Annotated in this window: 67 protein-coding genes, 5 tRNA genes and 1 pseudogene (2 of these 73 running past the window's edge); 37 read left to right on the forward strand and 36 right to left on the reverse strand. The window is 51.2% G+C overall.

What is annotated here, in order from left to right; all coding sequences use genetic code 11:
• On the forward strand, positions 1-84 hold the final stretch of the coding sequence (gene ftnA, locus OGV75_RS18475) for a non-heme ferritin (RefSeq protein WP_016153456.1). The gene continues 414 nt to the left of window position 1, outside the view; the window shows 84 of its 498 coding nt (coding positions 415-498); its start codon lies beyond the left edge, outside the window; it ends in the stop codon at positions 82-84.
• 45 nt (positions 85-129) lie between these two features.
• Here ftnA and OGV75_RS18480 read toward each other — a convergent pair whose 3' ends face one another.
• Entirely contained in the window at positions 130-369 is a 240-nt protein-coding gene (locus tag OGV75_RS18480) for a YecH family metal-binding protein (protein ID WP_286480997.1), read from the reverse strand.
• A 225-nt stretch (positions 370-594) separates the two neighbouring features.
• On the opposite strand from OGV75_RS18480, the gene tyrP reads away from it, so the two are divergent.
• Positions 595-1806, forward strand: a complete 1212-nt coding sequence (gene tyrP / locus OGV75_RS18485) for a tyrosine transporter TyrP (protein ID WP_200084414.1) — start codon at positions 595-597, stop codon at positions 1804-1806.
• Positions 1807-1834: 28 nt separating this feature from the next.
• On the opposite strand, the gene OGV75_RS18490 is transcribed toward tyrP, so the two are convergent.
• The 5 genes from OGV75_RS18490 to OGV75_RS18510 all read right to left on the reverse strand — a co-directional run bounded on the left by OGV75_RS18490 (position 1835) and on the right by OGV75_RS18510 (position 5141).
• The gene (locus OGV75_RS18490; protein WP_016153459.1) at positions 1835-2500 is read right to left on the reverse strand and encodes a YecA/YgfB family protein; all 666 of its coding nucleotides are present in this window, start codon (positions 2498-2500) and stop codon (positions 1835-1837) included.
• A gap of 209 nt (positions 2501-2709) precedes the next feature.
• On the reverse strand, positions 2710-2991 hold the full coding sequence (locus OGV75_RS18495; RefSeq protein WP_016153460.1) for a heavy-metal-associated domain-containing protein: 282 nt from the start codon (positions 2989-2991) through the stop codon (positions 2710-2712).
• Positions 2988-3344 (reverse strand): mercuric transporter MerT family protein, encoded by a 357-nt coding sequence (locus OGV75_RS18500; RefSeq protein ID WP_016153461.1) that lies wholly within the window; start codon positions 3342-3344, stop codon positions 2988-2990. The genes OGV75_RS18495 and OGV75_RS18500 overlap by 4 nt, the downstream gene beginning before the upstream one ends.
• Positions 3322-4464, reverse strand: coding sequence for a transglutaminase-like domain-containing protein (locus OGV75_RS18505; protein WP_286480998.1), 1143 nt, complete (start codon positions 4462-4464; stop codon positions 3322-3324). The genes OGV75_RS18500 and OGV75_RS18505 overlap by 23 nt, the downstream gene beginning before the upstream one ends.
• Positions 4465-4670: 206 nt before the next feature.
• Entirely contained in the window at positions 4671-5141 is a 471-nt protein-coding gene (locus tag OGV75_RS18510; protein WP_080858831.1) for an SRPBCC family protein, read from the reverse strand.
• Positions 5142-5537: 396 nt separating this feature from the next.
• On the opposite strand from OGV75_RS18510, the gene OGV75_RS18515 reads away from it, so the two are divergent.
• Complete coding sequence (locus OGV75_RS18515; RefSeq protein ID WP_286480999.1) at positions 5538-5879, forward strand: hypothetical protein; 342 nt, start codon at positions 5538-5540, stop codon at positions 5877-5879.
• A gap of 220 nt (positions 5880-6099) precedes the next feature.
• Here the strand turns inward: OGV75_RS18515 and arsC are convergent, their stop codons facing one another.
• Genes arsC through OGV75_RS18530 form a run of 3 tightly spaced genes read right to left on the reverse strand, consistent with a single transcriptional unit; the run spans position 6100 to position 8192 of the window.
• On the reverse strand, positions 6100-6525 hold the full coding sequence (gene arsC, locus OGV75_RS18520) for a glutaredoxin-dependent arsenate reductase (RefSeq protein WP_286481000.1): 426 nt from the start codon (positions 6523-6525) through the stop codon (positions 6100-6102).
• Positions 6526-6537: 12 nt separating this feature from the next.
• Positions 6538-7827: an arsenic transporter gene (locus OGV75_RS18525; RefSeq protein WP_047502092.1), complete on the reverse strand. Its 1290-nt coding sequence runs from the start codon at positions 7825-7827 to the stop codon at positions 6538-6540.
• A 44-nt stretch (positions 7828-7871) separates the two neighbouring features.
• Complete coding sequence (locus OGV75_RS18530) at positions 7872-8192, reverse strand: transcriptional regulator (protein ID WP_016153468.1); 321 nt, start codon at positions 8190-8192, stop codon at positions 7872-7874.
• An 86-nt stretch (positions 8193-8278) separates the two neighbouring features.
• On the opposite strand from OGV75_RS18530, the gene arsH reads away from it, so the two are divergent.
• Positions 8279-8977: an arsenical resistance protein ArsH gene (arsH, locus tag OGV75_RS18535; RefSeq protein WP_286481001.1), complete on the forward strand. Its 699-nt coding sequence runs from the start codon at positions 8279-8281 to the stop codon at positions 8975-8977.
• 58 nt (positions 8978-9035) lie between these two features.
• Here the strand turns inward: arsH and OGV75_RS18540 are convergent.
• Positions 9036-9161, reverse strand: a pseudogene (locus OGV75_RS18540) (IS30 family transposase); the annotation flags it as partial.
• Between the two features lie 140 nt (positions 9162-9301).
• Between OGV75_RS18540 and OGV75_RS18545 the strand changes: the two are divergent.
• The gene (locus OGV75_RS18545) at positions 9302-9472 is read left to right on the forward strand and encodes a YnfU family zinc-binding protein (RefSeq protein ID WP_162835200.1); all 171 of its coding nucleotides are present in this window, start codon (positions 9302-9304) and stop codon (positions 9470-9472) included.
• Positions 9473-9865: 393 nt separating this feature from the next.
• Here OGV75_RS18545 and cspA read toward each other — a convergent pair whose 3' ends face one another.
• Positions 9866-10081 carry an RNA chaperone/antiterminator CspA gene (gene cspA, locus OGV75_RS18550; protein ID WP_016153470.1) on the reverse strand — a complete coding sequence of 72 codons (216 nt, stop codon included), beginning with the start codon at positions 10079-10081 and terminating at the stop codon, positions 9866-9868.
• 297 nt (positions 10082-10378) lie between these two features.
• On the opposite strand from cspA, the gene cspH reads away from it, so the two are divergent.
• Together cspH and OGV75_RS23680 are read left to right on the forward strand one after the other, a co-directional pair.
• Positions 10379-10591, forward strand: coding sequence for a cold shock-like protein CspH (cspH, locus tag OGV75_RS18555; protein ID WP_049040548.1), 213 nt, complete (start codon positions 10379-10381; stop codon positions 10589-10591).
• A 65-nt stretch (positions 10592-10656) separates the two neighbouring features.
• On the forward strand, positions 10657-10746 hold the full coding sequence (locus OGV75_RS23680) for a hypothetical protein (protein WP_016153471.1): 90 nt from the start codon (positions 10657-10659) through the stop codon (positions 10744-10746).
• Between the two features lie 238 nt (positions 10747-10984).
• Here OGV75_RS23680 and OGV75_RS18560 read toward each other — a convergent pair.
• The 6 genes from OGV75_RS18560 to uvrY form a co-directional block, all read right to left on the reverse strand.
• Positions 10985-11071, reverse strand: a tRNA-Leu gene (locus OGV75_RS18560).
• 12 nt (positions 11072-11083) lie between these two features.
• Positions 11084-11157: transfer RNA gene (locus tag OGV75_RS18565), tRNA-Cys, on the reverse strand.
• A gap of 51 nt (positions 11158-11208) precedes the next feature.
• Positions 11209-11284, reverse strand: a tRNA-Gly gene (locus OGV75_RS18570).
• A 151-nt stretch (positions 11285-11435) separates the two neighbouring features.
• On the reverse strand, positions 11436-11984 hold the full coding sequence (gene pgsA / locus OGV75_RS18575; RefSeq protein WP_016153472.1) for a CDP-diacylglycerol--glycerol-3-phosphate 3-phosphatidyltransferase: 549 nt from the start codon (positions 11982-11984) through the stop codon (positions 11436-11438).
• A 55-nt stretch (positions 11985-12039) separates the two neighbouring features.
• Positions 12040-13872, reverse strand: a complete 1833-nt coding sequence (uvrC, locus tag OGV75_RS18580; protein WP_200013613.1) for an excinuclease ABC subunit UvrC — start codon at positions 13870-13872, stop codon at positions 12040-12042.
• Positions 13869-14525, reverse strand: coding sequence for a UvrY/SirA/GacA family response regulator transcription factor (uvrY, locus tag OGV75_RS18585; protein WP_006684079.1), 657 nt, complete (start codon positions 14523-14525; stop codon positions 13869-13871). Before uvrY ends, uvrC begins: the two co-directional genes overlap by 4 nt.
• 295 nt (positions 14526-14820) lie before the next feature.
• Here uvrY and OGV75_RS23685 point away from each other — a divergent pair, with 295 nt between their 5' ends.
• Both OGV75_RS23685 and OGV75_RS18590 read left to right on the forward strand, forming a co-directional pair.
• On the forward strand, positions 14821-14964 hold the full coding sequence (locus OGV75_RS23685) for a hypothetical protein (RefSeq protein ID WP_418135068.1): 144 nt from the start codon (positions 14821-14823) through the stop codon (positions 14962-14964).
• A 19-nt stretch (positions 14965-14983) separates the two neighbouring features.
• Complete coding sequence (locus tag OGV75_RS18590; protein ID WP_016153474.1) at positions 14984-15208, forward strand: DUF2594 family protein; 225 nt, start codon at positions 14984-14986, stop codon at positions 15206-15208.
• A 66-nt stretch (positions 15209-15274) separates the two neighbouring features.
• On the opposite strand, the gene sdiA is transcribed toward OGV75_RS18590, so the two are convergent.
• From sdiA to OGV75_RS18635, 9 genes are all read right to left on the reverse strand, one after another.
• On the reverse strand, positions 15275-15997 hold the full coding sequence (sdiA, locus tag OGV75_RS18595) for a quorum-sensing transcriptional regulator SdiA (RefSeq protein ID WP_016156833.1): 723 nt from the start codon (positions 15995-15997) through the stop codon (positions 15275-15277).
• A 231-nt stretch (positions 15998-16228) separates the two neighbouring features.
• Positions 16229-16981 (reverse strand): L-cystine ABC transporter ATP-binding protein TcyN, encoded by a 753-nt coding sequence (gene tcyN, locus OGV75_RS18600; protein ID WP_003030477.1) that lies wholly within the window; start codon positions 16979-16981, stop codon positions 16229-16231.
• On the reverse strand, positions 16978-17646 hold the full coding sequence (tcyL, locus tag OGV75_RS18605; RefSeq protein ID WP_003030474.1) for a cystine ABC transporter permease: 669 nt from the start codon (positions 17644-17646) through the stop codon (positions 16978-16980). Before tcyL ends, tcyN begins: the two co-directional genes overlap by 4 nt.
• 21 nt (positions 17647-17667) lie before the next feature.
• Positions 17668-18654: a D-cysteine desulfhydrase gene (dcyD, locus tag OGV75_RS18610; protein WP_047358000.1), complete on the reverse strand. Its 987-nt coding sequence runs from the start codon at positions 18652-18654 to the stop codon at positions 17668-17670.
• A gap of 106 nt (positions 18655-18760) precedes the next feature.
• Positions 18761-19561: a cystine ABC transporter substrate-binding protein gene (gene tcyJ, locus OGV75_RS18615; protein WP_016156835.1), complete on the reverse strand. Its 801-nt coding sequence runs from the start codon at positions 19559-19561 to the stop codon at positions 18761-18763.
• A gap of 100 nt (positions 19562-19661) precedes the next feature.
• On the reverse strand, positions 19662-20213 hold the full coding sequence (gene fliZ, locus OGV75_RS18620; protein ID WP_016153478.1) for a flagella biosynthesis regulatory protein FliZ: 552 nt from the start codon (positions 20211-20213) through the stop codon (positions 19662-19664).
• Between the two features lie 57 nt (positions 20214-20270).
• On the reverse strand, positions 20271-20990 hold the full coding sequence (gene fliA / locus OGV75_RS18625) for an RNA polymerase sigma factor FliA (RefSeq protein WP_016153479.1): 720 nt from the start codon (positions 20988-20990) through the stop codon (positions 20271-20273).
• Between the two features lie 195 nt (positions 20991-21185).
• Positions 21186-22382, reverse strand: coding sequence for a flagellin lysine-N-methylase (gene fliB / locus OGV75_RS18630; RefSeq protein WP_181627276.1), 1197 nt, complete (start codon positions 22380-22382; stop codon positions 21186-21188).
• Between the two features lie 81 nt (positions 22383-22463).
• Positions 22464-23645 (reverse strand): FliC/FljB family flagellin, encoded by a 1182-nt coding sequence (locus tag OGV75_RS18635; protein WP_286481003.1) that lies wholly within the window; start codon positions 23643-23645, stop codon positions 22464-22466.
• A 254-nt stretch (positions 23646-23899) separates the two neighbouring features.
• Here OGV75_RS18635 and fliD point away from each other — a divergent pair, with 254 nt between their 5' ends.
• From fliD to amyA, 4 genes are all read left to right on the forward strand, one after another.
• The gene (gene fliD / locus OGV75_RS18640) at positions 23900-25300 is read left to right on the forward strand and encodes a flagellar filament capping protein FliD (RefSeq protein WP_286481004.1); all 1401 of its coding nucleotides are present in this window, start codon (positions 23900-23902) and stop codon (positions 25298-25300) included.
• A gap of 15 nt (positions 25301-25315) precedes the next feature.
• Positions 25316-25723, forward strand: a complete 408-nt coding sequence (gene fliS, locus OGV75_RS18645; protein WP_286481005.1) for a flagellar export chaperone FliS — start codon at positions 25316-25318, stop codon at positions 25721-25723.
• Positions 25723-26094, forward strand: coding sequence for a flagella biosynthesis regulatory protein FliT (gene fliT, locus OGV75_RS18650; protein WP_003030458.1), 372 nt, complete (start codon positions 25723-25725; stop codon positions 26092-26094). The genes fliS and fliT overlap by 1 nt, the downstream gene beginning before the upstream one ends.
• A gap of 68 nt (positions 26095-26162) precedes the next feature.
• Entirely contained in the window at positions 26163-27650 is a 1488-nt protein-coding gene (gene amyA / locus OGV75_RS18655; RefSeq protein WP_016156839.1) for an alpha-amylase, read from the forward strand.
• Between the two features lie 40 nt (positions 27651-27690).
• Here the strand turns inward: amyA and yedD are convergent, their stop codons facing one another.
• Positions 27691-28104, reverse strand: a complete 414-nt coding sequence (yedD, locus tag OGV75_RS18660) for a lipoprotein YedD (protein WP_016153484.1) — start codon at positions 28102-28104, stop codon at positions 27691-27693.
• Between the two features lie 128 nt (positions 28105-28232).
• On the opposite strand from yedD, the gene yedE reads away from it, so the two are divergent.
• Both yedE and yedF read left to right on the forward strand, forming a co-directional pair.
• Positions 28233-29495, forward strand: coding sequence for a selenium metabolism membrane protein YedE/FdhT (gene yedE, locus OGV75_RS18665; RefSeq protein ID WP_323667576.1), 1263 nt, complete (start codon positions 28233-28235; stop codon positions 29493-29495).
• Positions 29492-29725, forward strand: coding sequence for a sulfurtransferase-like selenium metabolism protein YedF (yedF, locus tag OGV75_RS18670; protein WP_000790504.1), 234 nt, complete (start codon positions 29492-29494; stop codon positions 29723-29725). Before yedE ends, yedF begins: the two co-directional genes overlap by 4 nt.
• A gap of 45 nt (positions 29726-29770) precedes the next feature.
• Here yedF and fliE read toward each other — a convergent pair whose 3' ends face one another.
• Positions 29771-30085 carry a flagellar hook-basal body complex protein FliE gene (gene fliE / locus OGV75_RS18675; RefSeq protein WP_016153486.1) on the reverse strand — a complete coding sequence of 105 codons (315 nt, stop codon included), beginning with the start codon at positions 30083-30085 and terminating at the stop codon, positions 29771-29773.
• A gap of 216 nt (positions 30086-30301) precedes the next feature.
• On the opposite strand from fliE, the gene fliF reads away from it, so the two are divergent.
• The 14 genes from fliF (at position 30302) to rcsA (ending at position 41809) form a co-directional block, all read left to right on the forward strand.
• On the forward strand, positions 30302-31984 hold the full coding sequence (gene fliF, locus OGV75_RS18680; protein ID WP_047357996.1) for a flagellar basal-body MS-ring/collar protein FliF: 1683 nt from the start codon (positions 30302-30304) through the stop codon (positions 31982-31984).
• Positions 31977-32972 carry a flagellar motor switch protein FliG gene (gene fliG, locus OGV75_RS18685; protein ID WP_016153488.1) on the forward strand — a complete coding sequence of 332 codons (996 nt, stop codon included), beginning with the start codon at positions 31977-31979 and terminating at the stop codon, positions 32970-32972. The genes fliF and fliG overlap by 8 nt, the downstream gene beginning before the upstream one ends.
• Positions 32965-33672 (forward strand): flagellar assembly protein FliH, encoded by a 708-nt coding sequence (gene fliH, locus OGV75_RS18690; RefSeq protein WP_094761578.1) that lies wholly within the window; start codon positions 32965-32967, stop codon positions 33670-33672. Before fliG ends, fliH begins: the two co-directional genes overlap by 8 nt.
• Positions 33672-35042 (forward strand): flagellar protein export ATPase FliI, encoded by a 1371-nt coding sequence (gene fliI / locus OGV75_RS18695; protein ID WP_016153490.1) that lies wholly within the window; start codon positions 33672-33674, stop codon positions 35040-35042. The genes fliH and fliI overlap by 1 nt, the downstream gene beginning before the upstream one ends.
• A 21-nt stretch (positions 35043-35063) precedes the next feature.
• Entirely contained in the window at positions 35064-35507 is a 444-nt protein-coding gene (gene fliJ, locus OGV75_RS18700; protein ID WP_016153491.1) for a flagellar export protein FliJ, read from the forward strand.
• The gene (gene fliK / locus OGV75_RS18705) at positions 35504-36718 is read left to right on the forward strand and encodes a flagellar hook length control protein FliK (protein WP_200010682.1); all 1215 of its coding nucleotides are present in this window, start codon (positions 35504-35506) and stop codon (positions 36716-36718) included. The genes fliJ and fliK overlap by 4 nt, the downstream gene beginning before the upstream one ends.
• A 104-nt stretch (positions 36719-36822) precedes the next feature.
• A complete protein-coding gene (gene fliL, locus OGV75_RS18710) occupies positions 36823-37290 on the forward strand; it encodes a flagellar basal body-associated protein FliL (protein WP_016153493.1) in 468 nt (155 codons plus the stop codon).
• A 4-nt stretch (positions 37291-37294) separates the two neighbouring features.
• Positions 37295-38299 carry a flagellar motor switch protein FliM gene (gene fliM, locus OGV75_RS18715; RefSeq protein ID WP_003030434.1) on the forward strand — a complete coding sequence of 335 codons (1005 nt, stop codon included), beginning with the start codon at positions 37295-37297 and terminating at the stop codon, positions 38297-38299.
• Complete coding sequence (gene fliN, locus OGV75_RS18720) at positions 38296-38709, forward strand: flagellar motor switch protein FliN (protein WP_003030433.1); 414 nt, start codon at positions 38296-38298, stop codon at positions 38707-38709. Before fliM ends, fliN begins: the two co-directional genes overlap by 4 nt.
• Positions 38709-39086, forward strand: a complete 378-nt coding sequence (gene fliO / locus OGV75_RS18725; protein ID WP_029139581.1) for a flagellar biosynthetic protein FliO — start codon at positions 38709-38711, stop codon at positions 39084-39086. Before fliN ends, fliO begins: the two co-directional genes overlap by 1 nt.
• Entirely contained in the window at positions 39086-39823 is a 738-nt protein-coding gene (gene fliP / locus OGV75_RS18730) for a flagellar type III secretion system pore protein FliP (RefSeq protein ID WP_006684053.1), read from the forward strand. Before fliO ends, fliP begins: the two co-directional genes overlap by 1 nt.
• A 9-nt stretch (positions 39824-39832) precedes the next feature.
• Complete coding sequence (gene fliQ / locus OGV75_RS18735; RefSeq protein ID WP_003030425.1) at positions 39833-40102, forward strand: flagellar biosynthesis protein FliQ; 270 nt, start codon at positions 39833-39835, stop codon at positions 40100-40102.
• Positions 40103-40110: 8 nt separating this feature from the next.
• Positions 40111-40896, forward strand: coding sequence for a flagellar biosynthetic protein FliR (fliR, locus tag OGV75_RS18740; protein WP_016153496.1), 786 nt, complete (start codon positions 40111-40113; stop codon positions 40894-40896).
• Between the two features lie 289 nt (positions 40897-41185).
• Complete coding sequence (gene rcsA / locus OGV75_RS18745) at positions 41186-41809, forward strand: transcriptional regulator RcsA (RefSeq protein WP_016153497.1); 624 nt, start codon at positions 41186-41188, stop codon at positions 41807-41809.
• 54 nt (positions 41810-41863) lie between these two features.
• Here rcsA and dsrB read toward each other — a convergent pair whose 3' ends face one another.
• Positions 41864-42052, reverse strand: a complete 189-nt coding sequence (dsrB, locus tag OGV75_RS18750) for a protein DsrB (protein ID WP_016156846.1) — start codon at positions 42050-42052, stop codon at positions 41864-41866.
• 163 nt (positions 42053-42215) lie between these two features.
• Between dsrB and yodD the strand changes: the two genes are divergently transcribed.
• Positions 42216-42443, forward strand: coding sequence for a YodD family peroxide/acid resistance protein (gene yodD, locus OGV75_RS18755; RefSeq protein ID WP_003030417.1), 228 nt, complete (start codon positions 42216-42218; stop codon positions 42441-42443).
• A 205-nt stretch (positions 42444-42648) separates the two neighbouring features.
• On the opposite strand, the gene OGV75_RS18760 is transcribed toward yodD, so the two are convergent.
• Both OGV75_RS18760 and OGV75_RS18765 read right to left on the reverse strand, forming a co-directional pair.
• Positions 42649-42831: a YodC family protein gene (locus tag OGV75_RS18760; RefSeq protein WP_016153498.1), complete on the reverse strand. Its 183-nt coding sequence runs from the start codon at positions 42829-42831 to the stop codon at positions 42649-42651.
• A gap of 77 nt (positions 42832-42908) precedes the next feature.
• Complete coding sequence (locus tag OGV75_RS18765) at positions 42909-43820, reverse strand: DUF808 domain-containing protein (protein ID WP_286481007.1); 912 nt, start codon at positions 43818-43820, stop codon at positions 42909-42911.
• 178 nt (positions 43821-43998) lie between these two features.
• Between OGV75_RS18765 and yedA the strand changes: the two genes are divergently transcribed.
• Positions 43999-44919 (forward strand): drug/metabolite exporter YedA, encoded by a 921-nt coding sequence (yedA, locus tag OGV75_RS18770; RefSeq protein WP_016156848.1) that lies wholly within the window; start codon positions 43999-44001, stop codon positions 44917-44919.
• Here yedA and OGV75_RS18775 read toward each other — a convergent pair.
• The 3 genes from OGV75_RS18775 to OGV75_RS18785 form a co-directional block, all read right to left on the reverse strand.
• Entirely contained in the window at positions 44911-45378 is a 468-nt protein-coding gene (locus OGV75_RS18775) for a very short patch repair endonuclease (RefSeq protein ID WP_047357991.1), read from the reverse strand. The genes yedA and OGV75_RS18775 overlap by 9 nt on opposite strands.
• Entirely contained in the window at positions 45359-46789 is a 1431-nt protein-coding gene (locus OGV75_RS18780; RefSeq protein ID WP_286481008.1) for a DNA cytosine methyltransferase, read from the reverse strand. The genes OGV75_RS18775 and OGV75_RS18780 overlap by 20 nt, the downstream gene beginning before the upstream one ends.
• A gap of 76 nt (positions 46790-46865) precedes the next feature.
• Positions 46866-47558 (reverse strand): phosphohydrolase, encoded by a 693-nt coding sequence (locus OGV75_RS18785; protein ID WP_137380348.1) that lies wholly within the window; start codon positions 47556-47558, stop codon positions 46866-46868.
• A 443-nt stretch (positions 47559-48001) separates the two neighbouring features.
• On the opposite strand from OGV75_RS18785, the gene OGV75_RS18790 reads away from it, so the two are divergent.
• Positions 48002-49063 carry a porin gene (locus OGV75_RS18790; RefSeq protein WP_053389321.1) on the forward strand — a complete coding sequence of 354 codons (1062 nt, stop codon included), beginning with the start codon at positions 48002-48004 and terminating at the stop codon, positions 49061-49063.
• Positions 49064-49225: 162 nt separating this feature from the next.
• Here OGV75_RS18790 and OGV75_RS18795 read toward each other — a convergent pair.
• Positions 49226-49315, reverse strand: a tRNA-Ser gene (locus tag OGV75_RS18795).
• Between the two features lie 93 nt (positions 49316-49408).
• Here OGV75_RS18795 and mtfA point away from each other — a divergent pair.
• The 5 genes from mtfA to OGV75_RS18820 all read left to right on the forward strand — a co-directional run bounded on the left by mtfA (position 49409) and on the right by OGV75_RS18820 (position 54095).
• Positions 49409-50206, forward strand: coding sequence for a DgsA anti-repressor MtfA (gene mtfA, locus OGV75_RS18800; protein WP_019077083.1), 798 nt, complete (start codon positions 49409-49411; stop codon positions 50204-50206).
• Positions 50207-50305: 99 nt separating this feature from the next.
• Positions 50306-50381, forward strand: a tRNA-Asn gene (locus OGV75_RS18805).
• Positions 50382-50643: 262 nt separating this feature from the next.
• Positions 50644-51681: an extracellular solute-binding protein gene (locus OGV75_RS18810; RefSeq protein WP_286481009.1), complete on the forward strand. Its 1038-nt coding sequence runs from the start codon at positions 50644-50646 to the stop codon at positions 51679-51681.
• A complete protein-coding gene (locus tag OGV75_RS18815) occupies positions 51665-53353 on the forward strand; it encodes an ABC transporter permease (protein WP_286481010.1) in 1689 nt (562 codons plus the stop codon). Before OGV75_RS18810 ends, OGV75_RS18815 begins: the two co-directional genes overlap by 17 nt.
• A 10-nt stretch (positions 53354-53363) precedes the next feature.
• Positions 53364-54095 (forward strand): ABC transporter ATP-binding protein, encoded by a 732-nt coding sequence (locus OGV75_RS18820; protein ID WP_286481011.1) that lies wholly within the window; start codon positions 53364-53366, stop codon positions 54093-54095.
• Here the strand turns inward: OGV75_RS18820 and ldtA are convergent.
• On the reverse strand, positions 54070-54975 hold the 3' portion of the coding sequence (gene ldtA / locus OGV75_RS18825) for a L,D-transpeptidase (RefSeq protein WP_016153509.1). It continues 24 nt past the right edge of the window; the window shows 906 of its 930 coding nt (coding positions 25-930); the start codon falls outside the window, past its right edge; its stop codon occupies positions 54070-54072. The two genes, OGV75_RS18820 and ldtA, sit on opposite strands and share 26 nt — an antisense overlap.

Raw genomic sequence — 54975 nt, forward strand, 5'->3', positions numbered from 1 at the left:
GATAAGTTATCGCTGGCAGGGAAAAGTGGCGAAGGTCTTTATTTCATCGATAAAGAACTGGCTACGCTTGATACACAGAATTAATGTTGTGGGGTAATGAAGGCAACCCGCCATCATTACCCGCTAAAATCAGTGACGGCAGATCTTGCTTTCGTGCGTAGAGAAGCCGTCTTCTCTTGCAATAAATTTTCCCTTCGCCGCTAAAAACGCCACCAGCTCGGCTGCCGACATATCCGCCGCAGAACAGGTGTGAAAACGAGCCTGCTCGCCAAACCGTGCCGTAATCGCCGCTTCAAGGCTGGCATTTGAATACTGCTCGCCAGATTCAATCATCATGTTGAGCACTTCGTGACCGTGAATAGATTCCATACTACCTCCTCAATAAAGTCCGTAGCCTAATGTGAACGGCACGGCCTTGCTTTGCGCTAACGCAGGTTTACCCGCAGATAAATATCATTTGTGATACATCTTAACGCGCCAAACATCGTAAAGATTAATGTACATTCATTGTAACGGTGATTTGACGAAAATAGCGTTTTGCCTTAACCTGCGCCGCAGATATAACCGTTGATTATCTCTGGGACAGAGGAAAGCGTGAAAAACAGAACCCTGGGTAGTATTTTTATCGTGGCGGGAACCACGATTGGTGCCGGTATGTTGGCAATGCCGCTGGCCGCGGCAGGCGTGGGGTTTAGCGTCACGCTGGTATTGTTAGTGAGTCTTTGGGCGCTAATGTGCTACACCGCGCTGTTGCTGCTTGAAGTGTATCAACACGTACCAGCAGACACCGGGTTGGGTACGCTGGCAAAACGTTATCTTGGTCGTTACGGACAATGGGTAACGGGCTTTAGCATGATGTTTTTAATGTACGCGCTGACGGCGGCGTATATCAGTGGCGCTGGTGAGTTGCTGGCTTCCAGCATCAGCGACTGGACCGGGACAACGCTCTCCCCGACAACAGGCGTACTGCTGTTCACCTTTGTTGCCGGTGGCGTGGTTTGCGTTGGCACATCTTTGGTCGATCTGTTCAACCGCCTGTTGTTCAGTGCCAAGATAATCTTCCTGGTGGTGATGCTGGCCCTGTTAATGCCGCATATCCATAAAGTAAACCTGCTTACGTTGCCGCTTCAGCAGGGGCTGGCACTGTCTGCAATCCCAGTTATCTTCACTTCGTTCGGTTTTCACGGCAGCGTCCCCAGTATCGTCAGCTATATGAACGGTAACATCCGTAAACTGCGTTGGGTGTTTATCACCGGGAGCGCCATTCCGCTAGTCGCCTATATCTTCTGGCAACTGGCCACGCTTGGCAGTATTAACTCCTCAACGTTCATGGGGCTGTTAGCCAACCACGCTGGTTTAAACGGTTTATTACAAGCATTACGTGAAGTCGTGGCTTCGCCGCACGTCGAACTGGCGGTGCATCTGTTTGCCGACCTTGCGCTGGCAACCTCTTTCCTCGGCGTCGCACTGGGATTATTTGACTACCTGGCCGACCTCTTCCAGCGCCGCAATACCGTAGCAGGAAGAATGCAAACCGGCGTGGTGACCTTCCTGCCGCCGTTGGCATTCGCGCTGTTCTATCCGCGTGGTTTCGTCATGGCCCTGGGGTATGCGGGCGTTGCCCTGGCGGTGCTGGCGCTGCTCATTCCCTCGATGCTGGCATGGCAGAGCAGAAAAAAGAATCCACAGGCTAACTACCGCGTGGCAGGGGGTGCTCCGGCGCTGGCGCTGGTATTTTTGTGCGGCATTGTGGTGATAGCCGTACAGTTTTCTATTGCAGCAGGATTACTACCGGAAGTGGGTTAAAACAAAAGGGGCTTAACGCCCCTTTTTCTTAATGCAAACAGCACTGCTTATATTTTTTGCCGCTACCGCACGGACAAGGGTCATTGCGCCCTACCTTGGCATCCACTTTGACCGGTACTTTAATCGGCGTTTCCTGAGGATGCGCCATCCAGTAAGCATGCAGATCCAGCGCCGCCAGGCGGATGGCATCCACGCTCTCTTCGAACGCTTCTGGCGTCATTTTCTCAACGACCGCAAAGTTTTCTTCCGTACCGTGCAGCGCAATAGCCTCGAGCGCCGGTTTTAACGAGTCTGGTAACGCGGACCAGTCCGACAGCGCGACGCCGCGCATATAACCAAAACACCACTCTTCAACGATGGTCAGTTCATGCTCGTCAATTTCACGCAAACCAAACAGCGGCTCAAACTGCTCAGGATATTCATCCAGGCGATCGGCCGTATCCGCCATATGTTGAAACGCCAGGTTCATGAAACGCGTCATTTCTTTTTCGGAGGACCAGCGAGGAACATACTGCGCGCCGCCCCAAATAGCGACCAGCCACTGCTCCGGTTCAATTTCATACGGTGAACTCAGTACCGCCGTCAGTAAACCATCCAGTTCTGACACATCCAGAATAGCCTTATCCGTATTGTACTTAGTCAGTACATCATCCAGCCATTCCAGTTCGCTCTCGTTTAATGGTCCCGTTTTCATAACGCTTTTCCTTAGTCAAAAAATCTTGCCTGTGATCATCCTACATGGCTGGAGGGATAACAGATATAAATGGGCATATGCGGCTTACAGCAGCCGCCTGTTCAGGTTAACAGGAAAAGAGGGGAATTCCGGTAGTTAACGCACAAAAGAGAACACTAAGCCGCCGGGCATCATACCGGGAAAACACAATAAAACCACCCGCAGGTGGTTTACTGTTGTTCAATACGGTTGAGCGTTGCGGTATAGCCCGTTTTCGCTACTGCGTTAAGTAGAGTATCGGTTGGGAAACCTTCTGGCACGATGGCTTCTGCCTGCCGGGTTTTGAGAGAGGATTTTGCTTTAATCACGCCGTCGGTTTCACGTAGCGCCTGATTGACCGAAATAACGCATAACGAGCAGGTCATATTTTGTATATCCAGCACCACTTTTTGATTGGCCGCCTGAGCCCACAGCGGCAACAGCAAGCATGCAACTAACGCGAAGATCTTCATTCAAATACCTCATAAAACCAGGCAACAAGCGTTGGGTAAAATAGCACCGGCAAAATCAATGCCAGCGCGCACCAGTAGAGAACGCGCGCTTGCTTCAGAGTTAACCACCCGGAGCACCACAACCGTTTGGAAAAATAGAGCCGCCAGAAGACACGCAGTAATAATCCCAGGGACAGCAGTACCAGAGGAGTTCGCAAAAACTCAAACCGGGTGAAAACGGCGAAGCTCGCCGCCGAAATACCAAACAGCAGGTAAAGTAGCGGTCCAACACAGCATAAGCCAGCGGTGACGGCGGCGGCCGCAGCCGTCAACAGGGTAAGCCCCGCACCTTTAGCGTTGTTCTGTGGCGACATAGCTGTAGGAGAACGCTTTAGGATCATAAAAATTGATCGGGTCACCATCGACTTCAGCGTAAGGATAACCAAAGTTATTCATGGCCCCCTGCTCCGTTGCCGGATACAACTCGAAATCACGCCCATAGTTGAATCCAACCCAGTTCATTTCCCAGTTACCAAACAGGTAAGCGTTAACCGCCTGGACATCGGCATCCTGATGCGTTTTTTTCTCTGCCAGACGCATTTTGGTCACGTCAGCAGGATCGCACGGTACCCAACCGTAACCTGCCAGATAGAACTCAGCGCGGCAGTGTTGACCGCCGCTCACATTGGCAACGCCTGCACTGTCGGCTGTGCCAAAAGCACTTTTCGAGTAACGTTCGAGCTTATTGGCCTTGCCCAGACGGATGCCAAACAGTTCGCGCGCCGGAATACCGCTGGCTCGCGCCAGAGCAACAAAAACGGAGCTCATGTCGGTGCATTTTCCTTTGAGCTTACCGCTTTTTAATATCTCCGCCACATCCCCCGTGCCGCAGCCAATAACGTCGTTGTCACGCTCCATATGGCTGCTGACCCATTCGTAAATCAGGCGCGCTTTTTTCAGCGGATCCTGCTCATTACCGGTGATTTTACGCGCGGTTTCCAGGACCAGTCCATCAACTGGGGTATGTGCCGTCGGCAACAGATACGGTTTTACATCCAGCGGATAAATAATCTTCTCAGGTGCCTGCCAGTTTTTCAGCGCGTCCTGCTTCAGCGGTTCCCAGTCGGCGGTTTCAATGTCGATATCAACGTTAACCAACAATTCACCCTGCGAGTCAGCCCAGGTGGCAAACAGCGTTTTCGCGCCGTAGGTATTATTGGTGGTGACGTACGCCTGCTTATAGTTTCCGCTAAAGGCAAGCGCCGTCATTTGTTGAAACGCGGTATCCACCGGTAGCGGGATCCACAGTTTCACCACGCCGCTCGATCCCTTAGGAGGATTGAGTTTATACGTTTGGGATAAGACAAAGCGTCGACGAGCTATTGGCGCAACGGATGGCTCAGCGGCACGTACCGTCTGGCTAATGACTGCAGGGCCGACTAATCCGGCGGCGGAAAGGAGAACGCTATTTTTGAGAAACTGACGACGTTGCATTGCTGTCTGTCCAGGTTGTAAGAGTTGAGCTACGGCTAAAGGGGAAACCGTACGCGATCATCACAGCAGACAGAGGCTGGCATAAAAAGGCGAGTCGATGGAGATTATTCATCAATAACAGACCTGTTAACTGTGAATGAAGTGAGAAACTGCAAGGTCGCTATTAAGCCATTTACAGCCAAAAAAGTACAGCAGCGGAGATACGTTCAGACTATATACACAGTCGTTGCCAGTTTGCGGGCTAACCCTCTTGCCCCCTCGCGCATGACCGTGTTGTGATTCCAGCGAAATACAGGTGCTGCCAGCGGGGCAAGATAATTCATCCAGCGGATCGTGGTACGCACATTCCAGTCATATCTGACAATAGTCGCTGTACCATTGGCAGTAAAAGACCATACCCCTCGCCCTTCCACCGCGCCGCTGGCTTGTCCTTCAAGCAGTGTGCAAGGCCGTATTTTCAACACATTGATATCAAAGGTTAAGCGATAAGGAAGCGCCCCTTTCCAGGTATAACGATGCAACGCCCCAATACCCCGTAAATCCCCTTTCCTTATCTCAACGATGCGTTCCAGACTTCCCCACCATTCAGGCCACCTGTCCGGATGGGAAAAAACATCCCATACCTCCTGAATTGAAGCCTCAACCCGCCAGACTGTGGAAAACTGATAGTCAGCCATAGTGCAGGCTCCCTCAAGGCGTGAAAAAATTGACGGGGAAACGGGTGTTGATAACCATAGCATCCAGCAGAACAGTTTCTAATCGCTGCCCATCTGGCGCATAGCTGATCACTTTGGCAGGGAGTCCGTGATAATTATCCAGCCAGATGTCGTAGCGGTGAACGCAACTCGCGGAGAAAATGAGACGCGCATAACCGCCCCCTGTATCGGTACTATCTGCAAACTGGAGTCATCAGCTGTCGACTGTTTTTATTATAGTTCTTAATTGCGCAGCACTCCTCTCCCGCCCCCTCAGACTCCGTACAGGCAACAGGCTTAAACTGTTCATTTTCTATTCAGATGAGATGACGACATAAGACTATACTTTAATAGCCATACTTTTAATGGGTATTAATCATGAAACTGCCACCGGTATTGTCATGCGCCGTCCTCGTATTGCTGCTGGCGTCATCGTCCGCCGCAGCCAGCGCGTTACAAAACCAGGCCGCAAGAGAGCAAGAGTTAAGCGCGGCACTTCTTGCAGGAAATAGCGTCATCATCATTGGCGGGACGGATGATTTCGCTTTCACATTCAGGGCACATAACCAAATCCACAGACATTTGGCGATTCAGGATGGCATAAGCGATCCCATCATGATGAATGGTTTTCAGGACCACTACTATAATCCCGCCCGGGATGGCTTTATCAACAACCCTGCCCGGGGAAGGTTTATGTTTAATGCACCGATTCGTCGATAGATTGATTGGCAATGGGGAGTGTGTAGCGGGCGGCTTAACGTATCTGGCAGGCTTACTTGACGCAAAATACCTATGGTTCGTCAAAAGCCGGCACAAAAAAACCACCCGTAGGTGGTTTCGCGACACTGCTTATTGCTTTGATTGTTCTATGAGGGTTATCAGCCAAGAGCAGATCCCGGTATGAAGTTAAACAGGCTCCCGATAATATTAAGCGGAAAGATTACTTAACCCGTTTCCCTGTTTCGTCAATGACCTTTTCGCCATCCTCTTTGGTAAAAGAGCCTTTCTGACCTTCAGGTAAAATATCCAGCACAATTTCTGAGGGACGACAAAGACGCGTACCAAGCGGCGTCACTACAATCGGTCGATTAATCAGGATCGGATGCTGAATCATAAAATCGATCAACTGCTCATCAGAAAACTTATCTTCATCAAGACCCAGTTGCTCATAAGGTTCAACGTTCTTACGCAGCAATGCGCGTAATGAAATGCCCATATCTGAAATCAGTTTGGTCAGTTCATCACGAGCCGGGGGCGTATCGAGATAATAAATAATAGTTGGTTCGTTACCGCTGTTACGGATCATCTCCAGCGTGTTACGTGAGGTGCCACAGGCCGGGTTGTGATAGATGGTAATGTTGCTCATATCAGTATCTCATTACAAAGTGACAGAGAGCCGCCACGCCAGCGCGGCCAGAGTGACGAACAGCACGGGCAGAGTCATGATAATGCCGGTGCGGAAGTAATATCCCCAGGTGATGGTCATATTTTTCTGTGCCAACACATGAAGCCACAGCAGAGTTGCCAGACTGCCTATCGGGGTGATTTTAGGCCCTAAATCGCAGCCAATCACATTGGCATAAATCATCGCCTCTTTGACGACGCCGGTCGCAGCACTCCCGTCAATGGACAATGCACCAATCAGCACCGTCGGCATATTGTTCATCACAGACGACAGGAAGGCAGTCAGGAAGCCGGTACCGAACGTGGCAGCCCATAAACCTTTGTCTGCCAGCATATTGAGTACAGCAGAAAGATACTCGGTGAGTCCTGCATTACGCAGGCCGTAGACGACCATATACATACCCAGCGAGAAAATCACGATCTGCCAGGGCGCCCCGCGCAGCACTTTCCCGGTATTAATGGCGTGGCCACGCTTGGCTACCACGAACAGCACCGCAGCCCCAACTGCTGCTATCGCGCTTACTGGGATCCCCAGCGGCTCCAGAACAAAGAAACCGACCAGCAGGAACAGCAGAACAATCCAGCCCGCCCTGAACGTCGCCGGATCTTTAATCGCACTGGCAGGCATCTTGAGCAGTGAAACGTCATATCTGGCCGGGATATCGCGGCGGAAGAAGAGATGGAGCATGACCAGCGTGGCAGCAATGGCCGCCAGGTTCACAGGGACCATCACGGAGGCATACTGTGTAAAGCCCAGGCCGAAGAAATCCGCCGAGACAATATTGACCAGGTTAGAGACAATCAGCGGCAGGCTGGCAGTATCTGCGATAAATCCTGCAGCCATGACAAAGGCCAGCGTCGTCGCCTGGCTGAACCCCAGGGCGAGCAGCATCGCAATCACAATCGGCGTCAGTATCAGTGCAGCACCGTCGTTAGCAAACAGCGCAGCAACAGCAGCGCCAAGCAGTATTATCCAGGTAAACAGCAGGCGACCACGCCCGTTACCCCAGCGGGAGACATGCAGCGCGGCCCATTCAAAGAAACCGGACTCATCGAGGAGCAGGCTGATGATAATCACCGCGATGAATGCCGCTGTTGCGTTCCAGACGATATTCCAGACTACGGGAATATCATCAATGTGGATGACCCCCGTCCCCAGTGCCAGTAAGGCTCCGATACTTGCGCTCCAGCCAATGCTGAGACCTCTGGGCTGCCAGATGACCAGGACCAGCGTCAGTATAAAAATACTCCCTGCCAAAAGCATTTTAGATTCCTTTATATATGATTATGTGTATGTGAAAAATTCTCTCAACAGGATGTGCAGGCTGATTTTTTCAGCCATTCGCCCACATCTTTCCTCAGACACTGCCAGGACGTCGTGATCGTCTCAGCGGCCCACGCAGGCATGTGGGGAGACAGACGGTAGTGAATCCATTTGCCTTCCCGGCGGTCAAGCACCAGTTCCGCTTCTCGCAGAATAGCCATGTGGCGAGAAATTTTAGGCTGTGATTCAGAGGTCGCCGCGCATATATCGCACACGCACAGTTCGCCGGATTCCCGGAGAAGCATAACAATGGCGAGACGGGTTTCATCCGACAGGATTTTAAAAAGCTGAACTGGCTGTAGCATTTTTTACTCCGTTCCCTTTAGAATACATATATGATAAATCATATGTGTTTATTTTGAAATCACAGAACTTCCCGAAGGAGTAGAAAATGGAACACTTTCCTGCACTGAATGCTGATTGCTTCGATCAGCAGATTGCTGAACGCCTGCAGCTCCAGGAGCCGCCACGCATACTGATCCTGTATGGCTCGGTAAGAGAGCGCTCTTACAGTCGTTTCGCCGCAGAAGAAGCGGGACGCCTGCTGACGGCGATGGGAGCGGAAGTAAGACTGTTTAACCCCTCAGGTTTACCCCTGCCGGATGATGCCCCAGATACGCACCCAAAAGTCACCGAGCTGCGCGAGCTGGTCAGATGGTGTGATGGGATGGTGTGGAGTTCCCCGGAGCGGCATGGGGCAATGAGTGCGGTGATGAAGGCACAGATCGACTGGATACCCTTAAGCGAAGGGGCCGTTCGCCCTTCACAGGGTAAAACACTGGCGGTGATGCAGGTCTGCGGCGGGTCGCAATCTTTTAACGCCGTGAACCAGATGCGTATCCTTGGGCGCTGGATGAGGATGTTCACGATCCCTAACCAGTCCTCAGTAGCCAAAGCCTGGCAAGAATTCGATGAGAACGGGCGAATGAAACCTTCGTCCTGGTATGATCGTATCGTCGATGTCGCCGAGGAGTTGTTTAAAATCACGCTGCTGCTCAAGGGGCAAACCGATTACCTTGCCGATCGCTTCAGCGAACGAAAAGAGAGCCATCAGGAGCTTTCATCCCGCGTCAATCAGGCAAAAATATAGCGTCCTTTTTTCCTGAGCTCACAAACGTCCGCTTTTTGCTGGGCGTTCAACCACTGGATGCAACAATGTTAATTCTTTGCTGGCTGCGAACCGATAAGCCAGCTCCTTTTGGAAAATACTGTCTGAGCAATCTTTTCGTATTTTTATTTGAACCACGCAGCCAGGAAGATTGAGGATTACAGAATTAAATTTGGGAAGCCGCCCTTATCATCAGGCTCTTTGCGATACCTTTTCTTTATATTTACATATCCAAAACATCATAAAGTTAAGATTTTTTGGACAAATTAGGGTATGGTTGAAGTTCATCCACTCAAGGAAAAGCCTATGTCAGAACGTAAAGACTCTAAATCACGCCGCAACTATCTTGTCAAATGCACCTGCCCAAACTGTACCCAACAATCTGAACACAGTTTTTCAAGAGTACAAAAAGGTTCTCTTTTAATCTGTCCTCATTGCAATAAAGTATTCCAGACAAACCAAAAAGAAGCAGCCTGAATCCGTTTTAGACTCTATTTCTGGAACAGAATCACCACCTCTGTATTTTAATATTTATCAAGCTACAGATAACAGAAAACCCGCTGGCTGCGGGTTTAGTATTTTCATATTTAAAAATAAAAAATATGGTGATATCTGGGAAAAGCTATCCCCTTGCGTACGTTGCCGTACAAAGCAAGCGGTTAGACTTTTTGTGCAGTGAACCTACACGTACTCACAATGGTCAGCATACTTTCTCATGCAAAAGAGAGATGAAATATGCTGACCGTTGCCCTGAATGCCGGATCAGTAACATTTCATCTCTACTGACCCAACAATACATCCATTGCTTCTGTCAGTATGTCTACTCAGGCTTTAGCCTTCTTCGTTATCGCATACAGACAAAAAAAGGATTTACTCTGTAATAACTACATTGCCAGCAACCGGACCTTTAGTACCATTCTCAATGGAGTAAGAGACTTTTTGCCCTTCAAACAAGGTGCGGAAATTATCGCTCTGGATAGCAGAAAAATGTACAAATAAATCTTTACTACCGTCAACAGGAGAAATAAAACCGAATCCCTTATCGGCATTAAACCATTTTACTAAACCATTCATCTTTTTTGACATTTTGTATTCCTTAATTTGGCCTTCCGGCGAACATGGTTTTATTACAGAAACTACTTAGTGCTTAGTGGGGAGACTCAAAGAAGGGATAAATATAAAACACCTGAAATGAGAACTGCTTTAGTAAACTACTTTGTATTTTGTCTGTTCTTCAAACCGACGCGACCATTAACGCACGGGCGTATATAATAATCAATGTTTATTTTAGCTATCCAGATCTCACGATAGCTGAAAAATATTTCTGGCATTATCCAGGGGTATGTGTATAGTGCAACACGTTATTAGCTTTAAGGAATTTTTTTGTCTCGTAAAATGACAGGAATTGTCAAAGCCTTTGACTGCAAGAGCGGTAAAGGCCTTATCTCCCCCTCCGATGGTCGCAAAGATGTACAGCTTCACATTTCAGCCTTAAGTCTCCGTGACTCAGAAGTACTCATCCCCGGATTACGCGTTGAGTTTTGTCGAATAAATGGTCTTCGAGGCCCCTCGGCTGCGAACGTTTATCTCTCATGACCTGTAGCCGCCCCTCCTGACTTCTGGAATCATAAAAGAGAATTTCAAAACAGGGAGAGTTTCATATGTATCAGAAAATCTATCTCAACGACTGGCTGACGGGCCTTAAGAGCTCATGCTGCACGCTGATAGTAACTCTGCTTGTTTTCATCTAACCTGTTAGTTCAAGACCGGTAAGAGTTGCAATAGCGTTGGCGTATCTATGTTGAGCCCGTCAGGGTGATATGCTTGCGTTACACCCCAAATGCCTGTGATGTACATAGGATGAAAGCCAAGGGATTTCTGAGCTTGAAGGTTCGCTGAGCGAGAAGCGAGAAATTTCAGGCACAAAAAAACCACCCGTAGGTGGTTTCACGACACTGCTTATTGCTTTGATTATTCTTTTCTTTCCCATGGTACCCGGAGTGGGACTTGAACCCACACAGCGCGAACGCCGAGGGATTTTAAATCCCTTGTGTCTACCGATTCCACCATCCGGGCTCGGGAAGAAATTGGAGGCGCGTTCCGGAGTCGAACCGGACTAGACGGATTTGCAATCCGCTACATAACCGCTTTGCTAACGCGCCGAAATCTTCTGGCTTTTCAGCCGACATCCGCTATTGCCGATGTCTTTAATTTGGAGCGGGAAACGAGACTCGAACTCGCGACCCCGACCTTGGCAAGGTCGTGCTCTACCAACTGAGCTATTCCCGCATCACCAAGTAACTTTGTTAATCACTTGATTTTGTTATCGTCTGGCAATCAGTGCTGCCGTTCGATGCGTTGCATTCTACTTACCTGACGCAATGAGTCAACGATATTTTTCACCACTGACGATCGTTTGCTGAAATTTGCGCCGAAACGATCACTGTTCAAGCAAATCTCCCCACGCAGCGCTCAAATACTGGAACATTGACCACAACGTCAGTATCGCGGCGACGAAGAAAAGTGCGATCCCGGCGTACTCTACCCAAATATTTGGACGCCACAGCAGCCATGCGAGCGCGGCCATTTGCGAAGTGGTTTTCACTTTGCCGATCCAGGACACCGCCACACTGCTACGTTTACCCAGTTCAGCCATCCACTCACGCAGCGCAGAGATAATAATTTCACGCGCAATCATCGTGGCGGCAGGAAGCGTTACCCACCAGCTGTGATAGTGCTCGGTCACCAGCACCATCGCGATAGCCACCAGTACCTTATCAGCCACCGGATCGAGGAAGGCGCCAAAACGCGTGCTTTGGTTCCAGCGACGCGCCAGATAGCCGTCAAACCAGTCGGTGACCGCCGCAATACAGAAGATCAGCGCACAAACGAAGGGAGCCCAGGTGAATGGCAGATAAAAAGCCAATACAAAGAATGGGATCAGGATGACGCGAAACAGCGTGAGCAACGTAGGGATATTAAATTGCATATGACGGATAACTATCTGTTGTCAGTAAAATTACCCCTATGTTGCTACAGAGGGCCTAATGTTTCAACGAGTAGAAGATCTTTTCTGCCAGAGCTTGCGAAATACCCGGCACTTTTGCAATTTCTTCAATACTCGCGTTACGAAGACCTTGCAAACCGCCCATATATTTCAACAACATCTGCCGACGCTTCGGCCCGACACCTTCAATAGTCTCCAGCGTGCTGGTACTTTTCACCTTCGCCCGTTTTTTACGGTGCCCGCTAATTGCATGATCGTGAGATTCATCGCGGATATGCTGGATAACGTGCAATGCAGGCGAATCCGGCGGTAGGCTAAAGCCCTCACCTTCCGGCTCAAAGAACAGCGTTTCCAGGCCTGCTTTACGATCGGCCCCTTTTGCCACACCCAACAAAAGCGGGTGCTGTTTGTCCCAGGGAACGTCCAGCTCAGCAAACACGGCTTTCGCCTGCCCCAGTTGACCTTTTCCGCCGTCGATCAATATGACGTCCGGAATCTTACTTTCTTCAATCGCCTTACCGTAGCGCCGGCGGAGAACCTGACTCATTGCCGCATAATCATCACCCGGCGTAATACCCGTGATGTTATAGCGGCGATACTCGGCGCGCAGTGGTCCATTGGCATCGAATACCACGCAGGAGGCTACCGTCTGCTCGCCCATCGTGTGGCTGATATCAAAGCATTCCATGCGTTTCACTGCGGGTAACTTGAGTACTGATGCCAGCGCCGTCAGGCGTTGAGTAATGGTCGACTGCTGGGAAAGTTTTGTGGTTAACGCCACCGCCGCGTTGGTACGCGCCAGCTTCAGATACCGCGCGCGATCGCCTCGCGGTTTCGTCTGAACGTTGATCTTCCGCCCGGCCAGCTCAGACAAAGAGTCTGCCAGCAGGGTTTTATCGCTAAGATTAAAATCGAGCAGGATCTCACCGGGTAAGGTGCGCATCTGACTTCCCTGCAGATAAAACTGTCCGACAAAGGTTTCAACGACCTCGCCGAGTTCTGTTCCACCAGGTACTTTCGGGAAATAGCTACGACTGCCTAACACTTTACCCTGGCGAATAAACAGCACGTGCACACAGGCCATGCCAGCGTCAAACGCCACGCCGATGACGTCCAGATCATCTCCGGTATTAGAGACAAACTGTTTTTCGGTCACGCGGCGTACGGCCTGAATTTGGTCACGAATGCGGGCAGCCTCTTCAAACTCGAGATTCTGGCTGGCTTTTTCCATCCGGGCGATCAGCTGCGTTAATACCTGATCGTCTTTCCCGGACAGGAACAGACGAACGTAATCAACCTGCTGCGCATACTCTTCCTCACTCACCAGACCCGCCACACACGGACCGAGGCAGCGGCCAATCTGATATTGCAGACAGGGCCGCGAGCGATTGCGATAAACACTATTTTCGCACTGACGAATAGGGAAGATTTTCTGCAGCAACGCCAGCGTTTCGCGTACAGCGTAGCCGTTAGGAAACGGTCCAAAGTACTCGCCTTTGGCATGCTTGGCCCCGCGATGCATTGCCAGGCGAGGATGGGTATCGCCGCTGAGGAAAATAAAAGGATAGGATTTATCGTCGCGCAGCAAAACGTTATAACGCGGCTGATACAGCTTGATGTAGTTGTGCTCAAGCAATAACGCCTCGGTTTCGGTGTGCGTTACCGTGACATCAATCTGCTGTATTTGCGCGACCAGTGCTTCGGTCTTACGCGATGCGAGGTTTCTACGGAAGTAGCTGGAAAGCCTTTTTTTCAGGTCTTTCGCTTTCCCGACGTAGATGACCGTCCCGGCGTCATCATACATACGATAAACACCGGGCTGACTGGTCACGGTTTTCAGGAACGCTTTGGCATCAAACTGATCGGTCACTGGCTTGTTAATGTCTCCGCATTACACAGGCCATGGCGAATTGCCAGGTGAGTCAGCTCAACATCGCCGTGAATGTTTAATTTACTGAACATTCGATAGCGATAGCTGTTCACCGTTTTAGGACTAAGATTCAGTTGCTCTGAGATCTCATTGACCTTCTGACCTTTGGTGATCATCAGCATAATCTGCAACTCACGTTCAGACAAACTGGCAAACGGGGTTTCCGTTTTCTCAGGCTCAATCTGGCTAAGCGCCATCTGCTGAGCGATATCGGAGGCAATATAACGTTGGCCAGAATAAACCGAACGAATCGCACTCACGACCTCCTGGGGCGCAGCCCCCTTACTGAGATAGCCCGCGGCTCCCGCCTGCATGACTTTTGCAGGTAACGGGTTTTCGGTATGGACAGTCAGCATGATCACTTTAATATCAGCCGTTGAACGCGCAATTTTACGCGTTGCCTCAAGGCCACCAATACCGGGCATATTCATGTCCATCAGCACAACATCAACGGAATTTGAGCGGCACCATTTTACCGCATCTTCACCGCAGCACGCCTCGCCGACAACTTTAATGCCTTTTATATCTTCAAGAATGCGTCGTATCCCTGCGCGCACCAGTTCGTGGTCATCAACAAGAAAAACGTTGATCAAAGGAATATCTCCAGAATAGGGATAACGCTACCGATAGTTAATCGGTCCTATGTTAACGGGTTTTATCTCAACTTTGAAATGTAAAAATCGCCGTCTTTCGATTTTGCTCTCGTTTTTGGAAATTAGAAGGTACGACGAGTGGAAACTTTCTGTTATGGCAACCTTTTGCCACGGTTATATCTGCATAGCTGTTTCAGAATAGTGACAAAAAATTCATATTCATCCGTTGAATGCAAAATAGTCAGCTAAAGTTGTAACAATAATTAACGAGTAAAATACTCGAAATAAACAACAGATGGAGAAAATATATGCAGTGCAACATGTTGTTTATTTTAATGTCCGCGGCTTATGTTTGCGCAGAAAACAACCGCTGATATTTTTAGCCTCGCTTATGGTATACTCCGGCGCCTTAAGATTTGACATCGCACTTTTTCATTGAAACATAACGAGGAAAATAAATGAGTACGCCTGACTTTTCCACTGCTGAGAATAACCAGGAACTGGCCAACGAAGTCACCTGCCTGAAAGCCATGTTAACGCTGATGCTGCAGGCAATGGGCCAAGCCGATGCAGGGCGCGTGATTCTTAAAATGGAAAAACAGATCGCGCTGATTGAAGATCAATCACAGGCTGCGGTATTTTCCAGCACTGTTAAGCAAATTAAACAGGCCTACCGCCAGTAATAAGAACCCGGCTGACAGCGATGCTCTCAGCCGGGTTTGCGTCTGACACTCAGAACGATGATTTACTCAGATCAGCCCGGTTGCCGCGGCATAACAGGCGATCTGCGTTTTGTTGGGTGCATTAAATTTCTTTTGCATATTTTTCTGGTGAAAGTTAACGGTATTTTCAGAAATCGACAGAATTATCGCTATCTCTGAAGAGGTTTTCCCCTCTGCCGTCCATTTCAATATCTCTTTTTCCCGCTTGCTAAAGCGCATCTCTGGCGCCATGACCATGTCATCTTGCAGCCGCGTCAGTACCGACAAGCTTTCCCGCACCAGCAGTTGCATCCTGAGCTCTACCTCATCGTTTGCAAAGCGACTATTACGGACACTCGCACGCGATACCGATAAAAAACCCAACGCCCGATTAGGCAACATTAAGCATTGCGTCATCCCTTTACGTAAACCGTGATTGCGCGCGGCATCCCACAGGGGCTGTGCATCGCGAAATAAGGTATCGTTCCAGGGTAAATGCCCCTGACTGAAGTTTTCAGGCTTCAGCACCGGATCAATAGCGAAATAATTCTCGGACTGATAATGCGCCACCCATGCTTTGGGATAGGTCGTGTGAAGCGACGTTTTAGGTCGGGTAAAAGGTACGGGATGACGAACACAGAGCGCGTAAAAATCGAACTCTAAATGCTGCGTCTGTTGTTGTAATTCATTATAGACATCCTCTGCCGTCGCCATTTCCTGAAAGCGTAACAGCATACTCCGTCGCCAGGTGAAGAAATCATGACCCTGCATACTAAGTGGTAATACCCCTGAGATTGATAATCATCCAAACATATGAAACAAGCTAACACATAAATGTATTTTATATATGCAAATTATCGGTCAAATGGTCAATTACTTGAGCATTACTCAACGACGGCAGGAAGTAAAAGTATTGGGAGTTAATAATAAAGCAATAATTATAAATAGTTATGCGAACAACACTCGTCAAAAAACAATTTCGACGAGTGCTGCATGCACTATTTATTGCATCAGAAACTTTTCAAGAAACTGACGGGTTCGCGGTTGCTGTGGATGCGTGAATAAGGATTTAGCGGGCCCCTGCTCCACTATCCTTCCTTGATCCATAAATATCGCCCGATCGGCAACGTCGCGCGCAAAGCTCATTTCATGCGTCACTATCACCATGGTGCGTTTTTCCTGCGCCAACTGGCGGATGGTATTAAGTACCTCACCAACCAGTTCAGGATCAAGCGCGGAGGTCGGTTCATCAAACAGAATCACCTCGGGGCGCATCGCCAACGCCCGGGCAATAGCCACGCGCTGCTGCTGCCCGCCGGACAAACGCCGCGGATAGCTGGTTTCTTTACCAGCTAACCCGACTTTCGCCAGCAGTTCGCGCGCACGGGCTGTCGCTTCGGCTTTCGGTTCACCTTTAACAATCACCGGACCTTCAATAATGTTTTCCAGCACCGTGCGATGCGGGAACAAATTAAAGTTCTGGAACACAAAGCCCACGTGCTGGCGCAACTGACGAATCAGACCTTTCTGCTGAGTTAACGAACGCGCGGTATCAATGGTAATCTCACCCACCTTAATGGTGCCCGCCTCCGGTTGCTCCAGCAAATTAATGCTGCGCAGCAGCGTCGTTTTGCCCGAACCGCTCGGCCCGATAATCGCCACAACTTCACCGGGTTTGACGTCAAGATCGATCCCATGCAGCACCGTTTGCCCATGGAATTTTTTGACCAGGTTTCTGACTTCGATAGCACTCATTTCGGCTCTCTCTCCTGGCGATTCAGTTGCTCTTCAAAATAGTTTTGCAGTGCAGAAAGCACCGTCGCCATCACCCAATAAATCAACGAGGCTGCAAGATACATCGTGAATACCTCCAGCGTACGCGAGGTAATCAACTGCGCCTGACGGAACAGTTCCGGTACCTGAATAGTCGCGGCCAGAGAGGTGTCCTTCACCAGGCTGATAAAGCTGTTACTCAGCGGCGGGAGCGCAACCCGCGCAGCCTGCGGCAGGATTGCCCGGCGCATGGTTTGCCACCGCGTCATACCAATACTGGCACCCGCTTCCCACTGCCCTTTGTCGATGGAGGAGATTGCCGCACGCAGCGTTTCCGCAGCGTAGGCCGCCGTATTAAGCGATAAGCCAATCATCGCCGCCGGAATAGGATCAAGCTCAATACCAAACTGCGGCAGACCGTAATAGATCATGAACAGCTGGGCAATCAACGGCGTTCCGCGAAAGATAGAGATATAAAAGCGCGCCAGCCAGCGCACAGGCAGCAGCGGCGACAGACGCATCAGCGCCAGGATAAAACCCAGCACGAGACCAAAGAACATCCCACCGATACTCAGTTGCAGCGTAAAAACTGCGCCCTTGAGCAGATACGGCAGAGAATCAATCACCAGTTGGATACTTTCATGCATTAGCGTTTTTCTACCTGGTCGTTACACGTGAGGATGGTAGGCAAACAGCGCAGGCGCCCCACCAGTATGAATAAAGAGAATTGGCCCTTCATCTTTGAAGCGCTTCTGGCTAATGCCATCAATCAGACCCGCCATCGCCTTGCCGGTATACACCGGATCTAACAAAATGCCTTCCAGACGCGCCAGCAGTTTTACCGCCTCCATTCCCTCTTCGTTTGGCGTACCGTAGCCCGGCGCATAATAATCGTCCCATAACAGGATTTCCGCTGAGGCCGTCAGTTCCAGCTCCCGTGCAATATCCTGCTGCAGTGCAACAACTTTGGGCTTTTGATCCGCCACGCTGCGTGAGACGGTCACGCCGATAAGTTCGACGTCAGGCATCAATTGCTCCAGGCCCACGGCCAGTCCGGCATGGGTTCCCGCACTGCCCGAGGCCACCACTACGGAAGAGAGCGAAACGGCCCCTTCACACTGTTGGGCAATTTCCAGCGCGCTTTCCACATAGCCCAGCGCACCCAGTGCATTGGAGCCCCCAACCGGGATCACATACGGGCGGAACCCTTGCGCTTCAATCCGCGTCGCCAGATCCTGCAGCTGTGCATTCGGATCGGTCAGCGCATCGCACATTTCAATTTGCGTATTAAACAGGTCCAACAGCAGACGGTTGCCATTGGTGAGATAGTTTTCGGCAGTGGTGCCTATCGGATTTTCCAACAGCGCCACGCAGTGCAGGCCTAGCTTAGCGGCGACCGCCGCCGTCTGGCGAACATGGTTAGACTGAATCGCACCAGCGGTTATCAGCGTATCCGCGCCTTCTCGCAGCGCGTCTGCGGCCAGAAACTCCAGCTTACGCAGCTTATTGCCGCCCATAGCCATCGGCGTGACGTCATCGCGTTTAATGAAAATATCGCGCCCGAGATAATCTGAGAGGCGCGGAAGATATTCGAGTGGCGTTGGCGCGCCAATAAATTCCAGACGTGGAAAGCGCGTTAAATTATGCAGCGGCATACAGCCTCCGGTATTCGTTGTTGTGATGTTCTTTTATTATGCACGTTCAGGCGCAATGAAATAAAAAAAGGCGCTGTTAAAGGCGCCTTTTTTCATCAGATGACGATTATTTCGTCACATCTGCTCCAAACCATTTTTCAGACAGGGCTTTCAGCGAACCGTCTTTCTGCATTTCAGCAATAGCTGCATCCACCGCTTTCAGCAGATCTTCATTGCCTTTACGCAGCGCCACGCCGGACTCCTGGCGGGAGAATGCTTCACCGGTAACGGCCAGCGTATCCTTGGTTTTTTTCACCAGATCCAGCGCGGCCAGACGGTCAACCAGGATGGCGTCGATACGACCTACGCGCAGATCCTGATATTTGGTCGGGTCATCATCATAGGTACGAATATCCACGCCCTGCACGTTCTGGCGCAACCACTCTTCATAGTTGGTTCCCAGACCCACGCCGACTTTTTTACCTTTCAGATCGGCAGCAGTCTTAATAACGCCTTCATTGCCTTTCTTCACCAGCGCCTGGATACCAGAGACCGTATACGGGGTAGAGAAATCGTATTTTTTCTTACGATCATCAGAGATAGTCACCTGGTTGATGACCACGTCAATGCGTTTGGAATCAAGAGAAGCCAGCATACCGTCCCATTTGGTCGGCTTCAGCGTGGCTTTCACTCCAAGATGCTTGGCCAGTTCCTCGGCAAACTCCACTTCGAAACCGGTCAGCTTGCCGTCATCGCCCTGAAAACTAAACGGGGGATAGGTCCCTTCCAGGCCCACCAGCAGCGTGCCGCGCTCTTTAACTTTATTTAACAGACCTTCATCTGCATAAGTCTTCACGCTCATTCCGGCGACAAGTGCAACAGCCATTACACCCATCAGAGCCTGACGTCCCAGAAGTGCTAATTTCATAGTTACCCCGAATATTGTCATTAGTGACTATCATTTATGACTACAGTGTAAAGCGTTTGCCGTGATCCACAAACACGACTCTGTTACACCTTATTCGTTTTTAATATATATCAGAACTGGCTGTCCAGGAGGATTTCTGCATATGTCCCATATGCGTATGGGCTTTAAACTGCTCATACTTACGCAAGGCGATGCGGTAATTGTTGGTGCTGGTTTCCGGCAGCCACGGGGCAAGGTTTTCGTCGAGAAACCCTTCCTGCAGCAGATCGTGAGAGATATTTTGTTCGGTCAGATGATTCCCGAGGCGACGCAGGCGCACAACGTATTCGCGTACCGTGCCGTGACTCATTTCGGTCTGCTCGAATAAAAATTGCTTGAAGCCGATAATGTCAAAAAAGTCGCTCTGCTCTTTGCAGTGCAAATCACCACAAAAACGACACAGCGCCACCCACTCTTTTTTCTCCTGTTCCCACTCTGCTTCATTCAGCAACGTGTCCAGTCGGGCGATGGCGATTTTATTCACAATTTGCCCGCGGCGAACCAGCGTGATCCTGTCGAGCAACTTAAAGCAATGGGCGCAATGCGTCTGGCTGTGTTTGAAATCTTTGAGGTAGCGGCTTAGAGGCCGTCTTTTTGATTGCTGCACCGTCATGAGAACTCCTGGTAGTCAATTCGTAATGCGGCATTGTTCAGGGGTAATGGTGTACCCCTATAGCTTACCCAGCTTGGTGCGTAGACGTTTGATGGCCTGACTGTGCAACTGGCTAACCCGTGACTCCCCCACTTCCAGTACCGCGCCAATCTCTTTCAGATTCAGCTCTTCCTGGTAGTACAGCGTTAACACCAGCTTTTCGCGTTCCGGCAACGCTTCGATCGCGTCCATCACGCGCTGGCGGAGGTTACCCTCAAGTAGCTGCTGTAACGGGTTTTCCTGCTGATGTTCTTCCGTCACCAGCTCAATACTATCGCCATGCTCTTCCCGCCACTCGTCGTAGGAGAAGAGTTGGCTATTATTGGTATCAAGCAACATCTGACGATACTCTTGCACAGGAATAGCCAGACGCTCCGCCACTTCGGTTTCCGTCGCGTTACGCCCTAATTCCTGCTCCAGTTGCCCCATCGCCTGTGCCACTTCGCGAGCATTGCGCCGAACGCTACGCGGCACCCAATCCCGGCTACGTAGTTCGTCCAGCATCGCTCCACGAATACGCTGCACTGCGTAAGTGGTAAATGCCGTTCCTTGCAAAGCGTCATATCGGTCGACTGCATTCAATAACCCGATGCCGCCCGCTTGTAGCAGGTCATCCAGTTCTACGCTCGCCGGCAAACGCACCTGAAGGCGCAATGCTTCGTGACGCACCAACGGTACATAACGCTGCCACAGCGAGTGTTTATCCATTACACCTTCAGCGGTATACAGTGAATTCACGATAAACAGCCCTGCGTTAAATGAGTTATCGGCATGATTATCCGTTTCTGCAGGGGGTTCTATCGGAGGAATAAGGCTATAAAAGAAGGGTTATTTGACTTTTGTAATGCTACAAACAGAAGAAATGAAACAAAAAACCTTTAAAATCAAAAAATTAAATCGTGAAGCATCTGTGAGATACCTCACGATAATATGCTATACCAGTAAAGAGACCAGAGACAAATCATCTCCCATTCTCACATTCTCAATGTAGCGATAAAAGTTCTCTGTTAGCGCTTTGCTATGTTGGCTTGAAGAGTGAAAGCTATAGATGATGTTGATAATATCTTCCAACTGCACGGATCCATGTTCTTTCGCGTGTGCGGCGACCAGTAGTTTGATAAAATAATATTCCGCAACAATCATATACAGGCCACGAAACGGTGTTCCCGACGACATATTAGGAAAATCATTTTGCCAAAATTTATAAAGTACATAATTTTTAAGCGCACATGGCGTTTTCCCTATTTCGGGTAGAACAATACTTTTCCATACTTGTTCGACATCGGCGATTTTATCTTCTAGTGTTAGCCCGTTTTCTACAGCCAACATGCGCAGCAGGGAATCAATATATTGCGTAATTACTTTTTTCCCACGAGAAAAACACTTCGTACGGAAATAATTTTGCATTAGTACAGTCATCGACGCTTTGATACGATAATCGCCAGTAATATCACCCATCACTTCGCCGTTTTGTAGTTGCTGTACCAATTGCTCATGAACGGATTCAATCTGCCCAATCGTTGATTCATCTACAGTTTCAATTTTTTCGAGGAACAGCAGGAACTTCACCACGGCAAAAAGCGCGGGTTCAACCTCAATATCAGTCCGTCCAATTAGATCCAGACAAAACAGACTCAGTACCTTGTGCACCACCGAAAGCGGTTTCGCGGCATTGGACTTTTGTTGCAACACAATCCGCTCATTAAATTTCATCGAATCAGGTTCGCTAAGCAATAACCTGACTACTTCCGGGCATGAAATATTCAGTGACTGGTGTACATCATTTTTATAGCTACGATAAGAGCGAGGATAAATAGCACAGGTTTTACTCAGTGCTTGCGCCCCCAACCGCTTATGTACCATGCACAATTTATCATCACCAAAATATGGACAGTTGCCGGATTCAGGTGAGAATATAATTTTTCCCCAGTTGAGCGAGTCCTTTTTAACCAGTTGGACACTTTCTTTCGCAATGGTCTGGATTAATAGATCTTTATTCGTCAGATATTTTTTTACCGTTGGCTTATCAACTGCGATTTCCCACTCTTTACAGCAATGGTCGCGACACTCGCTACCCACACAATTGAACGCCGCGACAAAGGCAGGTTCAGTAATTATAATTTCTTTCATTACGTTTGCTCCGGTAAAAAAAAATCAAGGTGACTTTCGCCACCTTGATTGTACTGACTTATTTGTAAAACTATCGTCAGATTAACGCAGTAAAGAGAGCACGTTTTGCGTGGTCTGGTTAGCCTGGGCCAGAACGGAGGTACCCGCCTGTTGCAGAATTTGCGCACGAGACATGTTAGACACTTCAGTCGCGTAGTCAGAATCTTCGATACGACTACGAGCAGAAGACAGGTTGTTTACTGTATTACCCAAGTTGGTAATAGCAGATTCAAAACGGTTTTGAATCGCACCCAATGAAGAACGTTGCTTATCAACTTCGGCTAAGGCTGCATCAATAGTTTTTAGCGGATCAGTCGTTGTTGCTGTTTTTAATGTCTTGGCATTAAAAGATGCCTCATCGATAGTAAATGTTGCTTTAGTAGGGTCTGCAGTAACATCCGCACTAGCAGAGTTCAACGCGACCTGGAATACTTGACCTGCCGCTTTTTTTACATCTACACCACGAGACTGCAACGCATCAAAATCGGCCTGAGCGGAAGCATCAATTGTCACAGTAGCAAACAAGTTACCCTTATCATCTTGCTGAACAGCACCAATAGCAAGTTTACCTGCAGCCAGACCCAATTTTGCTCCTAATGCATCTTTATTTGCGTCATCAGCTTCAGCAGTAGCAACTTTTGTGGTAGCTCCCCAGATAGCCTTAGTATCGACAGCTTTCAATGTCCCCTGCGGGCCAGATACGTTGAAGCCAGACAATTTTAGAGTGCTTGCAGTCACTTCACTCAGTTTAATATCAATCGTTTCGTTGTCATTCGCACCCACCTGAATAGACAGGGTCTGGTTTTTCGACAGAACGTTTGTACCATTGAACTGAGTTTGTGCTGAAACACGATCAATTTCATCCAGACGCTGTTTGATTTCATCTTGGATTGAAGAAAGGTCGGTTGAAGAGTTTGTGCCATTCTGTGCCTGAACAGTTAGTTCACGTACACGCTGCAGGTTGTTGTTAATTTCGTTCAGAGCACCTTCAGTGGTCTGCGCGATGGAGATACCGTCGTTGGCGTTACGGGAAGCCTGAGTCAGACCTTTGATGTTCGAGGTGAAGCGGTTAGCAATCGCCTGACCAGCAGCATCGTCTTTCGCGCTGTTGATACGCAGACCAGAGGACAGACGCTCGATAGCGGAGCTCAGAGAAGACTGAGATTTATTCAGGTTATTCTGGGTCAACAGCGACAGGCTGTTTGTATTGATGACTTGTGCCATGATCTTTTCCTTATCAATTACAACTTGATGTTATTGGGCTGTTGCCCACGGTTTCTCACCGTAACCCATGTATCGGCACCTTACATTCGAACTTTAGAAAATTTTTTGTTTTCGCCATTTTTTTCTTAGCCCGTGAAATACCCTCTATATGCACCACTATTCCGCGCATTATTTTGACAAAACTATCATTAAACTTTGCGCGCAGATTGCCGATAACCCGCTTAACAATTGTTTGCAATCACAAGGAATCGGGCATGGCTTCATTTACATCATTAGGCGTAGGCTCAGGCTTACCACTGGATACGTTGCTAAACAACCTGACTATTGCTGAGAAAAAACGTCTAAATCCAATTACTCAGCAACAGACCGACAATACCGCCCGTCTGACGGCTTACGGTACGCTGAAAAGTGCGCTGGAAAAGTTCCAGACGGCCAATACCGCGTTAAATAAACCGGAGTTGTTCAGAAGCAGTAATGTGACGAGCAGTACTGAAGACCTGAAAGTCACCACCGAAGCAGGCGCGGCACCGGGTATTTATACCATCAGCGTCACGCAACTGGCACAGGCACAATCGCTGAGCACCACATCGGTGGCCTCAAACAAAGAGGCTCTGGGTGATGGCTCCGCCACGCGTACCATTAAAATTGAGCAGCCGGGCCGTAAAGAGCCGCTGGAGATTAAACTCTCCCAAGATAAGACCACGCTGGATGATATCAGCAAGGCAATTAACGATACCGATAGCGGTATCTCCGCCAGTATCGTGAAGGTGAAAGACGGCGAGTTCAAACTGGTGCTGACCGCAGCAGAAGGTCTGGACAGCAAGATGACCATCTCTGTTGAGGGCGACAGCAAGCTTAACGATATGCTGACTTACGACAGCACTACCGGTACAGGAAAAATGACTGAGCTGGTTCAGGCCCAGAACTCCAAGCTCACGATGAACGGTATCGATATTGAACGTCAAAGCAACAAAGTCACCGATGCCCCGCAGGGTGTTACGCTGGAACTGACCAAAAAAGTTACCGACGCGCGCGTAACGGTGACGAAAAGCAATGAGAAAGCTACGGAAGCGATTAAAGGTTGGGTGGATGCCTATAACTCACTGATCGATACCTTTAATACGCTGACCAAATATAAAGCCGTAGATGCAGGTGCGGAAGGTCAGGACAAAGACAACGGCGCGCTGGTCGGTGACAGCGTAGTACGTACGATTCAGACAGGCATTCGTGCACAGTTTGCTAACTCCGGTGCTGAAGGTGCTTTTAAGACACTGAATGAAATCGGCATCAAACAAGATGGCAAAACCGGCAAGATGTCCATCGATGATACCAAGCTGAAAAAAGCGCTGGATGAAAACACCGCCTCTGTTCGCGAACTGCTGGCTGGCGACGGCAAAGAAACCGGGATCACCACCAAAATTGCCGCCGAAGTGAAAAGCTACCTGGCCGATGACGGCATTATCGACAGCGCACAAGACAGCATTAATGCCACGCTGAAAAAACTGACCAAACAGTACCTGTCCGTCAGCGCCAGTATCGACGACATGGTTGCGCGTTACACCGCCCAGTTTACCCAACTGGATAGCATGATGAGCAAGCTGAATAACACCAGTAACTATCTGGGCCAGCAATTTTCGGCGATGAATAAATCCTGATAACACGAGGTAAGCATGTATACCGCGAGCGGTACCAAAGCCTATGCACAGGTCAGCATAGAGAGTGGCGTAATGAGCGCCAACCCACATCAGCTGATTGAAATGTTGTTTGATGGCGCGAGCAGCGCCCTGGTGCGCGCTCGCCTGTTTATGCAACAGGGTGATATCGTCGCCAAAGGTGAGGCGTTAAGTAAAGCCATTAATATTATCGACAATGGCCTGAAGGCAGGACTTGATCAAGAGACTGGCGGCGAAATCGCCACCAATTTGTCTTCTCTGTATGACTATATGATTCGCCGTTTACTGCAAGCTAACTTGCGTAATGATTGTCAGGCCATTGAAGAAGTCGAAGGGTTACTCGGCAACATTGCAGATGCCTGGAAACAGATCTCACCGAAAGCATCTTCCCAGGAGTCTCGTTAATGACCTCAGCCGTGGAGTTTATCAACCGTTGGCAGCGCATCGCGCTGCTCAGTCACTCACTGCTGGAACTGGCGCAGCGCGGTGAATGGGACCTTTTACTGGAACAGGAAGTTACCTATCTGCAAAGTATTGAAGTGGTCATGGAAGAGCAAACTCCACCAGGCATTACGCGAAGTATTCAGGATTTAGTGGCCGGGTACATTAAACAGACGCTGGATAACGAACAACTGCTCAAAACATTGTTGCAGCAGCGTCTGGATGAGCTCAGCAATCTCATCGGTCAGTCGACGCGCCAAAAGACGCTAAATAACGCTTATGGCCGTCTTTCCGGCATGCTGTTAGTTCCCGACGCCCCCACTGCCCCACAATAATTTCCCGTCTCGTCTGAATAATCTTCCATACTCCAGAGGTCGGCCAAACGACTTCTGGAGCACGGAAGATGAAAAATCCCACGTTATTGCAGTATTTTCACTGGTATTACCCCGAGGGCGGTCAACTCTGGCCCGAACTTGCCGAACGCGCAGGTGGACTCAATGACATCGGCATCAATATGGTGTGGTTACCTCCCGCTTATAAAGGCGCATCCGGCGGCTATTCCGTTGGCTACGACTCCTACGATCTGTTTGATCTGGGGGAATTCGACCAAAAGGGAACCATCGCTACCAAATATGGCGATAAAAACCAGCTGCTGGCGGCGATAGACGCGCTAAAACACAATGATATTGCCGTACTGCTCGACGTGGTGGTTAACCACAAGATGGGCGCAGATGAAAAAGAGAATATTCGTGTGCAGCGCGTTAACGCCGAGGATCGCACGCAAATAGACGATGAGATCGTCGAATGCGAAGGCTGGACGCGCTACACCTTCCCTGCCCGCGCAGGCCAGTACTCGCAATTCATTTGGGACTTTAAATGCTTCAGCGGTATTGACCATATCGAAAACCCAACCGAAGACGGCATTTTTAAAATCGTGAACGACTACACCGGCGAAGGCTGGAACGATCAGGTTGATGATGAGTTGGGTAATTTTGATTATCTGATGGGCGAAAACATCGATTTTCGCAATCACGCCGTAACTGAGGAGATCAAATACTGGGCGCGTTGGGTGATGGAGCAAACCCAGTGTGACGGCTTTCGTTTAGATGCCGTGAAACATATTCCGGCATGGTTTTATAAAGAGTGGATTGAGCATGTGCAGGAAGTCGCCCCCAAGCCGCTGTTTATCGTCGCGGAATACTGGTCGCATGAAGTCGACAAGCTGCAAACCTACATTAATCAGGTGGAGGGGAAAACCATGTTATTCGACGCCCCTTTACAGATGAAATTCCACGAAGCCTCTCGTCAGGGACGCGATTACGACATGAGTCAGATTTTCACCGACACCCTGGTGGAAGCCGATCCGTTTCATGCCGTCACCCTGGTGGCCAATCACGACACTCAGCCCTTGCAGGCGCTGGAAGCCCCTGTCGAACCGTGGTTTAAGCCGCTGGCCTATGCGCTGATCCTGTTGCGCGAAAACGGCGTACCGTCAGTGTTTTATCCTGACCTCTACGGGGCGCATTACGAAGACACCGGCGGCGATGGCGAAACCTATCCTATCGACATGCCGATCATTGAACAGCTTGATGAACTGATCCTCGCGCGCCAGCGCTTCGCGCACGGCGTACAGACGCTCTTTTTCGATCACCCTAACTGTATCGCTTTTAGCCGCAGCGGAACGGACGAGGATCCCGGCTGTGTGGTTGTTCTGTCTAACGGCGATGACGGGGAAAAGACCATCAATCTCGGTGCGAATTACGGGAATAAAACCTGGCGCGACTATCTGGGAAATCGCGAAGAAAGCGTGGTCACCGATGAGAACGGTGAAGCGACGTTTTATTGTAACGGCGGTAGCGTCAGCGTGTGGGTGATTGAAGACGTGTTATAAAGCTCAACCCCGGTGGCCGTTGGCTACCGGGGCGTATAGCTTATGGCAGTGGCGTGGCCAGCGGCGTTTTCTTTAACGCGTCAGCACATTCCTGCGTCGGGCGGTCGACCCGCTGCAGCGTCATACCGTCATATTCCAGCGTATTGCCTTCCCGCTCAATCTCATACAGCTCGCGTTTCACCGTCACGTTGGTGAGATCGCCAGAGATCATCGTCAGTTTCCCCGGCAGCGCGATCACTCGCTGCCACTGGCGACAATCCAGCGTGTCGCCCTCTTTTGTTACCACCAGGCTGGCAATCGCTTCCGGGCTCACCAGACTGCGTTGCGGACCTTTTGACTGCCAGTATCCTTCCAGACCGGCTGGCGCTGGCGTTTTCACCACGTCGTTATAATTTTCTACTTCGGCGCATCCGGTAAGCGCCAGAAATACAGCAACGATTGCTAATTTTTTCATCATTCATCCTGCATGCGAAGAAAATGGGATTGTGGCATTAAAGGCCTGATGTCGCCAGCCTTTCGGCAGTGTCGAGAAAGATTGATCCAGACGGTGTTACCTCTTATTACTCATAGTCAAAAATTCTGATCGGTGTAGTATCCACACTTCTTGTTACATACCTTCTGAGTTCAGAGGCACAACGCATGTCATGGCAACACTTCAAACAGGCCTGGTTAATTAAATTTTGGGCCCCCGCCCCTGCGGTCATCGCAGCGGGTATTCTCTCTACCTACTATTTCGGCATTACGGGAACCTTCTGGGCCGTTACCGGCGAATTCACTCGCTGGGGTGGTCAAATCCTGCAACTGTTTGGCGTTCACGCCGAAGAATGGGGATACTACAAGCTGATCCATCTCGAAGGCTCACCCCTGACCCGCATTGACGGCATGATGATCCTCGGTATGTTCGGGGGCTGTTTTGCTGCCGCATTGTGGGCAAACAACGTCAAATTACGCATGCCGCGCAGTCGGGTGCGCATTATGCAGGCGATAGTCGGCGGAATGATTGCCGGATTCGGCGCCCGGCTGGCAATGGGCTGTAACCTGGCCGCATTCTTCACCGGTATTCCACAGTTCTCGCTACACGCCTGGTTTTTCGCCCTGGCAACGGCTATTGGCTCATGGTTTGGCGCACGCTTTACCCTGCTGCCGATGTTTCGTATTCCGGTCAAAATGCAGAAAGTCTCCGCCGCTTCTCCGTTAACGCAAAAGCCGGATCAGGCCCGTCGCCGTTTCCGCCTCGGCATGCTGGTGTTTATCGCCATGATCGGCTGGGCGCTCCTCACTGCGATGGATAAGCCCAAACTTGGTTTGGCTATGCTGTTCGGCGTCGGGTTCGGGCTGCTGATTGAACGGGCGCAAATCTGCTTCACCTCCGCCTTCCGCGACCTGTGGATTTCCGGTCGCACCCATATGGCGAAAGCGATCATCTTCGGGATGGCGGTCAGCGCCATTGGTATCTTTAGCTACGTACAACTGGGCGTCGAGCCTAAAATCATGTGGGCAGGTCCGAATGCGGTGATCGGCGGCTTGCTGTTCGGCTTCGGCATTGTTCTGGCGGGCGGGTGTGAAACCGGCTGGATGTACCGCGCCGTTGAAGGCCAGGTGCATTACTGGTGGGTGGGTCTGGGCAACGTTATTGGCTCGACCATACTGGCCTACTACTGGGATGATTTTGCTCCCGCGCTTGCCACCAATTGGGACAAAGTGAATCTGCTCAACACCTTCGGCCCGCTCGGTGGCCTGCTGGTAACCTATCTGCTGTTATTTACCGCGCTGATGCTCATCATCGGCTGGGAAAAACGCTTCTTCCGTCGCGCTGGGCTGACGCCTGCCAAGGAGTCTGTATGAAAAATATCGTGCCTGATTATCGCCTCGATATGGTCGGCGAGCCGTGTCCGTACCCGGCTGTCGCCACACTGGAAGCGATGCCGCAATTGAAGAAAGGTGAGATTCTGGAAGTGGTGAGCGATTGCCCGCAGTCAATCAACAATATTCCACTGGATGCGCGTAATCACGGCTACACGGTGCTGGATATTCAGCAGGATGGTCCAACGATTCGTTATTTAATTCAGAAGTAATGCGATTCTCCCGTTGCCCGACGCAGCGGGAGAATGTTCGGCTTGCTACACCTGCATCGACATCACTTCCTGATACGCCGACACCAGTTTGTTGCGCACCTGGATCCCCATCTGCATCGATACCGACGCTTTTTGCATATCGGTCATCACATCGTTCAGCGCAATACCCGGTTCACCGAGGGTAAATTTCTCAGCCTGCACACGGGATGCGGTTTGTACATCACTGATCCTGTCTAACGCCGCATGCAGTTGACCGGCAAAGCTCACGGTCGGTTGTGGCTGCATATCCTGCATTTTTGCTGACATCGCCGTGGTCTGTAGCTGGCTGATGACCCCTTCAATCCCCTGTATTGCCGACATTCTGATCCCCTGGATAATTTTTTACGTAGTTGAGATTACCAGTTAGTCAATAAGATAAAGGCGTTAAATAACGATAAAAAACCACGGTTTTTAACGCATAGAAAAATTCGAAACCGCAAATAATGAGACCGTCAATTTTTCGAGTTTGCTGACCCGGGAGTGAGTCTTGTTCCACTTTGCAAAAAACGCCGTCCACGATAAGCCACGAGGTGCGAGATGAGTGCGACAGCATCGACTGCAACCCAGCTTAAACCTCTCGAGTGGTTAAACCGCCTGCGCGCGAATCCCAGAATTCCTCTGATTGTGGCGGGAGCCGCTGCCGTCGCGATCATCGTGGCGATGGTCCTGTGGGCCAAAGCGCCTGACTACCGCACGCTGTTCAGCAATCTTTCCGATCAGGATGGTGGCGCGATCGTCACCCAACTGACGCAGATGAACGTTCCCTACCGTTTTACTGAGGGAAGCGGCGCCATTGAAGTTCCTGCCGATAAAGTCCACGAACTGCGTTTACGTCTGGCGCAGCAAGGTCTGCCCAAAGGCGGCGCGGTGGGTTTTGAACTGCTGGATCAGGAAAAGTTTGGTATCAGCCAGTTTAGCGAGCAGGTCAACTACCAGCGCGCGCTGGAAGGTGAATTAGCCCGTACGATTGAAACGTTGGGACCGGTAAAACGCGCCCGCGTGCATCTGGCTATGCCGAAACCGTCGCTGTTTGTGCGTGAGCAAAAAGCGCCTTCAGCCTCCGTCACCGTCAATTTGGAACCGGGTCGCGCGCTGGATGAAGGTCAGATCAGTGCGGTCACGCATCTGGTTTCCAGCGCTGTTGCAGGCTTGCCGCCGGGCAACGTTACGCTGGTCGACCAGGCGGGTCATCTGTTAACCCAGTCAAATACCAGTAGCCGCGATCTTAACGATGCGCAGCTGAAATACGCCAGCGACGTCGAAGGCCGCGTTCAGCGTCGTATCGAATCGATTCTGTCGCCGATTGTCGGCAACGGTAACGTACATGCGCAGGTCACCGCGCAGCTGGATTTTGCCAACAAAGAGCAAACCGAAGAACAGTACCGTCCAAACGGTGATGAGTCCCAGGCCGTGCTGCGTTCTCGTCAGTTGAACGTCAGTGAGCAGGTCGGTAGCGGAGCACCAGGCGGCGTCCCGGGCGCGTTGTCAAATCAGCCCGCTCCGGCAAATACTGCACCAATCGCCAACCCACCCGCTAATCAGCAAAACGCGCAAAATACGCAAAACGCACAGACGGCGAATAACAGTAATAATGCCGGCCCGCGCAATACTCAGCGCAATGAAACCAGCAACTATGAAGTTGACCGCACCATTCGCCATACCAAAATGAACGTTGGCGATGTGCAGCGTCTCTCGGTGGCTGTCGTGGTCAACTACAAAACGTTACCAGACGGCAAACCGTTGCCGTTAACCGCCGAGCAGATGAAACAGATTGAGGATCTGACCCGCGAAGCGATGGGATTCTCCGACAAGCGTGGCGATACCCTGAACGTGGTGAACTCTCCCTTCACGGCGACCGACGATTCCATGGGCGAGCTACCGTTCTGGAAACAGCCGTTCTTTATTGATCAGTTAATGTCCGCAGGTCGTTGGTTGCTGGTTCTGTTGGTGGCGTGGATCCTGTGGCGAAAAGCCGTTCGTCCGCAGTTGGTCCGTCGCAGCGAAGAAGCGAAAGCCGTACAAGAACAAACGCGTGTCCGTCAGGAAACCGAAGAAGCGGTAGAAGTTCGCCTCAGCAAAGACGAACAAACTCAGCAGCGTCGTACTAATCAGCGTCTGGGAGCAGAAGTCATGAGTCAGCGTATTCGTGAAATGTCAGATAACGATCCGCGCGTCGTGGCGCTGGTCATTCGCCAGTGGATGAGCAACGATCATGAGTAATCTTACCGGTACCGATAAAAGCGTCATCCTGCTGATGACCATTGGCGAAGATCGCGCGGCGGAGGTGTTTAAGCACCTTTCCACGCGCGAAGTTCAGGCGCTCAGTACGGCGATGGCCAACGTTCGCCAGATTTCCAACAAGCAGTTGACGGAAGTGCTGGCCGAATTTGAACAAGAAGCCGAACAGTTTGCCGCGCTGAATATCAACGCCAACGAATATCTGCGCTCCGTGCTGGTGAAAGCGCTGGGCGAGGAACGTGCCTCCAGTCTGCTGGAAGATATTCTGGAAACCCGCGATACCACCAGCGGCATTGAAACGCTTAACTTTATGGAGCCGCAAAGCGCCGCCGACCTTATCCGCGACGAGCATCCGCAGATTATCGCCACCATTCTGGTGCACCTCAAGCGGGGCCAGGCTGCCGATATACTGGCGCTGTTCGACGAGCGTTTACGTCACGACGTGATGCTGCGTATCGCCACCTTTGGCGGCGTACAGCCTGCCGCGCTGGCAGAACTGACCGAGGTACTCAACGGCCTGCTCGATGGCCAGAACCTCAAACGCAGCAAAATGGGCGGCGTGAGAACGGCGGCAGAAATTATCAACCTGATGAAAACCCAGCAGGAAGAAGCGGTTATTACCGCCGTACGCGAATTCGACGGCGAGCTGGCGCAGAAAATTATCGACGAGATGTTCCTGTTCGAGAACCTGGTGGATGTCGACGATCGCAGTATCCAGCGTCTGCTGCAGGAAGTGGATTCCGAATCGTTGCTGATTGCCCTGAAAGGTGCCGAACAGCCGCTGCGCGAGAAGTTCCTGCGCAACATGTCGCAACGTGCTGCCGATATTCTGCGCGACGACCTCGCCAACCGCGGTCCGGTGCGTTTGTCGCAGGTGGAAAACGAACAGAAAGCCATTCTGCTTATTGTGCGTCGTCTGGCGGAAACCGGCGAGATGGTGATAGGCAGCGGCGAGGATACCTATGTCTAACGAACTGCCGTGGAAAGTCTGGACCCCGGACGACCTCGCCCCACCGATGGCGGAGTTCGTACTGGCTGAGCACAGCGAAAACCCGCTGTCAGAAGAAACAGCAGAACCAGAGCTTTCCGCAGAGCAACAGCTTGAACAGCAGCTCGCACAGCTGCAACTGCAGGCCCATGAGCAAGGTTATAACGCGGGTCTGGCGGAAGGTCGACAAAAAGGCCACGAACAAGGTTATCAGGAAGGCCTGAGTCAGGGGCTGGAGCAAGGCCAGAACCAGGCGCGCGCTCAGCATGCGCCGATCCATGCCCGCATGCAGCAACTAGTGAGCGAGTTTCAGAATACGCTGGACGCACTGGACAGCGTAATTGCCTCGCGTCTGATGCAAATGGCGCTGGAAGCTGCGCGTCAGGTTATTGGCCAGACGCCTATTGTGGATAACGCTGCGCTGATTAAACAAATCCAACAGCTGTTGCAGCAAGAACCGCTGTTTAGCGGTAAACCGCAGCTACGCGTACATCCGGACGATCTCCAGCGTGTAGAAGAAATGCTCGGTGCGACCCTCAGCCTGCACGGCTGGCGGCTGCGCGGCGATCCGACGCTGCATCACGGCGGCTGTAAAGTCTCTGCCGATGAAGGCGATCTGGATGCCAGCGTTGCCACGCGCTGGCAAGAACTCTGCCGTCTGGCAGCGCCGGGAGTCGTGTAATGACCACTCGCCTGACTCGCTGGCTCAACACGCTGGACAGCTTCGAAGAGAAAATGTCGCTGCTGCCTGCGGTGCGCCGTTACGGTCGCCTGACCCGCGCCACTGGGCTGGTGCTGGAGGCCACGGGATTACAGTTGCCGCTGGGCGCCACCTGCGTTATTGAACGCCAGGACGGCAACGAAACCCAGGAGGTCGAAAGTGAAGTCGTGGGCTTTAACGGTCAGCGTCTGTTTCTGATGCCCCTCGAAGAGGTTGAAGGCGTTCTGCCCGGCGCGCGCGTTTACGCGAAGAACATTGCCGGAGAAGGTCTGCAAAGCGGGAAGCAATTACCGCTTGGTCCTGCATTGCTGGGTCGTGTGCTTGACGGTAGCGGAAAACCGCTCGACGGTCTGCCCGCCCCGGATACCACCGAAACCGGGGCACTGATTACGCCGCCGTTTAACCCGCTACAACGCACCGCGATTGAACACGTCCTGGATACCGGCGTACGCCCCATCAACGCGTTGTTAACCGTCGGTCGCGGTCAGCGTATGGGACTTTTCGCGGGCTCCGGTGTCGGTAAAAGCGTTCTGCTCGGCATGATGGCGCGCTATACCCAGGCCGATGTTATCGTCGTAGGTCTGATTGGCGAACGTGGTCGTGAAGTTAAAGATTTTATTGAAAATATTCTCGGTACCGACGGTCGTGCGCGCTCGGTGGTGATTGCCGCTCCCGCAGATGTCTCGCCGCTGTTACGTATGCAAGGTGCGGCCTATGCCACGCGTATCGCCGAAGATTTTCGCGATCGTGGACAGCACGTATTGCTGATTATGGATTCCCTCACCCGCTACGCGATGGCACAACGTGAGATCGCCCTGGCGATCGGAGAGCCGCCGGCAACGAAAGGTTATCCCCCCTCAGTATTCGCCAAATTGCCAGCGCTGGTCGAACGTGCCGGGAACGGTATTCACGGCGGCGGTTCCGTTACCGCGTTTTACACGGTACTGACCGAAGGTGACGACCAGCAGGACCCCATTGCGGATTCCGCGCGCGCGATTCTGGACGGCCACATTGTGCTGTCCCGTCATCTGGCCGAAGCGGGTCACTATCCGGCCATCGATATTGAAGCCTCGATCAGTCGCGCCATGACCGCGCTTATTAGTGAACAACACTATGCGCGGGTACGTAACTTTAAACAGCTGCTATCCAGCTTCCAGCGCAACCGCGATCTGGTCAGCGTGGGGGCGTATGCCAAAGGCAGCGATCCCATGCTGGATAAAGCCATCGCCCTATGGCCACAGCTGGAAGCATTCTTGCAGCAAGGCATTTTTGAACGAGCGGACTGGGAAGATTCTCTGCACGCGTTAGAACTGATTTTCCCTGGTGTGTGAGTAAGCAGGAGAGCATAGGTCATGGCACAACATGGTGCATTAGCCACACTGAAAGACCTGGCTGAAAAAGAGGTAGATGACGCCGCTGTCTTATTGGGAGAGATGCGTCGTGGCTGTCAGCAGGCGGAAGAGCAGTTGAAAATGCTGATCGATTATCAGCATGAGTACCGCAACAATCTGAACAGTGACATGGGTCAGGGTATTACCAGTAATCGCTGGATCAATTACCAACAATTTATTCAGACGCTGGAAAAAGCGATTGAGCAACACCGCCAACAGCTCAATCAGTGGACGCAGAAAGTAGACCAGGCATTGAACAGTTGGCGCGACAAAAAACAACGTTTACAGGCGTGGCAGACTCTGCAGGACAGACAAACCTCGGCGGCGTTACTGGCCGAAAACCGCCTGGATCAGAAAAAAATGGATGAATTTGCTCAGCGCGCAGCTATGAGGAAACCCGAATGATTACTTTACCCCAACTGATTACCACCGACACCGACGTAGCCGCAGGTCTTCAGTCAGGCAAAGCGGTTGATTCACCCGAGGATTTTTTAGCGCTGCTGGCGGGTGCATTAGGTGCGGACAACGCGCAGGGTAAAGACGCCCCGCTGTCGTTTGCCGACTTACAGGCGGCCGGTAGCAAACTGCAAAAAGGGTTATTGCAAAAAAATGGCGATTCAGCACCGTCGCTCAAGTTGACCGAACTACTGGCGCAAAAAGAGATGCACACTGATGCTTCTCTTGTCGACATGACAGACGCTCAGCAACTGTTGTCTGCCCTCACGCCCTCACTGAAAGTTAATGCCCTGACGACTCTGGGCAAAGTCGCTCAGCAGGATGAAAAAAACACCGCACTGAGCGATGAGGATCTCGCCAACCTGAGCGCGTTGTTCGCCATGCTGCCAGGACAACCGCAGTCCACGCCTGCCGTCGACAGCGCGCCAGCCCCCGTTGATGCGACGCTTTCGGCGTTGTCACGAGGTTCGGTACACAGCGCTATCGCCGATAATGCTGGCGAATTGCTGCCAGGTGATGCCAAAAAAGGCAAAGCGGATATTGCAACGCCTGCCAGCAGCGTAGATCAGACAAACAATCCGACATTAACCCCGTTGACGGCAGCGGCGACGACCAGAGCGGAAATTGAAAGCTCCCCTTCGCCGACCAGCATTGGCATGACGACGGCGCCGTTAAGTGGCCCGCAGTCCCACGCTCAGCCGTTACCGACCGCCGCACCTGTGCTAAGCGCGCCATTGGGTAGCCAGGAATGGCAGCAATCACTAAGCCAGCACGTCACTCTGTTTACTCGCCAGGGCCAGCAAAGCGCAGAACTGCGTCTGCATCCACAGGATCTGGGCCAGGTGCACATTTCCCTCAAGCTGGATGACAATCTCGCGCAGTTGCAAATGGTATCGCCACACAGTCACGTGCGCGCTGCGCTGGAAGCTGCATTACCGATGCTGCGTACGCAGTTGGCTGAAAGCGGGATCCAGCTTGGGCAAAGCAGTATCAGCAGTGAAAGCTTTGCCGGTAATCAGCAGTCTTCCGGGCAGCAACAGCAGGCGGGTCGCGCTCAGGGACAAGACATTTTTGCCGCTGAAGATGACGCCGTACTGGCAGCGCCAGCCTCACTGCAAGCCGCAGCACGCGGTGATGGCGCAGTAGACATCTTCGCCTAACGCCAGAGGTAGCATGATTATCCGCGTCTTTTCCACGCTTTGTCGTGGACAGGACACGGGATAATCAGCCCATAAGCTGTACCGAAACAGGAAGCCCGTATCTGATGACTGACTCCGCGATTAACAAAAAAAGTAAACGCGCTATTTGGATCCCTCTGCTGGTATTGATTACCCTCGCCGCCTGCGCAACTGCGGGTTATAGCTACTGGCGCATGCAGCAGCAGCCGTCCGCCAGCGTCAAAGCGGAACCGGCTCCACCGCCAGCCCCGGTATTCTTTGCGCTGGATACCTTTACCGTCAATCTGGGTGATGCGGACCGTGTACTGTATATCGGTATCACGCTGCGCATGAAAGACGAGGCAACGCGTTCACGTCTTAACGAATATCTGCCGGAAGTGCGCAGCCGCTTGCTGCTGCTGTTCTCTCGTCAGAACGCGGCTACGCTCGCCACCGAAGAAGGTAAGCAACAGCTCATTGCCGCCATCAAAGAGACGCTCGCGACTCCGCTCGTTGTTGGGCAACCCAAACAGGTTGTCACCGACGTTCTTTATACAGCTTTTATTCTGCGGTAAAGACATGGGCGACAGTATTCTTTCTCAGGCTGAAATCGACGCATTGCTTAATGGCGATAGCGAAACTAAAGACGAACCCATTTCCGGTATCGCAAAAGAAAGCGATATTCGTCCTTACGATCCCAACACCCAGCGCCGCGTGGTACGTGAGCGTTTACAGGCGCTGGAGATCATTAACGAACGCTTCGCGCGCCAGTTCCGTATGGGGTTATTTAACCTGTTGCGCCGTAGCCCGGATATTACCGTGGGTGCGATCCGTATCCAGCCATACCACGAGTTTGCGCGCAACTTACCGGTTCCGACCAACCTGAACTTAATCCACCTGAAGCCGCTGCGCGGTACGGGTCTGGTGGTGTTCTCACCGAGTCTGGTATTTATCGCCGTCGATAACCTGTTCGGCGGTGATGGCCGCTTCCCGACGAAAGTGGAAGGCCGCGAATTTACCCATACCGAACAGCGCGTTATCAACCGCATGCTGAAGCTGGCGCTGGAAAGCTACAGCGACGCGTGGAAGGCCATCAATCCGCTGGAAGTGGAATACGTTCGTTCCGAGATGCAGGTGAAATTTACCAATATCACCACGTCTCCTAACGACATCGTGGTCAATACCCCATTCCACGTTGAAATTGGCAACCTGACCGGTGAATTTAACATCTGTCTGCCATTCAGCATGATTGAACCGTTGCGTGAGCTGCTGGTGAACCCGCCGCTGGAAAACTCGCGTAATGAAGATCAGAACTGGCGCAATAATCTGGTGCGTCAGGTTCAGCATTCTGAGCTGGAGCTGGTGGCAAACTTTGCTGACATTCCGCTGCGGCTATCCCAGATTTTAAAACTGAAACCCGGCGATGTACTGCCGATTGAAAAACCCGACCGCATTATTGCTCATGTGGACGGCGTGCCTGTACTGACCAGCCAGTATGGCACGGTGAACGGTCAGTATGCGTTACGCGTAGAACATCTGATAAACCCGATTTTGAATTCGCTGAATGAGGAACAGCCCAAATGAGTGATATGAATAATCCGTCCGATGAGAACACTGGTGCATTGGACGATCTGTGGGCTGACGCGTTAAACGAGCAAAAAACCACGCCCACCAAAAGTGCGGCCGATGCGGTATTCCAGCAGTTAGGTGGCGGCGACGTCAGCGGTGCCTTGCAGGACATCGACCTGATCATGGACATTCCGGTCAAACTGACCGTCGAATTGGGCCGAACCCGCATGACCATCAAAGAGCTGCTGCGTCTGACGCAGGGTTCGGTCGTCGCGTTGGATGGTCTGGCGGGCGAGCCGCTGGATATCCTGATCAACGGTTACCTGATTGCCCAGGGTGAAGTGGTGGTTGTCGCAGACAAATACGGAGTACGTATCACCGACATTATTACCCCATCTGAACGCATGCGCCGTCTGAGCCGTTAATCATGAATACCCAGGCTACAGTTTCTCAGCCAGCCGCCGTACCCGGCTCACCGCTGGTTCAGGTAAGCGGCGCGCTGCTTGGGATCATCGTATTGATCCTGGCTGCAGCCTGGGTGATTAAGCGTATGGGGTTTGCCCCCAAAAGCGCCGGTACGCGCGGACTGAAAGTTGCGGCAAGTACCTCACTGGGTCCACGTGAGCGCGTGGTGATTGTTGAGGTTGAAGATGCGCGCCTGGTACTGGGCGTCACGGCCTCGCAAATTAACGTGTTGCACACCCTGCCCCCGGCGCCTGCTGATGCAGAAGAAAAACCGGCCTCCCCCGCGGATTTCCAGGCCATGATGAAGAGTTTGCTTAAGCGTCCCGGGAGATCCTGATGCGCCGTTTGTTATCCATCACGCTGGCAGGCTTATGGCTTTTCAGCCCAGTAGCCCTCGCCCAGCTCCCGGGTCTGGTTAGCCAGCCGCTGCCTGGCGGCGGACAAAGCTGGTCTTTACCCGTGCAAACGCTGGTGTTTATCACCTCGCTGACGTTCCTGCCCGCCATTTTATTGATGATGACCAGCTTCACCCGCATCATCATCGTTTTCGGTCTGTTACGAAATGCGCTGGGAACCCCTTCGGCCCCCCCGAACCAGGTGCTACTGGGCCTGGCGCTATTTTTGACCTTTTTCATCATGTCGCCGGTAATCGACAAAATCTACGTCGACGCATATCAGCCGTTCAGCGAAGAGAAAATCTCTATGCAGGAAGCCATGGAGAAAGGCGCACAGCCGCTGCGCGAGTTTATGTTGCGCCAGACCCGTGAAGCCGATCTGGCACTCTTCGCGCGCTTAGCAAACAGCGGTCCCCTACAGGGTCCAGAAGCCGTACCGATGCGGATTTTGCTTCCAGCCTATGTCACCAGCGAGCTGAAAACGGCATTCCAGATAGGCTTTACCATTTTTATTCCGTTTCTGATTATCGACCTGGTCATCGCCAGCGTGCTGATGGCGCTCGGGATGATGATGGTCCCCCCGGCCACGATCGCGCTACCGTTCAAGCTGATGCTGTTTGTGTTGGTAGACGGTTGGCAATTGCTTGTCGGCTCGCTAGCTCAAAGCTTTTACAGTTAGAGGCGCGAAATGACACCTGAATCGGTCATGATGATGGGCACAGAGGCGATGAAAGTCGCCCTGGCCCTTGCCGCACCTTTGCTGTTGGTCGCCCTCGTCACAGGTCTTATCATCAGTATTTTGCAGGCGGCGACCCAGATAAACGAAATGACGCTGTCCTTCATTCCCAAAATTGTCGCGGTTTTTATTGCCATCATTGTTGCCGGCCCGTGGATGCTTAACCTGCTGCTCGACTACGTACGTACGCTGTTCAGCAATATCCCCTACATCATCGGGTAGATGACATTATGCTGCAGGTGACCAGCGTTGAGTGGCTCCACTGGCTGAATCTTTACTTCTGGCCTTTGCTGCGCATCCTGGCGCTCATCTCAACGGCTCCAATTCTCAGCGAGCGCGCGATCCCCAAACGAGTAAAACTGGGGCTGGGGTTAATGATAACCGTCGTTATCGCTCCGTCGATTCCCCCGGTAGACGTCCCTATCTTTTCTATCGTGGCGCTATGGCAGGCAATGCAACAAATCCTGATCGGCATCGCTCTGGGCTTCACTATGCAGTTTGCGTTCGCGGCAGTACGTACCGCCGGGGAATTAATTGGTCTGCAAATGGGTCTCTCCTTCGCAACCTTCTTTGATCCCGGCAGCCGTCTGAATATGCCGGTACTGGCGAGACTGATCGACATGCTCGCCATGCTGTTATTCCTGACTTTTAACGGCCATTTGTGGCTTATTTCGCTGTTGGTGGATACATTTCATACCTTGCCAATCGGCGGCAATCCGGTGAACAGCAATGCGTTTCTCGCGCTGGCGCGGGCGGGTAGCCTGATTTTCCTCAACGGGCTAATGTTGGCCCTGCCGATAATGACGCTGCTACTCACCCTAAACCTCGCACTCGGTCTGTTGAATCGCATGGCTCCTCAGCTGTCGATTTTCGTCATCGGTTTTCCACTCACCCTCGCCGTGGGTATTTCATTAATGGCGGCCCTGATGCCATTAATTGCGCCATTCTGCGAGCGATTATTCAGCGAAATTTTTAATTTGTTGGCTGATATTGTCAGCGAAATGCCCGGAAAATAATAACCCTTAATTTTTATCCTGTTTTACTAAGGATTGTCCTAAATTTAAAAAGCGACAACATCCACCAGGATATCTCTGTCGCGGTTTATTTATTATTGACTCACTCACATAACGCAACATTTACTTTACTTTAAGATGTTTCCTGGCAAATTATACGCAACTTTACGGGATAGTAATTTCGCCTGAAAAACAGCGAAAGCGTCATCTTGGGTCGTTATTATTCCGTTTAGTTGTGATGAAAATAATCAGGTAAGGGGAATTATCGTTACGCATTGAGTGAGGGTATGCCATGTCAACGATTATTATGGATTTGTGCAGTTACACCCGGCTAGGGTTGACCGGATATCTGGTAAGTCGGGGGGTGAAGAAAAGGGAAATCAACAACATTTCCAACGTTGAGGAGCTCAGTCTCGCCTGTGTCTCTCAACAGCCCGCTGTGGTGTTTATTAATGAGGACTGCTTTATCCACGATCCTGCTAATAGCCAGCAAATAAAGCAAATCATTAATCAGCATCCCGGCACATTATTTATTGTGTTTATGGCAATTGCCAACGTGCATTTTGATGAGTATCTATTAGTCAGAAAAAATTTATTGATTAGTTCTAAGTCGATTAAACCAGATTCACTGGATGAACTCCTTGGCGATATTCTGAAAAAAGAAGTAGATTTTGTCATTGATGTGAATCTACCGACATTATCATTGAGCCGTACCGAGTCCAGCATGCTACGCATGTGGATGGAGGGTCAGGGAACAATACAGATATCCGACCAAATGAATATCAAAGCCAAGACCGTGTCATCCCATAAGGGGAATATAAAACGAAAGATAAAGACGCATAATAAGCAAGTTATCTATCACGTTGTGAGACTCACCGATAACGTTACCAATGGTATCTTTGTGAATACGCGCTAACACGTTCTGACTGGTGGCGAATCCACCAGTCAGGATCATGCAGCAAAACTCACCTTATTCTACTTTTTCCACGAAGATACCATCCTGATGACCTGTTTCATTAAAGAACCAGATACCGAGCGGGTAGTCTTCCAGCGAAACCAGGTACATGGTGCCTTCACTAAACTCTTCGATAGCCAGTACCACGCCCGGTCGACGAGGACCGCCGTCCGTTTTGACTGTGACCCGATCATTCACCTTCATAGTTTTCCTCCTGTGGCTTTGTGCCAGTGTAGAACAATTTCCTTTTTCTGGCAGCGCCCGCCTCGCGCGATTGCGGGTTTTATCGACGGTCTATACTTAAGTTGTGCGTATCTGATGTTTGGATGCGCTCCCCCGGTATCCTTAACGGTTGAGAGGTATGAGGATGAAAACCGCGAAAGAGTACAGCGATACGGCCAAACGTGAAGTCAGCGTCGATGTGGACGCGCTACTGAAGGCAATCAACGAAATCTGCGAGAGTGAAATTCATCGCAGTCAGGATGACCCGGAACGCGTCAGCGTCGACGGACGTGATTACCACACGTGGCATGAACTGGCCGACGCGTTCGAGCTTGATATCCATGATTTTAGCGTGTCGGAGATCAATCGCTGACTGAGGGCGAAAAAAATCCCGGCCCTTATCGGGTCGGGATCAAGCTTGCTTATGCAAGAAGCACTTGAAAATTCGTTACACCAGGAAATCTGATGTGAAACAAACCTTATCTGCAATTTTTTTGCCTGACAAGTAAATAATTCTCACTGAAATGATAAATATAACTAATGATTGAAAGATCACCCGGTTACGCGCACCCCGGTGTTCAGGCATCCTGGCAGAGCTTTCTTCGCTCGCCCGGCACCAGTTCATCTTCACGGAATGCTTCCCGTTTGACGCCAAAGCCGTCGTACCAGCGACACTCCACCATTCCGCTGGCATACCCGGTAACGATCATGCGTGGGCCACCCTCTTTGGAGGTGACTTCCTCACTGACAGAAAAGACCATACCTGCCTCCTGTATCAAGAGAAACCTTTACACCTTAGACGACAAAGAAGGGTTTTGCGTAATCAACCCTACGACAATTAGTGCGAAACTCCGCGCACTCTGGCGACGGCTTTCACCAGCAGCACCACTATTGCGCCAATGATAAATCCGAGCACCAGATTCAGCAGGGTCGGAAGCATCAGCGCAATCAATGCACTTTGCTGTTGGGCAAAATGTTCAATCGCATGATGCAGCGGTGTTATTCCGTGCACCACAATTCCGCCGCCAACCAAAAACATCGCCAGCGTGCCGACCACGGAAAGTGTTTTCATAAGCCAGGGGGCAACAACCAGCAATCCTTTACCCAGCGACTGGGCCAGCGTACTGCGCTTTTCTGCCAACCAGTATCCGATATCATCGAGCTTAACGATAATCCCGACCAGGCCGTAGACCCCCACTGTCACCACTAACGCGATGCCAGATAACACCAACACCTGATTCAACAATGGCGCATCCGCTACGATCCCCAGCGTAATCGCGACAATCTCAGCAGATAAAATAAAGTCGGTACGTATCGCCCCTTTGATTTTATCTTTCTCAAAGGTGAGCGGATCCTGTGCTGCCAATGATGTCAGACGCTGCTGACGCTCTTGCGGGGTTTCTTTGTGCTTACGCGCTTCCAGGGTATGGAGAACTTTTTCTACACCTTCAAAACAGAGGAACGCCCCGCCTACCATTAATAAGGGGGTGATCGCCCAGGGAATGAAGGCGCTTATCAATAGCGCCAACGGCACAAGGATAACTTTGTTAACAAACGATCCTTTCGAGACGCTCCAGACCACCGGGAGTTCGCGGTTCGCCCGCACACCCGACACCTGCTGCGCGTTAAGCGACAGATCATCGCCCAGCACACCCGCGGTTTTTTTCGCGGCCAGTTTTCCCATGACAGAGATATCATCCAGCAAAGTGGCGATATCATCGAGTAAGGTCAATAAGCTACTTCCTGCCAAAATTTTTACCCTCAATATTATTTTTTTGCAGTCATAAGTATGAAGTAAAACACGCAATGCTGAAACTGACCTTTCTGGTCAACAAATTTTTAACATCAGCACGTAATTATAAATCTCGCCAGCAAGATAGTTTTGACGTTTACTATGTTGCACCTTTTTATTTCCACCGTGAGGGATTATGCGTTTCAGGCAATTGCTACCGCTTTTCAGTGCGCTTTTCGCGCTGTACATCATTTGGGGTTCCACGTACTTCGTTATTCGCATTGGCGTTGAAAGCTGGCCACCGTTGATGATGGCTGGCGTTCGTTTTCTCTCTGCGGGGATTTTATTAACAGCATTCTTACTTATCCGCGGACATAAGCTGCCGCCTCTGCGCGTGCTCCTGAACGCCGCGTTAATTGGTATCCTGCTGCTGGCTGTCGGTAACGGACTGGTCACCGTCGCAGAACATCAAAACGTGCCTTCCGGTATTGCCGCCGTGGTGGTCGCCACCGTTCCGCTGTTTACGCTGTGTTTTAGCCACTTTTTTGGCATCAAAACGCGCAAACTTGAATGGATGGGGATCGCAATTGGACTCGCGGGGATCATCATGCTGAACAGCGGTGGTAATTTGAGCGGTAATCCATGGGGAGCAATTTTAATCCTGATAGGTTCGATAAGCTGGGCGTTTGGCTCAGTGTACGGCTCGCGCATAACGTTACCCGTTGGCATGATGGCCGGAGCCATTGAAATGTTAGCCGCCGGTATTGTGCTGATGTGCGCCTCGCTGATTTCCGGGGAAAAGTTGACCACTATGCCGACGTTTTCAGGCTTTATGGCGGTCGCCTATCTGGCCGTGTTTGGTTCTATTATTGCCATCAACGCGTACATGTACTTGATCCGCAACGTCAGCCCGGCATTAGCCACCAGCTATGCCTACGTTAATCCGGTTGTCGCCGTACTGTTAGGTACCGGCCTGGGAGGTGAAAGTCTGGCGCCCATCGAATGGCTGGCGCTTGGCGTGATTGTATTTGCGGTGGTACTGGTCACACTCGGTAAATACTTATTTCCCATTAAAGCGGACGCCGTTGCAACCCCGTCGGAAAAGACGTTACAGTAAATGGATACCGAGGGTGTCGATCTGCGCACTTGCGCCACCGCCGCAGATCCACTCGATGACGCGTTCGGACAACGCGTCATCCCCCAGCTTTTCGCGCCCACGCAGGGCGCACTCCCAGACAATCAGTACGCGCCAGCCCAGAGCCTGCAATTTTTCGCAATCCCGCGCGTCACGCTGAACATTTTTGCCTATTTTTTCCAGCCAGAACGCTGTTCGTGTTGCGGGGACTTTGAATAGATAGCAGTTGTGATGATGCCAGAAACAGCCGTGGGTAAAAATCACACAACGATAATCATCCACCACGAAATCGGGACGACCGGGTAACGTCGCATCCTGCACGCGAAACGTTACCCCCTGCTCTGCCAGTACGCTGGCAAGGCGTTTTTCAATTGCGGTATCGCGGGTTGCTATCGCCCGCATATTTTTACTGCGCGTCGCTTTATCGTGAACGTCTGCCATGCAGTTTCTCTTTCTCGCGAATAGCAACCGCCTGTTTGATTTTTGGCTCCAGCAGTCTGGCTACCGCCGCAAATGCCGGGACGACCACCGAATTACCAAACTGACGATAAGCCTGTGTGTCTGACACCGGGATCCTGAACTGATAGCCCTGAGGTGATTCAAATCCCATCAGGCGCGCGCACTCTCTGGGCGTCAGCCTGCGCGGACGGTATCGCTGATTGTGCGGATCATCAAAATCCTTTTCACCCAGCGCCATATCCCAACCGCGGTCGATCAGGATCTCCGCCCCATCTTTATAGTAACGCGCCGATAATGTACGCGTTACGCAATCGGGATTGCCGGGATACACCATGCCATAGCCAAATCCATTGCCCCGTGCCTGATGCTTTTTCGCATAACGATACAGATATTTCCACAGCACCGGCGTGAGCACATATTTGGCATCGACGGTCGGCTCAAGTAGCTCCGCCAGCGTCGTACGCCGCTGAGGATAGCGGGAGACAATATCGCGCAGCGTGAAGTCTGATTTCAGATTCAGATCGCGGCGAAAGCCGACGAGCACAATACGTTCGCGATGCTGGGGCAAAAAATGTTGACCATCGATAATTTTCGGATCGTCCGGCCCGTTATCGTGTGCATCAGCCACGTCATAACCCAGCTCATCCAGCGTTTGCATAATGATGCGGAACGTTTTCCCCTGATCGTGACTCTTCAGGTTTTTGACGTTTTCGAGCACAAATATTGCCGGCCGACGCGCATCAATGATGCGCACCACGTCAAAAAAAAGTGTGCCTTGCGTATCGCAGGCGAAGCCATGAGCCCGCCCTAACGCGTTTTTCTTTGATACACCGGCCAGAGAGAATGGCTGACAAGGAAATCCCGCCAGCAGCACGTCATGCTGCGGAACATGCTGGCGGATATGTTCCGCCGCCTGCTGGTCGCTCACCCCATCATGATGACTGAGGGTGATATCGCGAATATCTTCATTAAAATGGTGCTGGTGAGGATCGCAGTAGTGATTCGCTTTGTAGGTGCGCACCGCATGCTTGTTCCACTCACTGGTAAACACGCACTGCCCGCCAATCGCCTCAAAGCCGCGACGAATGCCGCCAATACCGGCAAAAAGATCGATAAAGCGAAAAGCATAATGTGGATGATGCGCAGGCGGCCTCGGCAGCAAGTCGTTCAGATGAGCCAACTCACCGTCGCTGAGGCGATGCCACGTTTCATTGGCAACCACTCGCTTGAAGATGGCCGGACTCCAGCGGTTCTCGCCAACACCATTCAGATGAGCAACCAGCGTTTTCACGTCATATATTTCAAGCAAATTAGCCAAAATCACCTGTGCGGCGGCCTCGTTATCATCTGTCATCGGGTTCATGGAACCTGCTACTGAAAAATTATCCTGCATACATTTAACCGGCCGAAATGGATAGCTGACAGGTTAACATAAATTAGCGCGGTTGACTTTGCGGCTGTACTGGCGACTAACGCAGCTTAAAGGGTTGAATCGCGTCAAGATCCAGCATTTCATATTCTCCTTTTAACTCCGCACTCAGCTTCGCCATGTACGTCAGTAAGAAGTCAGCATTATGTTGCGCCAAATGCCGACCGTGTTCAGTTTGCATCGTCAGCGGCAGCGTCAGCAATTTGGTCTGGAAGTGATCGAGTGCGTACTGTTTATCATCAAGGCTACGCTGTCGGGCAAACGGATCTTCCGCATCAAACAGCGCCACGCCTAACGCGCCGGACACGGCAAATACCCGTGCTAAACCAATTGCGCCCAACGCCTCAAGCCGGTCAGCATCCTGCACGATTTTGGCTTCAAGGGTTTCTGGTACGATTTTGGCGCTGAAACTGTGCGCCTCAATAGCATGGCACACGGCAGGTAATCGTTGTTGTGGGAAATCAGGAAAATCACGCTTCAAAACGCGACGCGTTTCCTGGGCTGCCAGTACCGACGAACGATGACGTTCGGGATGGTTCTTCGGTAAACTGACGAGATCGTGGAAGTAGCACGCCGTCAGCACCACCAGCCAGTCTACGGTCACATCCATGCTCAACTTTTGTGATGTCATCCAGACGCGACGAAAATGAAAGATGTCATGGGCAGCGTCGTGCCCGGAATGATTGTCACGTAACCATGCTTCAAATTTCGACTGCCAGTACTGTAGTTCCATACTCTCGCTCTTCGCAGAAAGAAAACCACCTTAGCAACAATTCTCATGTCAGACTACCGTCGACGCTTTTTTATCATCAATACATATTACTCACCCAATAAGTATCACTATAATGGATATATAAATTCATTATTCAAAACAAGCAGATCAATTATAATCCCGCATGCAAAATAAATAACAAATATCAATAATATACATTTAACAAGATAAAATAAAAGAAATCATAACTATATGATAAAAAATACATTTATATGGATAATATTAATTCAAACGTCATGCAGTTTTAATTATATAAAAGCAACAATGAAACATTTTGAAATATCTTAAATACATTTGTTACATGTTATATTTAAAATTAAATGAACTTCATAGATAGTATTCAAATGTAGTCTTTCAGATAGCGCTACATATTCATTTTAATTATTATATAAAGGGAATACATAATGAAAAGAAAAGTACTGGCACTGCTTCTCCCTGCCTTATTCGCTGCAAGCGCAGCAAATGCGGCTGAAATTTATAATAAGAACGGCAATAAAATTGATTTTTACGGCAAGATGGTAGGCGAACGCATCTGGTCGAATACGGATAGCAGTAACAGTGAAAATGCTGACACCTCTTACGCCCGTTTTGGGGTGAAAGGTGAAACCCAGATCAGCAACGAGTTGACAGGTTTTGGTCAGTTTGAACACAACCTCGACGCCAGCAATGCGGAAGGATCTCAGGGGCAAAAAACCCGTCTGGCCTTCGCGGGCCTGAAATATGCGGATTACGGCTCATTTGATTACGGTCGTAACTATGGCGTAGCCTACGATGCGGCAGCCTACACCGATATGCTGGTTGAATGGGGTGGCGATTCATGGGCTGCGACGGATAATTTCATGACCGGTCGTACCAACGGCGTGGCGACCTACCGCAACACAGACTTCTTCGGCATGGTTGAGGGTCTTGATTTCGCGCTACAGTACCAGGGCAAGAATCACGATGACGATTACGCTAAAGCAAATGGCGACGGCTACAGCATGTCGGTGGACTACAACGTAGATGGCTTTGGTTTCGTCGCGGTATATGGTAAATCCGACCGTACGGATAAACAATCCATCGATGGCTATGGCAGCAACGCTGAAGTCTGGTCTCTGGCAGCAAAATATGACGCCAACAGCGTTTATGCGGCAGCGATGTATGGCGAAACGCGTAATATGACCAAAACCGGAACCGATCGCGGTTTTGCAAACAAAACGCAAAACCTTGAAGCAGTCGTTCAATATCAGTTCGACTTTGGTCTGCGTCCATCTCTGGGTTACGTTTACTCGCAGGGTAAAGACCTGGCCGGCGGTGTTAACGCTGACCGCGTGAATTACGTCGAGCTTGGCACCTGGTACTACTTCAATAAAAATATGAACGTCTACACAGCGTATAAATTTAACCTGCTGGATAAAGAAGACGGCGCAATTACTGGCAACGCAGTTGATGATCAGTTTGCCATGGGTATTGTGTACCAGTTCTAATCTCCACAAACTCAAAAGCCCGCACTGCGGGCTTTTTTTTTGTTCAACGAAGCGTATTTTTTACCACACGGGCATTACAACGATAAACTTGTGAGGATACTCAAAGAAAAAGACATCCATGAGAACTGTCGTTGAAAGCAAGGCGTGCAAGTGCTTGAATAGTGGCGGAGAGAGGGGGATTTGAACCCCCGGTAGAGTTACCCCTACTCCGGTTTTCGAGACCGGTCCATTCAGCCGCTCTGGCATCTCTCCGTTTTGGCGGTTGCCATGATGCCAGGTAATTTGGCATTTTAACAGACCCAGTTCCGTCAATTTCGTTCAAGTGACGAGTTTGCGAGCAAAACGATGATTAAGTGGCCCTGGAAAGAACAAGAAGCAACCCGGAGTGACGATTGGCCGTGGGACGACGCCCTGGCTATTCCCCTTTTGGTGAATCTCACCGAGCAAGAACAAGCCAGACTTATTGCCCTGGCCGAGCGCTTTTTACAACAAAAAAGATTAGTCGCTCTTCAGGGGTTTGAGCTGGACCCGCTAAAAAGTGCGCGCATCGCTCTGCTATTCTGTTTACCTGTTCTGGAAATGGGGATTGAGTGGCTTGACGGGTTTCATGAAGTTCTCATCTACCCTGCCCCATTTGTCGTAGACGATGAATGGGAAGACGATATTGGGCTGGTGCATAATCAACGCGTGGTACAGTCCGGGCAGAGTTGGCAACAAGGCCCGATAATCCTCAACTGGCTTGATATTCAGGATTCCTTTGATGCCTCCGGCTTTAATCTGATCATCCATGAAGTGGCGCACAAGCTTGATATGCGTAATGGCGATCGTGCCAGCGGTATTCCGGCGATTCCCCTGCGCGATATCGCCGGTTGGGAACACGACCTGCATGCTGCAATGAACAATATTCAGGATGAGATCGATCTGGTTGGAGAAACTGCGTGCAGTATAGATGCCTACGCAGCGACCGATCCTGCTGAATGCTTTGCCGTGCTATCCGAGTATTTTTTCAGTGCTCCTGAATTATTTGCTCCGCGTTTTCCTGCCTTATGGCAACGTTTCATCCAGTTTTATCGCCAGAACCCCATGGAGCGGTTAGGCGATACCCGGGGGGACGACGATTATCGCTCACCAAACACGCATTAACACTGAATTTGAAGATTAATTAACCAATTGAAATGACGCGCTAATTTTACTGTTGACACCTCATGATGAGGTCAGTAATATGCGCCTCGTTCACACGATTCCTCTGTAGTTCAGTCGGTAGAACGGCGGACTGTTAATCCGTATGTCACTGGTTCGAGTCCAGTCAGAGGAGCCAAATTTAAGAAGCTCGCTTAAGGAAACTTAAGCGGGCTTTTTGCTTTTCACGTCTGTGTAAAAGCTGCCTCTATAAGCGCTCAGTCTGCCATAACTCCCCATTCCATGCCGCATCACATCGTTGATTAAAGTTGTGTAAATGTAAATCGTTTAAACTTTGCAATTATTGTAAGTGCTAGTGATTATCATTTATTGTACGCGAACCAAAAAAACGAGCCCTGACTCGGTTCACTGTATGTTCCAATTACTCTGGGATAAAAACGATGAATGCTCTAACTCGCACCGGATTGCGCCGTATCACGCTTGCCTCTGCCCTCTTCTTCTCTGTCAGCCTGCCGGCTTTCGCTCAGGAAACGTTAACGCTTTACACCACCCGTGAACCGGGCCTGATCCAGCCTTTACTTGATAGCTGGACTAAAACCAGCGGTATCAAAGTAAGTACGGTCTATATCAAAGACGGTATGCTTGAGCGTGTTAAGGCTGAAGGCAAAAACTCCCCTGCCGACCTGCTGATGACCGTCGATGCCGGAAATCTCATCGATTTAGTTGAAGCCGGCGTCACCCAGCCGGTAGAGTCAGAAGCGCTGAAAGCCGCCATTCCGGCGAATCTGCGCGGCGCGGATAATCAGTGGTTTGCGCTTTCTATGCGCGCCCGCGTACTGTATGCCGAGAAGTCGCTGCCAATCGATAACTGGCATTACGAACAGCTCGCCAGCCCAGAATACAAAGGTAAAGTTTGTATTCGTTCCGGTCAGCACCCCTACAACACGGCGCTGATCGCCGCGATGATTGCCCATCATGGTGAAGCTAAAACCGAAGAATGGCTACGCGGTGTCAAGGCTAACCTGGCGCGTAAAGCCACCGGCGGCGATCGCGATGTTGCCCGCGATATCCTCGGTGGAATTTGTGATATTGGTCTGGCCAACTCCTATTATGTCGGCCATATGAAAAACGCCAAAGAAGGCAGCGATGCTCGTCAGTGGGGCGATGCCATTAAAGTCGTTAAACCAACCTTTGAAAATGGCGGTACGCACGTCAACATCAGCGGCGCTGCCGTTGCCCGCTATGCGCCAAATAAAACCGATGCCGTTAAGCTGATGGAATATCTGGTTTCCGCGCCTGCCCAGCAGCAGTATGCGAAAGCGAACTTCGAATATCCGGTACTGAAAGGCGTAACGCTTGACCCAGTCATTAGCGCCACAATCGGTGAAATCGACGTCGATAAAACGCCGCTCACCGAGATCGTGAAGTATCGTAAACAAGCTAGCCTGCTGGTAGATAAAGTTGGATTCGATCAATAAATCGCTGCAGTTTCCGACGTTACGCGGCCTGGTTTCCGGGCCGCAGTCATTATTAACGCCGTTGCATCTTGGCGCATTGTGCGTCGCGCTTGGCGTCCTGACCCCCATCGTTGCGCTGATCTGGCAGGCCACCCAGGCTGATTTATCCCACTGGGATAATCTTATGACATTTGTACTGCCCTCAGCGCTAAAAAACACCGTGCTGTTGCTAGCGGGTGTCGCGATAATGGTTGGCGTCATTGGCGTAGGCAGCGCATGGGCGGTAACGGCATGGGATTTCCCTGGGCGAAAAATTCTCAGTTGGGCGCTGCTGTTGCCGCTGGCAATGCCGACCTACATCGTTGCCTTCGCATGGCTCGATCTGCTGCATCCGATTGGCCCCCTGCAAACCTTTATCCGTTTCTTACTGGGCTTTGACAGCCCGCGACAGTTCCGCCTGCCCGATTTACGTTCCCTTTCCGGCGCAATAATCTTGCTCGGATTAGTACTTTATCCTTACGTGTACCTGACAACCCGCGCCATGTTTATCAGCCAGCCGGCCCATCTGTTGGAAGCTGCACGTACGCTGGGTTGCAGCGCAACCGGGACTTTTTTTCGTGTTGCTCTCCCCATGGCTCGCCCGGCACTGGCCGTCGGGATCAGTCTGGCGCTGCTGGAGACGCTTAACGATATTGGCGCGTCGGAATTTCTCGGGGTACAAACGTTAACCGTTACCGTATACACCACATGGATCTCTCGCTCTGATTTATCTGCCGCAGCGCAAATCGCCTGCATGATGCTGATGTTTATATTCTTTATTCTGACGCTGGAATTTTATGGCCGCAGAAAACAGGGATTCAGCAGCCGTAGCCTGCGGGAAATTCAACCCACCCGCGTGCAAGGCTGGCGTGGCTGGCTACTCGGTGTCGTTATTTCGCTGCCGGTTGTGCTGGGCTTTCTGGCCCCGGTGCTGTTTTTAATCTGGGAAAGCGCCAAACGTATAGGTGACGAGAGCCCTATATCCTCCTCGTTACTGTCTGCATTACAAAATACGTTATCACTGGCCGCGGGAACCACGTTGGTGGTGGTTTGCGTCAGTATGTTGGTAGCCTGGAGCGCGCGGCATAGCGCCGCAGACAACGCGATGCCAGGATTTCGCCGTGGTGTAATGCGTCTGGCTTCTTTAGGCTACGCGGTTCCCGGTACAATTCTGGCAATTGGTTTTTTAACCCCCGCCATGGCAGTCGACCGCTGGCTGGCAGATTTACTGGATGTTCGCGGCCTGCCGCTGATGTCCGCCGGGATCCTGCTGGTAATTTGTTGTGCCATGCGTTTCCAGGCGATTGCTATCGGCGCACTGGATTCCGGCTTGGGCCGCATTCCGCCTTCGCTGGAGCAGGCTTCTCGTCTGTTGGGTGAGAATGGTGCGGGCACATTTGCACGGGTTCATTTCCCATTGCTGCGCCCGGCGTTAGTGAGTAGCGCCCTGCTGGTTTTTGCCGATGCCATGAAAGAACTGCCAACAACGTTGCTGTTGCGCCCGGTAAACTTCGAAACGCTGGCAACGTTGCTGTATGCAGAAGCCGCCCGTGGAACCTATGAAGAAGGTGCTATCGCCGCGCTAATGATTGTTTTAGCTGGCACGCTACCGGTTATTTTGTTGGTGCGTCACCAGATGACTCGCCGTGGTTAAGAGAGTAACAATGTCAGAAATTGCATTACGACTCCAGGATGTGCATGTTGCCTACGGCAACAGCCAGCAATCGGTGCTGAGCGGGTTTTCAATGTCGGTACGTAAAGGAGAGATCGCCTGTCTACTGGGCGCTTCAGGTTGCGGAAAAACCACCGTGTTACGCGCAGTTGCCGGATTTGAACGGCTGCGAAGCGGAGAGATCTATGTGTCGCAGCGCCGCGTTGCCGGTTCCGGTGTTCATCTGCCGCCGGAAAAACGGCATGTCGGCATGGTCTTTCAGGAATATGCGTTATTCCCTCACCTGACCGCGCAACAAAACGTGGCCTTTGGGTTACGACGTATGCCGCGTGAGCAGCAGCAGGTCCGGGTGGCGGAGCTGTTAAAAATGGTGGAGTTGCACAGTCATGCCGACCGTTATCCGCATGAACTGTCCGGCGGTCAACAGCAGCGTATCGCTCTTGCGCGCGCGCTGGCGCCGCATCCGGAAATCCTGCTGCTCGATGAGCCTTTCTCCAGCCTTGATAAGCGCACGCGTGAGCGTCTTGGCAACGAGGTGCGGGATATTTTGCGTGCCGCCGGGCAAACGGCACTGCTGGTTACACACAGCGAACACGAGGCGCAGCTAATGGCAGACCATATTGGCGTGGTAAAAATGGGACAGTATCAAATTAAAAAAGCGACCACCCAGACTAAAGGTCACAGAGTCGCCTTGAAAATTAGTAATGGGTCTGAATCAGACTGATATTCACCGGCATGCCGGAGCGTCTTTCCAGTGCCTGATTTCCGCGACTCATATCCACGTCATTCCCGCTGATGAAGGTGCGCAGCGCGGGGGTGACTGGCAAGGGAACTTTTCTGTCAGACTCGTATTCCGACCGGTTTCGTGACAGTGGTTCATGCACTTCCACCCAGCGACTACCGTCCGGCTCTACGCTGTATTTCACCGGTCGGTCTATCAGTTGCACACGCGTCCCTACCGGTACGGTATCAAACAGATATTTAATGTCGTCATTACGCAAACGGATACACCCCTGACTTACCCGCAGACCAATACCGAAATTCGCATTTGTGCCATGAATGGCATAAAGCCTGCCGATATAAATCGCATACAGTCCCATCGGGTTATCAGGCCCGGCAGGAACAAACGCCGGCAGGCTTTCCCCACGTGCTGCGTATTCGCGCCGGGTATTCGGCGTAGGCGTCCAGCTTGGTGCTTCCTGCTTACGTTCTACCGCCGTCACCCAGTTACGCGGCGTTTCTCTACCCGCCTGGCCAATGCCAATGGGTAAAACCTCAACCGTATTGCTGCCAGCGGGATAATAGTAAAGGCGCATTTCTGCGACGTTGATTACGATCCCCTCGCGTACAGTATCCGGTAATATCAGTTGCTGTGGCACAACCAGCGTAGAGCCAGACTTAGGCAGAAAAACATCCACGCCGGGATTGGCCTCCAGCATATTGCTCAACCCCTGTCCGTACTGCGCGGCAAAAGCTTCCAACGGCTGAGTGTTTCCTGAAGGTACCGTAATGGTCAAAGGGCTCCCCACCAGGCGACTGCCTTCAGGCGGGAGCGGATAACTCACCGCCTGCGCGCTCTGACTCACGAGCAGCATAATGAGTGA

The organism is Citrobacter sp. Cb028 (genome assembly GCF_030336705.1).
Lineage (GTDB): Bacteria > Pseudomonadota > Gammaproteobacteria > Enterobacterales > Enterobacteriaceae > Citrobacter > Citrobacter braakii.

Coding starts and splice junctions, on each gene's coding strand:
- OGV75_RS18480 (WP_286480997.1), bottom strand. CDS start 369: ATGGAATCTATTCACGGTCACGAAGTGCTCAACATGATGATTGAATCT.
- OGV75_RS18490 (WP_016153459.1), bottom strand. CDS start 2,500: ATGAAAACGGGACCATTAAACGAGAGCGAACTGGAATGGCTGGATGAT.
- OGV75_RS18495 (WP_016153460.1), bottom strand. CDS start 2,991: ATGAAGATCTTCGCGTTAGTTGCATGCTTGCTGTTGCCGCTGTGGGCT.
- OGV75_RS18500 (WP_016153461.1), bottom strand. CDS start 3,344: ATGTCGCCACAGAACAACGCTAAAGGTGCGGGGCTTACCCTGTTGACG.
- OGV75_RS18505 (WP_286480998.1), bottom strand. CDS start 4,464: ATGCAACGTCGTCAGTTTCTCAAAAATAGCGTTCTCCTTTCCGCCGCC.
- OGV75_RS18510 (WP_080858831.1), bottom strand. CDS start 5,141: ATGGCTGACTATCAGTTTTCCACAGTCTGGCGGGTTGAGGCTTCAATT.
- OGV75_RS18515 (WP_286480999.1), top strand. CDS start 5,538: ATGAAACTGCCACCGGTATTGTCATGCGCCGTCCTCGTATTGCTGCTG.
- arsC (WP_286481000.1), bottom strand. CDS start 6,525: ATGAGCAACATTACCATCTATCACAACCCGGCCTGTGGCACCTCACGT.
- OGV75_RS18525 (WP_047502092.1), bottom strand. CDS start 7,827: ATGCTTTTGGCAGGGAGTATTTTTATACTGACGCTGGTCCTGGTCATC.
- OGV75_RS18530 (WP_016153468.1), bottom strand. CDS start 8,192: ATGCTACAGCCAGTTCAGCTTTTTAAAATCCTGTCGGATGAAACCCGT.
- arsH (WP_286481001.1), top strand. CDS start 8,279: ATGGAACACTTTCCTGCACTGAATGCTGATTGCTTCGATCAGCAGATT.
- OGV75_RS18545 (WP_162835200.1), top strand. CDS start 9,302: ATGTCAGAACGTAAAGACTCTAAATCACGCCGCAACTATCTTGTCAAA.
- cspA (WP_016153470.1), bottom strand. CDS start 10,081: ATGTCAAAAAAGATGAATGGTTTAGTAAAATGGTTTAATGCCGATAAG.
- OGV75_RS23680 (WP_016153471.1), top strand. CDS start 10,657: ATGTATCAGAAAATCTATCTCAACGACTGGCTGACGGGCCTTAAGAGC.
- pgsA (WP_016153472.1), bottom strand. CDS start 11,984: ATGCAATTTAATATCCCTACGTTGCTCACGCTGTTTCGCGTCATCCTG.
- OGV75_RS23685 (WP_418135068.1), top strand. CDS start 14,821: ATGGAGAAAATATATGCAGTGCAACATGTTGTTTATTTTAATGTCCGC.
- OGV75_RS18590 (WP_016153474.1), top strand. CDS start 14,984: ATGAGTACGCCTGACTTTTCCACTGCTGAGAATAACCAGGAACTGGCC.
- sdiA (WP_016156833.1), bottom strand. CDS start 15,997: ATGCAGGGTCATGATTTCTTCACCTGGCGACGGAGTATGCTGTTACGC.
- tcyN (WP_003030477.1), bottom strand. CDS start 16,981: ATGAGTGCTATCGAAGTCAGAAACCTGGTCAAAAAATTCCATGGGCAA.
- tcyL (WP_003030474.1), bottom strand. CDS start 17,646: ATGCATGAAAGTATCCAACTGGTGATTGATTCTCTGCCGTATCTGCTC.
- dcyD (WP_047358000.1), bottom strand. CDS start 18,654: ATGCCGCTGCATAATTTAACGCGCTTTCCACGTCTGGAATTTATTGGC.
- tcyJ (WP_016156835.1), bottom strand. CDS start 19,561: ATGAAATTAGCACTTCTGGGACGTCAGGCTCTGATGGGTGTAATGGCT.
- fliZ (WP_016153478.1), bottom strand. CDS start 20,213: ATGACGGTGCAGCAATCAAAAAGACGGCCTCTAAGCCGCTACCTCAAA.
- fliB (WP_181627276.1), bottom strand. CDS start 22,382: ATGAAAGAAATTATAATTACTGAACCTGCCTTTGTCGCGGCGTTCAAT.
- OGV75_RS18635 (WP_286481003.1), bottom strand. CDS start 23,645: ATGGCACAAGTCATCAATACAAACAGCCTGTCGCTGTTGACCCAGAAT.
- fliD (WP_286481004.1), top strand. CDS start 23,900: ATGGCTTCATTTACATCATTAGGCGTAGGCTCAGGCTTACCACTGGAT.
- fliS (WP_286481005.1), top strand. CDS start 25,316: ATGTATACCGCGAGCGGTACCAAAGCCTATGCACAGGTCAGCATAGAG.
- fliT (WP_003030458.1), top strand. CDS start 25,723: ATGACCTCAGCCGTGGAGTTTATCAACCGTTGGCAGCGCATCGCGCTG.
- amyA (WP_016156839.1), top strand. CDS start 26,163: ATGAAAAATCCCACGTTATTGCAGTATTTTCACTGGTATTACCCCGAG.
- yedD (WP_016153484.1), bottom strand. CDS start 28,104: ATGAAAAAATTAGCAATCGTTGCTGTATTTCTGGCGCTTACCGGATGC.
- yedF (WP_000790504.1), top strand. CDS start 29,492: ATGAAAAATATCGTGCCTGATTATCGCCTCGATATGGTCGGCGAGCCG.
- fliE (WP_016153486.1), bottom strand. CDS start 30,085: ATGTCGGCAATACAGGGGATTGAAGGGGTCATCAGCCAGCTACAGACC.
- fliF (WP_047357996.1), top strand. CDS start 30,302: ATGAGTGCGACAGCATCGACTGCAACCCAGCTTAAACCTCTCGAGTGG.
- fliG (WP_016153488.1), top strand. CDS start 31,977: ATGAGTAATCTTACCGGTACCGATAAAAGCGTCATCCTGCTGATGACC.
- fliH (WP_094761578.1), top strand. CDS start 32,965: ATGTCTAACGAACTGCCGTGGAAAGTCTGGACCCCGGACGACCTCGCC.
- fliI (WP_016153490.1), top strand. CDS start 33,672: ATGACCACTCGCCTGACTCGCTGGCTCAACACGCTGGACAGCTTCGAA.
- fliJ (WP_016153491.1), top strand. CDS start 35,064: ATGGCACAACATGGTGCATTAGCCACACTGAAAGACCTGGCTGAAAAA.
- fliK (WP_200010682.1), top strand. CDS start 35,504: ATGATTACTTTACCCCAACTGATTACCACCGACACCGACGTAGCCGCA.
- fliL (WP_016153493.1), top strand. CDS start 36,823: ATGACTGACTCCGCGATTAACAAAAAAAGTAAACGCGCTATTTGGATC.
- fliM (WP_003030434.1), top strand. CDS start 37,295: ATGGGCGACAGTATTCTTTCTCAGGCTGAAATCGACGCATTGCTTAAT.
- fliN (WP_003030433.1), top strand. CDS start 38,296: ATGAGTGATATGAATAATCCGTCCGATGAGAACACTGGTGCATTGGAC.
- fliP (WP_006684053.1), top strand. CDS start 39,086: ATGCGCCGTTTGTTATCCATCACGCTGGCAGGCTTATGGCTTTTCAGC.
- fliQ (WP_003030425.1), top strand. CDS start 39,833: ATGACACCTGAATCGGTCATGATGATGGGCACAGAGGCGATGAAAGTC.
- fliR (WP_016153496.1), top strand. CDS start 40,111: ATGCTGCAGGTGACCAGCGTTGAGTGGCTCCACTGGCTGAATCTTTAC.
- rcsA (WP_016153497.1), top strand. CDS start 41,186: ATGTCAACGATTATTATGGATTTGTGCAGTTACACCCGGCTAGGGTTG.
- dsrB (WP_016156846.1), bottom strand. CDS start 42,052: ATGAAGGTGAATGATCGGGTCACAGTCAAAACGGACGGCGGTCCTCGT.
- yodD (WP_003030417.1), top strand. CDS start 42,216: ATGAAAACCGCGAAAGAGTACAGCGATACGGCCAAACGTGAAGTCAGC.
- OGV75_RS18760 (WP_016153498.1), bottom strand. CDS start 42,831: ATGGTCTTTTCTGTCAGTGAGGAAGTCACCTCCAAAGAGGGTGGCCCA.
- yedA (WP_016156848.1), top strand. CDS start 43,999: ATGCGTTTCAGGCAATTGCTACCGCTTTTCAGTGCGCTTTTCGCGCTG.
- OGV75_RS18775 (WP_047357991.1), bottom strand. CDS start 45,378: ATGGCAGACGTTCACGATAAAGCGACGCGCAGTAAAAATATGCGGGCG.
- OGV75_RS18780 (WP_286481008.1), bottom strand. CDS start 46,789: ATGCAGGATAATTTTTCAGTAGCAGGTTCCATGAACCCGATGACAGAT.
- OGV75_RS18785 (WP_137380348.1), bottom strand. CDS start 47,558: ATGGAACTACAGTACTGGCAGTCGAAATTTGAAGCATGGTTACGTGAC.
- OGV75_RS18790 (WP_053389321.1), top strand. CDS start 48,002: ATGAAAAGAAAAGTACTGGCACTGCTTCTCCCTGCCTTATTCGCTGCA.
- mtfA (WP_019077083.1), top strand. CDS start 49,409: ATGATTAAGTGGCCCTGGAAAGAACAAGAAGCAACCCGGAGTGACGAT.
- OGV75_RS18810 (WP_286481009.1), top strand. CDS start 50,644: ATGAATGCTCTAACTCGCACCGGATTGCGCCGTATCACGCTTGCCTCT.
- OGV75_RS18820 (WP_286481011.1), top strand. CDS start 53,364: ATGTCAGAAATTGCATTACGACTCCAGGATGTGCATGTTGCCTACGGC.